The sequence below is a fragment of the Robertmurraya mesotrionivorans genome (genome assembly GCF_050971805.1).
Lineage (GTDB): Bacteria > Bacillota > Bacilli > Bacillales > Cytobacillaceae > Robertmurraya_A.
In genome coordinates this window covers 115,343-173,013 of the sequence record NZ_JBPCCH010000006.1, presented here as the reverse complement: position 1 = coordinate 173,013, position 57,671 = coordinate 115,343, and the positions used below count along the sequence as shown (strand labels likewise).

The 57,671-nt window shown below is 39.6% G+C and carries 41 protein-coding genes and 1 riboswitch (1 of these 42 cut by a window edge); of the genes, 38 read left to right on the top strand and 3 right to left on the bottom strand.

Going from position 1 to position 57,671, the window contains the following annotated elements:
• Both ACRX5O_RS12440 and ACRX5O_RS12435 read right to left on the bottom strand, forming a co-directional pair.
• On the bottom strand, nt 1-815 hold the start of the coding sequence (locus ACRX5O_RS12440; protein WP_433906251.1) for a methyl-accepting chemotaxis protein. It extends 841 nt beyond the left edge of the window; only the first 815 of its 1,656 coding nucleotides appear in the window; its start codon is at nt 813-815; its stop codon lies off the left edge, out of view.
• A gap of 12 nt (nt 816-827) precedes the next feature.
• Nucleotides 828-1,802 carry a BMP family lipoprotein gene (locus ACRX5O_RS12435; RefSeq protein ID WP_433906250.1) on the bottom strand — a complete coding sequence of 325 codons (975 nt, stop codon included), beginning with the start codon at nt 1,800-1,802 and terminating at the stop codon, nt 828-830.
• Nucleotides 1,803-1,978: 176 nt separating this feature from the next.
• On the opposite strand from ACRX5O_RS12435, the gene ACRX5O_RS12430 reads away from it, so the two are divergent.
• From ACRX5O_RS12430 to prfB, 13 genes are all read left to right on the top strand, one after another.
• The gene (locus tag ACRX5O_RS12430; RefSeq protein WP_433906249.1) at nt 1,979-2,548 is read left to right on the top strand and encodes a chromate transporter; all 570 of its coding nucleotides are present in this window, start codon (nt 1,979-1,981) and stop codon (nt 2,546-2,548) included.
• The gene (locus ACRX5O_RS12425; RefSeq protein WP_433906248.1) at nt 2,545-3,075 is read left to right on the top strand and encodes a chromate transporter; all 531 of its coding nucleotides are present in this window, start codon (nt 2,545-2,547) and stop codon (nt 3,073-3,075) included. The genes ACRX5O_RS12430 and ACRX5O_RS12425 overlap by 4 nt, the downstream gene beginning before the upstream one ends.
• A 101-nt stretch (nt 3,076-3,176) precedes the next feature.
• Nucleotides 3,177-4,016, top strand: a complete 840-nt coding sequence (locus ACRX5O_RS12420; RefSeq protein WP_433906247.1) for a DUF1028 domain-containing protein — start codon at nt 3,177-3,179, stop codon at nt 4,014-4,016.
• Between the two features lie 288 nt (nt 4,017-4,304).
• Nucleotides 4,305-4,393, top strand: a riboswitch (cyclic di-GMP riboswitch).
• An 87-nt stretch (nt 4,394-4,480) separates the two neighbouring features.
• A complete protein-coding gene (locus ACRX5O_RS12415; protein WP_433906246.1) occupies nt 4,481-10,426 on the top strand; it encodes an OmpL47-type beta-barrel domain-containing protein in 5,946 nt (1,981 codons plus the stop codon).
• A gap of 279 nt (nt 10,427-10,705) precedes the next feature.
• Nucleotides 10,706-11,695, top strand: coding sequence for a LacI family DNA-binding transcriptional regulator (locus ACRX5O_RS12410; protein ID WP_433906245.1), 990 nt, complete (start codon nt 10,706-10,708; stop codon nt 11,693-11,695).
• Nucleotide 11,696: 1 nt separating this feature from the next.
• Nucleotides 11,697-12,605, top strand: a complete 909-nt coding sequence (gene rbsK / locus ACRX5O_RS12405; RefSeq protein ID WP_433906244.1) for a ribokinase — start codon at nt 11,697-11,699, stop codon at nt 12,603-12,605.
• The gene (rbsD, locus tag ACRX5O_RS12400) at nt 12,602-12,997 is read left to right on the top strand and encodes a D-ribose pyranase (protein WP_433906243.1); all 396 of its coding nucleotides are present in this window, start codon (nt 12,602-12,604) and stop codon (nt 12,995-12,997) included. Before rbsK ends, rbsD begins: the two co-directional genes overlap by 4 nt.
• Nucleotides 12,998-14,494 (top strand): sugar ABC transporter ATP-binding protein, encoded by a 1,497-nt coding sequence (locus ACRX5O_RS12395; RefSeq protein WP_433906242.1) that lies wholly within the window; start codon nt 12,998-13,000, stop codon nt 14,492-14,494.
• Between the two features lies 1 nt (nt 14,495).
• Nucleotides 14,496-15,440, top strand: a complete 945-nt coding sequence (locus tag ACRX5O_RS12390; RefSeq protein WP_433906241.1) for an ABC transporter permease subunit — start codon at nt 14,496-14,498, stop codon at nt 15,438-15,440.
• Between the two features lie 30 nt (nt 15,441-15,470).
• Nucleotides 15,471-16,406 (top strand): ribose ABC transporter substrate-binding protein RbsB, encoded by a 936-nt coding sequence (gene rbsB, locus ACRX5O_RS12385; protein ID WP_433906240.1) that lies wholly within the window; start codon nt 15,471-15,473, stop codon nt 16,404-16,406.
• A gap of 139 nt (nt 16,407-16,545) precedes the next feature.
• Nucleotides 16,546-17,634 carry an SEC-C metal-binding domain-containing protein gene (locus tag ACRX5O_RS12380; RefSeq protein ID WP_433906239.1) on the top strand — a complete coding sequence of 363 codons (1,089 nt, stop codon included), beginning with the start codon at nt 16,546-16,548 and terminating at the stop codon, nt 17,632-17,634.
• Nucleotides 17,635-17,768: 134 nt separating this feature from the next.
• Complete coding sequence (gene secA, locus ACRX5O_RS12375; RefSeq protein WP_433906238.1) at nt 17,769-20,285, top strand: preprotein translocase subunit SecA; 2,517 nt, start codon at nt 17,769-17,771, stop codon at nt 20,283-20,285.
• Nucleotides 20,286-20,674: 389 nt separating this feature from the next.
• Nucleotides 20,675-21,779, top strand: a protein-coding gene (gene prfB, locus ACRX5O_RS12370) for a peptide chain release factor 2 (RefSeq protein WP_433906237.1) whose coding sequence is annotated in 2 segments (ribosomal slippage) — nt 20,675-20,746 and nt 20,748-21,779 — 1,104 coding nt in all. Because the reading frame shifts where the segments join, the coding sequence is not laid out codon by codon here.
• A gap of 44 nt (nt 21,780-21,823) precedes the next feature.
• Here the strand turns inward: prfB and ACRX5O_RS12365 are convergent.
• Complete coding sequence (locus ACRX5O_RS12365) at nt 21,824-23,377, bottom strand: glycine betaine uptake BCCT transporter (RefSeq protein WP_433906236.1); 1,554 nt, start codon at nt 23,375-23,377, stop codon at nt 21,824-21,826.
• A gap of 215 nt (nt 23,378-23,592) precedes the next feature.
• On the opposite strand from ACRX5O_RS12365, the gene ACRX5O_RS12360 reads away from it, so the two are divergent.
• The 25 genes from ACRX5O_RS12360 (at nt 23,593) to ACRX5O_RS12240 (ending at nt 57,664) form a co-directional block, all read left to right on the top strand.
• Nucleotides 23,593-23,925 (top strand): hypothetical protein, encoded by a 333-nt coding sequence (locus ACRX5O_RS12360; RefSeq protein ID WP_433906235.1) that lies wholly within the window; start codon nt 23,593-23,595, stop codon nt 23,923-23,925.
• A 352-nt stretch (nt 23,926-24,277) separates the two neighbouring features.
• Nucleotides 24,278-25,141, top strand: coding sequence for a YitT family protein (locus tag ACRX5O_RS12355; protein WP_433906234.1), 864 nt, complete (start codon nt 24,278-24,280; stop codon nt 25,139-25,141).
• A 52-nt stretch (nt 25,142-25,193) separates the two neighbouring features.
• Nucleotides 25,194-25,511, top strand: coding sequence for a cytochrome c551 (gene cccB, locus ACRX5O_RS12350; protein WP_433906233.1), 318 nt, complete (start codon nt 25,194-25,196; stop codon nt 25,509-25,511).
• A gap of 700 nt (nt 25,512-26,211) precedes the next feature.
• Nucleotides 26,212-26,898 (top strand): cell division ATP-binding protein FtsE, encoded by a 687-nt coding sequence (ftsE, locus tag ACRX5O_RS12345; RefSeq protein ID WP_433906232.1) that lies wholly within the window; start codon nt 26,212-26,214, stop codon nt 26,896-26,898.
• Entirely contained in the window at nt 26,888-27,781 is an 894-nt protein-coding gene (ftsX, locus tag ACRX5O_RS12340; RefSeq protein ID WP_433906231.1) for a permease-like cell division protein FtsX, read from the top strand. Before ftsE ends, ftsX begins: the two co-directional genes overlap by 11 nt.
• A 111-nt stretch (nt 27,782-27,892) precedes the next feature.
• Nucleotides 27,893-29,182, top strand: coding sequence for a murein hydrolase activator EnvC family protein (locus ACRX5O_RS12335; protein WP_433906230.1), 1,290 nt, complete (start codon nt 27,893-27,895; stop codon nt 29,180-29,182).
• Between the two features lie 204 nt (nt 29,183-29,386).
• Entirely contained in the window at nt 29,387-30,352 is a 966-nt protein-coding gene (locus ACRX5O_RS12330; protein WP_433906229.1) for a LacI family DNA-binding transcriptional regulator, read from the top strand.
• Between the two features lie 160 nt (nt 30,353-30,512).
• Nucleotides 30,513-31,829 (top strand): ABC transporter substrate-binding protein, encoded by a 1,317-nt coding sequence (locus tag ACRX5O_RS12325; RefSeq protein ID WP_433906228.1) that lies wholly within the window; start codon nt 30,513-30,515, stop codon nt 31,827-31,829.
• A 73-nt stretch (nt 31,830-31,902) separates the two neighbouring features.
• Nucleotides 31,903-32,796, top strand: a complete 894-nt coding sequence (locus ACRX5O_RS12320; RefSeq protein ID WP_433906227.1) for a carbohydrate ABC transporter permease — start codon at nt 31,903-31,905, stop codon at nt 32,794-32,796.
• Nucleotides 32,797-32,799: 3 nt separating this feature from the next.
• Complete coding sequence (locus ACRX5O_RS12315) at nt 32,800-33,642, top strand: carbohydrate ABC transporter permease (RefSeq protein ID WP_433906226.1); 843 nt, start codon at nt 32,800-32,802, stop codon at nt 33,640-33,642.
• A gap of 20 nt (nt 33,643-33,662) precedes the next feature.
• Nucleotides 33,663-35,861 carry a glycoside hydrolase family 32 protein gene (locus ACRX5O_RS12310; protein WP_433906225.1) on the top strand — a complete coding sequence of 733 codons (2,199 nt, stop codon included), beginning with the start codon at nt 33,663-33,665 and terminating at the stop codon, nt 35,859-35,861.
• A 9-nt stretch (nt 35,862-35,870) separates the two neighbouring features.
• Nucleotides 35,871-37,367, top strand: a complete 1,497-nt coding sequence (locus ACRX5O_RS12305; RefSeq protein WP_433906303.1) for a glycoside hydrolase family 32 protein — start codon at nt 35,871-35,873, stop codon at nt 37,365-37,367.
• Between the two features lie 255 nt (nt 37,368-37,622).
• A complete protein-coding gene (locus ACRX5O_RS12300; RefSeq protein ID WP_433906224.1) occupies nt 37,623-38,387 on the top strand; it encodes an alpha/beta hydrolase in 765 nt (254 codons plus the stop codon).
• Between the two features lie 178 nt (nt 38,388-38,565).
• The gene (locus ACRX5O_RS12295) at nt 38,566-39,630 is read left to right on the top strand and encodes an HD-GYP domain-containing protein (RefSeq protein ID WP_433906223.1); all 1,065 of its coding nucleotides are present in this window, start codon (nt 38,566-38,568) and stop codon (nt 39,628-39,630) included.
• A gap of 18 nt (nt 39,631-39,648) precedes the next feature.
• The gene (locus ACRX5O_RS12290) at nt 39,649-41,124 is read left to right on the top strand and encodes a methyl-accepting chemotaxis protein (protein WP_433906222.1); all 1,476 of its coding nucleotides are present in this window, start codon (nt 39,649-39,651) and stop codon (nt 41,122-41,124) included.
• Between the two features lie 213 nt (nt 41,125-41,337).
• Entirely contained in the window at nt 41,338-42,792 is a 1,455-nt protein-coding gene (locus ACRX5O_RS12285; protein ID WP_433906221.1) for a S41 family peptidase, read from the top strand.
• A gap of 300 nt (nt 42,793-43,092) precedes the next feature.
• Nucleotides 43,093-44,283 (top strand): PDZ domain-containing protein, encoded by a 1,191-nt coding sequence (locus ACRX5O_RS12280; protein WP_433906220.1) that lies wholly within the window; start codon nt 43,093-43,095, stop codon nt 44,281-44,283.
• A gap of 416 nt (nt 44,284-44,699) precedes the next feature.
• Nucleotides 44,700-45,686: an ABC transporter permease gene (locus ACRX5O_RS12275; protein WP_433906219.1), complete on the top strand. Its 987-nt coding sequence runs from the start codon at nt 44,700-44,702 to the stop codon at nt 45,684-45,686.
• Between the two features lie 13 nt (nt 45,687-45,699).
• A complete protein-coding gene (locus tag ACRX5O_RS12270; protein ID WP_433906218.1) occupies nt 45,700-46,599 on the top strand; it encodes a carbohydrate ABC transporter permease in 900 nt (299 codons plus the stop codon).
• A 204-nt stretch (nt 46,600-46,803) separates the two neighbouring features.
• Nucleotides 46,804-48,459 (top strand): type 2 periplasmic-binding domain-containing protein, encoded by a 1,656-nt coding sequence (locus ACRX5O_RS12265; protein WP_433906217.1) that lies wholly within the window; start codon nt 46,804-46,806, stop codon nt 48,457-48,459.
• A gap of 224 nt (nt 48,460-48,683) precedes the next feature.
• Nucleotides 48,684-50,561 (top strand): sensor histidine kinase, encoded by a 1,878-nt coding sequence (locus tag ACRX5O_RS12260; RefSeq protein ID WP_433906216.1) that lies wholly within the window; start codon nt 48,684-48,686, stop codon nt 50,559-50,561.
• Nucleotides 50,554-52,065, top strand: a complete 1,512-nt coding sequence (locus ACRX5O_RS12255) for a response regulator transcription factor (RefSeq protein ID WP_433906215.1) — start codon at nt 50,554-50,556, stop codon at nt 52,063-52,065. The genes ACRX5O_RS12260 and ACRX5O_RS12255 overlap by 8 nt, the downstream gene beginning before the upstream one ends.
• 205 nt (nt 52,066-52,270) lie before the next feature.
• Complete coding sequence (locus ACRX5O_RS12250; RefSeq protein WP_433906214.1) at nt 52,271-53,095, top strand: glycoside hydrolase family 16 protein; 825 nt, start codon at nt 52,271-52,273, stop codon at nt 53,093-53,095.
• Between the two features lie 18 nt (nt 53,096-53,113).
• Entirely contained in the window at nt 53,114-54,448 is a 1,335-nt protein-coding gene (locus tag ACRX5O_RS12245) for a GH1 family beta-glucosidase (protein WP_433906213.1), read from the top strand.
• Nucleotides 54,449-54,472: 24 nt separating this feature from the next.
• A complete protein-coding gene (locus tag ACRX5O_RS12240) occupies nt 54,473-57,664 on the top strand; it encodes a cellobiose phosphorylase (RefSeq protein WP_433906212.1) in 3,192 nt (1,063 codons plus the stop codon).
• Nucleotides 57,665-57,671: the final 7 nt, after the last annotated feature.

Genomic DNA, 57,671 nt, shown 5'->3' with positions numbered 1-57,671 from the left:
ATTTCACGTAAGCTCACCATATGTCCAGATACTTCAGCTGTAAATCCAGTTACTCGTTCACCAACCTGCTCGATCGATTGAACGGTTTGTCTGACATTCAAAATCATAAGGGCAAAAGCAGATTTTAGTTGGTCCAGCTCGTACGAACTATCTTCTTTCACCTCGTCCACTTCTACCGTGAGGTCTCCTTCAGCGACTTTAACGGCATGGTCCACGACTTCACGTAACGGTTTCGCGATACGTCTAGCCAAGAACCAAGTAGAAAGGCTAGATAACACAATTAATATGATAATCGCAATGATCGAGAAAACGACAACAAAGTGAATCTTCTTCTCTGTTTGCTGAAGCATTTCGTCGTACCATTCTCCAGTAAGTTTATCCAATAAGTACATATCATTTAAGACACCCGAAATACGTATCGATTGTCTTTTAATCGCCGAAGGGTCATTACTTCCAAACCCTGCATCCACCTCAGAAGTTAGGGCATCAAACTTCTCCTGTACTTTCCCTAAAGTTTGTTTCTGCTCATCCACTCTAATCACTTGTGTAAGTGCCGCCATTTGCTCATCAATGTTCTGTAATTGTAAGAGTGCTTCTGATTTGTTTGCTTCACTTTGGTTAAAAGTGTAGTTCGAGAGCGCTTGCTTGGCTACAACCAGTTCGCCTTGTATATCTTCTACTAAGATTAAAACTTGAACATCATCCTTAGCGGAGCTTTGCATACTAACCAGCTGAGATATCATAAATCCAATGATCAATGTTGATAATAAAAGTGGAATGATAGCGATGATAAGTAAGCGAGATCTAAGTTTCATTTCATTCCCTCCTTATTCCGTTTCGACGGTGATGTCGCCCGAAATGATTTTCTCTTTTGCTTCCTCAAGCTGACTATTTTCTGCTTCAGATAGTTCTACGACACGGATGTCTGCTAAGCCAACGCCGTTTTCGGCAAGACCCAGTACATACGCGGAAGAACCGATTTTTCCTGTTTCCTTTAATTCTTTGGCAATATCGTATACGGCTACGTCAATATTTTTTAGCATTGAAGTTGTAACGGCTTTTTCTGCTACGAAAAATTGGTCAGAATCCACCCCAGCTGCTAATTTACCAAGTTTTTGAGCGGTTTGAAGCGCTCCGAAGCCAGTGAATCCAGCTGCAGGGTAGATGAAATCAGCACCAGCTGCAATTTGTTTTTCGGCAATCGTTCCACCAAGTGTCGCGTCTCCAAAGGAATTCGCATACTCGACCAGTACTTCTACATTCGGATTGACGTATTTTGCCCCTTGTATGTAGCCTGCTTTAAAGTGATTCACGACAGGTACATCAAAGCCACCGATAAATCCGATCTTTCCAGTGGTGCTCTTCATGGCAGCGACCATACCTACTAGGAAGCTTCCTTCATATTCTTTAAAAGTGAGGGATACGACATTTTCAAGCTCAGAACCCTCATCTATGATCATAAATTGCTGATGTGGATGTTCTTTTGCCACCTTTTCCAATGCTTCTTTTACAGAGAAACCAAGACCGATAATCAAGTCATATTCCTCTTCCACCAGTTCGGTTAGTTTTTCTTCAAAGTCTCCATCTGGAGCTTCTTTATAGTCAAATAAAATTCCAAATTCATCGCGAGCACGTTCAAGGCCACGGAATGCAGAGTCATTAAAGGACTCATCCCCAAGACCACTATCTGATAAAAGAATCCCAATTTTGTATTCTTTTTCTGTCTTTGTTTGCTGTGCTCCGAGTGAACAAGCGCTTAAAACGTTCACCACTAGGAACAATAAGAATATTCTTTTTAGCATGTTGCTGTCCTCCTCATAGTTGTACATACCTCTTATTTATCGGACAAGATTCGACAAGGTTTAGTATTCTGTTATAATTTTGTGAATATCTCGAATTCCGAAAGAGATGGTTACCATGATGACTGATATTTGGTATGATGAAACTATCTGAATTTTTATAATTTAGGAGGAATGTTATGAAGCACAGACAGTTATTTATCGCCTTCTTCCGCTCAGGAATTCTGGGCTACGGTGGAGGGCCATCATCAATTCCTCTTGTGAAAAAGGAAGTTGTCGATACATTCAAATGGATGGATTCGGATGAGTTTGGCGATATTTTGGCACTTGCCAATGCCTTGCCAGGGCCTATTAATACAAAAATGGCTGGTTATATTGGGTACCGTGTGGGTGGGTTGTTAGGATTATTGAATGCTATTTTTGCATCGATTTTACCGAGCATTCTTTTAATGATCATCTTGTTAAATGTACTGAATACCTACAAAGACGAACCGTGGGTACGCGGCATGTCGATGGCGGTTGTACCGGTCGTTGCGGTCATGCTCGCTACGTTGACTTGGGATTTTGTTAAAAAATCATCTTCGTCTAGTCTCGGTTGGGGTTGGACTTGTGTTTTTGTGGTGGTTAGCCTTGTGTTGCTTCAATTTTTACATGTGCATCCTGCAATCATAATTTTCGCTTTATTATTAAGTGCATTATTGAAAAAAGATCAAGGGAATTCAAAGGAAAAGGAGAAGACGTCCGCATGATTTATTGGCAACTATTTTTGGCGTTTTTTATTCCGGGAATTCTCGGGTATGGTGGGGGACCAGCCTCGATTCCTCTTGTTGAAAATGAGGTGGTTGATCGGTACGGTTGGTTATCAGTGAGTGAATTTAGTGAGGTGCTCGCGTTAGGAAATGCACTGCCTGGCCCTATCGCGACAAAGATGGCCGGTTATATTGGTTATGAAGTGGGCGGGATTTTTGGAGCGGTTGTTGCTGTATTTGCTACTGTGGCACCGTCGTTAATCTTAATGGTCACTCTTCTCGGGTTGTTGATGAAATTCAAGGAATCTCCAAAGGTTAAGCGACTTACGGTGTTAGTTAGACCGGTCATTGCCGTTCTATTAGGAGTCATGACGTATGATTTCTTTTTCTCCTCATTCGAAGGAGTGGGGATTTGGCAAACGATTGGGATCGGTGTGATTAGCTTTGTGCTGATGGAGAGGTTAAAGGTCCACCCCGCGTATGTGATTGCCGGTTCGTTGATTTATGGGGGAATATTTCTAGGGTAAAATGTATAGTTTCACCTTCCGTAAGCTGGTGTTGCTAGCGCAACAAAGGCTTCCTTCAGGTGAAACTATCCTAATTAGAATTTAGGGGGGGAGGCAAAAACATGACGTTTTCAATCGTAGGTTATGACCCAAAGGAGAAAGAATGGGGAATTGCGGTGCAATCGAAGTTTCTTGGAGTTGGCGCCGTGGTTCCGTTCGCGAAGGCTGGAGTAGGTGTTGTTGCGACACAGTCTTACGCGAATACGGCTTATGGTCCGGAGGCATTGAAGTTGTTTTCAGAAGGAAAGTCAGCGGAAGAGGTGATCGAAATCATTACCTCACAGGATGAGGACAAGGATCTCCGCCAGGTTGGAGTCATCGATGCAAACGGAAATGCTGCCACTTTTACCGGTGAAAAATGTTATGACTGGGCAGGTGGAATCACCGGAGAGCATTTTGCCGCACAAGGGAATATTTTAGTCGACGAACAGACCGTACAAGCGATGGCAAAAACGTTTCAAGAGACAAGTGGAACATTAGCCGAGCGCTTACTCGCTGGAATGAACGCAGGGCAAGAGGCTGGTGGAGATAGTCGGGGCCAGCAATCAGCTGCCCTATTAGTGGTGAAGGAAGCGGGCGGTTATGGTGGATACAATGACCGATTCATTGATCTTCGTGTCGACGACCATCCGGAGCCGATTAAAGAGCTGATTCGTGTGTTTGGTTTGCAACAGCTATACTTTGCTCCTCCAAAGCAAGAGCGGATTGCTTCGATTGAAGGGCATGTGAAGGAAGAATTGATCGCGTACTTAAGACGACATGGATATTTAGATTTGTATGTTGATGAGGAAAGCGTTCACAAGGCACTGACGCGTTATATACATACAGAGAACTTTGAATCGCGTGAGTTAGAGCGTGGGAAAATTGACTTGGACGTGCTTGATTATATGAAAAAGCAATAGTTGTGTATAGCCCCCAGTAATGGGGGTTTTTATGTGGGAAATTTTATACTGTTGTAGGTATGTGGATCTTAAGAGACTCCCTAAGAATTGAATCCGAAAGACGAAAAGTATCAAAGAATCATGTGTAAATACCTATCTCATTATAAAAATAAAATAGTATAATCGAACTAAATTTAGGTAGTTAATCCTAAATAACTCCCGTTAACTGCCGATAATAGATTTATAACGCACATGCTTGGAGGTGAAACAATAGTAATAGATGAGTTTTAAAAATGATTGTACTTAATGAAGTGAAAAGGGCAAATCACGGGAAACGGTGAGACGCAAAACTAAGAGGGCCTTACCCGCAGAAATGCGAATGGCAGCCAGTTACCACAAGAAGTCATAGATTGTCTTTTCTATGAACCTTTCTTATGGGGTTCTTTTTTATTTGCCTTTTTTAACATGAAAGGTAGGGTAAATTTATGTTGAAAAGAATGTTTAATATTCCAGTTCTACTAGTCGTTCTTATGCTTATCTATCAATTGATTGTCCCAATCGGTAGTATAAGAGCTTCTGCAAATACTGGAACCATGCTTCCGCCTAGTAATCTAGCTTATCAGTCAGTTACTCCAGACGATGGAAAGCTAACTTGGAGTGCTGTATTTGGAGCAAGTGGATATCAAGTTTATGAAATTAAAGACGGACAGCTTACGGTGCTTGGAACAACAACGGGCACTTCGTATGATCTAAAAGATTTGCCAGAAGGCTCTTATAGATACGTAGTTTCTACTTTATCTAGTCAAGGGGAGTCTGGTCCATCAGCACCGGTAAGCACAGAAATTAGATATCCTGAGATGCAAACGCCAGCAACCTTTGCAGCAACGATTCAAAATGGAAATGATGTTGTATTAAGCTGGGGAGCTTCACAGTACGCAGAGAAATACAACATATATCAAGTATTAGAGAATGGTGAAAAGTCATTCGTAAACTCAACTAATACCCTGACATATAGTTTTTCTAATGTGGCCGAGGGGGCTTACTCTTACGCGGTTTCTTCTTTTCATCCACTATATGGGGAATCTACTACATCAACTCCAGTCAATGTAAATGTAGTAAAGCCAGTGATGAAAGCTCCAGCGAATCTCTCTTTTACAATTGCGAACGTGACGGATGTTACGTTGAAGTGGCAGGCAGCGGAGTTTGCAAATAGTTATAGTGTATATTCAGTGAAAAACGGACAGTTAGAATTAGTAGAAACAGTTACGAGTACCAATGTTACATTTAAGAATTTACCTGCAGGAGACTACGTATATCAGGTGTATTCAAATAGCTCACGTTTTGGAAGTTCTGTAGAAGGTAGCGAGGTTACTTTCTCTGTTCAATCTATCGAGATGGCTCCCCCTGAAAATGTAAATGCTAAAATCCAAAACAAAAATGATGTAGTAGTTAGTTGGACCTCAGTACCATATGCAACAGGGTATAAAGTGTATCAGGTTGTGGATGGTGTGAAAGTATTAAAGGGAACAGTAACTGGAACTTCTTTTTCAGCTACTATGCTACCTGGTGGCGAATACGTGTATGAGGTTCATTCAACTAGTGACCGATTTGGAGAGTCTGAAAAGGGTACACAAGTTACTTTTACCATCGAGACAGTAAAAGTAAACCCACCTACTGAACTTGCGTATAAAATTCTAAATGGCAATGATATCGTCTTAAGCTGGAAAACAGCTGAAAATGCTACGAATTATAAGGTCTATCAAGTAGTTGGAGACCAAAAGATATTAAAGAACACAGTAACAGGCACATCTGTTACATTTACGAACATGCCAGCAGGCAATTACAAGTATGAAGTATATACAAATAGCACTCGATTTGGAGAATCAGAGGGAAGTGATGTAGTGTCCTTCGTACTGGATCAGGTAGTAGTAGCAACACCAGGGAATGCAGGATATGAGATTTCTAATGGTAATGATTTAAAATTACAATGGGATTCAGTTGAGTTTGCCAATAGTTATAAAGTGTATCAGGTAGTAGATGGGAAAAAGGTTTTAAAAACAACCGGTTCTTCCTTATCAACAACTATTTCTAATCTTCCCGAGGGTGAATATAGATACGAAATCTATGCGTATAGTAGTAGATTTGGTGAATCGCCAGTTGGAGCGGTGGTAGAGCTAGCATTGGTGCATCCAGAAATGAAGGCGCCTGCCAATGGAAGTTATACGATCACTGGACCATCTTCGTTCGCATTAAAGTGGGATGCGGTAGATTATGCAAATAGCTATAAGATCTATCAAGTAGTTGATGGAAATAAAACATTAAAGAATACCATTACTGGAACTAGTATGGCCTACTCGAATATGGCACCAGGTGAGTATCAATATGAGATCAATTCGTATTCTACTCGTTTTGGAGAATCAAGAGTTGGAACTTCTATTAAGTTCACCTTAAGTGGTCTAAAATTAGCAACTCCTGAAAATCCTAGCTATACCATTAGCAATGGAAATGACATTACCCTTAAGTGGAATGCTGTTCAATATGCAAATAACTATAATATTTATCAGTTGATTAATGGAGAAGAAGTATTATTAAAAAGGATTACGGTGACAAGTACAACTTTAACCAATGTAGCTGAAGGTCCATTCCAATACATTATTAAGGCAAACTCTACATTATTTGGAGAGTCTCCAGAAGGTGCTGTACTTGAAGGGAACTTAGTACACCCTGACTTGGCTAAGCCTGGAAATGCCAACTACACTGTCTCAAACGGAAATGAGATAACTCTGAAATGGGATACTGTTCAGTATGCAAATGGATACCAAATCTACCAACTGATAGATGGAGAAAAGCAGTTTGTTCGTAAAGTAACAGGAACAACCATCAATTTTTCAAACATGCCAGAGGGTGATTATCAGTATGTCGTTCACTCTTACAGTGATCGTTTTGGGGAATCATCGGAGGGTAGCGAACTGGTGTTTACATTGGTACATCCAGTGATGCAAGCCCCAGCGGATCTCACAAAAACATACTTGAATGAAAATGATATTAAGTTAAGTTGGGCTGCTTCGCCATATGCAACAGATTATCGTATTTATCTTCTAAAAGATGGAGAACTAACCTTACAAAAGACATTAACAGGACTCACTCATACATTTGTAAACATGCCAGAAGGGGATTATGAGTACGTCGTTCACTCTTACAGTGATCGTTTCGGAGAGTCACCAGAGGGAAGTAAGCTGGTGTTTACATTGGTACATCCAGTGATGCAAGCCCCAGCCAATCTCACAAAAACGACTTTAAATGGAAACGATATTAAGTTAAGTTGGGATGCCTCAACGTATGCCACAAGTTATAAAGTTTATCAAAAAGTTGATGGGGAATTAACATTACTAAATACCCTTCCAGCAACAACGAGAACCCTTGCCTTTACGAATATGCCGGAGGGTGATTATGAATACGTGGTGCATTCCTATAGCACTCGTTTCGGGGAATCACCAGAAGGAAGCGAACTTGTGTTCACATTAGTACATCCAATTATGCAAGCCCCACCGAATCTTACTAAAACATTTGTGAATGTAAATGATATTAAGTTAAGTTGGTCTGCCTCGTCACTTGCAACAGAATATCGTATATACCTTCTAAAAGATGGAGAACTAACTTTACAAAAGACATTAACAGGACTCACTCATACATTTGTAAACATGCCAGAAGGAGATTATGAGTACGTCGTTCACTCTTACAGTGATCGTTTCGGAGAGTCACCAGAGGGAAGTAAGCTGGTGTTTACATTGGTACATCCAGTGATGCAAGCTCCAGCCAATCTTACAAAGTCAATTTTGAATGGAAACGATATTAAGCTAAGTTGGGATGCCTCAACGTATGCCACAAGCTACAAAGTTTATCAAAAAATTGATGGAGAATTAAAATTACTAAGTACACTTCCATCAACAACGAGAACCCTTGCCTTTACGAATATGCCGGAGGACGATTATGAATACGTGGTGCATTCCTATAGCAATCGTTTCGGAGAGTCACCAGAGGGAAGCAAGCTTGTGTTCACATTGGTGCATCCAATCATGCAAGCGCCAGCCGATCTTACAAAGTCAATTTTGAATGGAAACGATATTAAGTTAAGTTGGGATGCTTCAACGTATGCAACCAATTACAAAGTTTATCAAAAAGTTGATGGAGAATTAGAATTACTAAATACACTTCCAGCAACCACGAGAACCATTACCTATACGAATATGCCAGAAGGTGACTATGAATACGTGGTGCATTCCTATAGCACTCGATTTGGAGATTCACCAGTAGGAAGCGAGCTTGTGTTCACATTGGTGCATCCAATCATGCAAGCGCCAGCCAATCTTACAAAGTCAATTTTGAATGGAAACGATATTAAGTTAAGTTGGGATGCTTCAACTTATGCCACAAGTTACAAAGTTTATCAAAAAGTTGATGGAGAATTTAAATTACTAAGTACACTACAGGCAACAACGAGAACCATCACCTATACGAATATGCCAGAGGGTGAATATGAATACGTGGTGCATTCTTATAGCACTCGTTTCGGTGAGTCACCGGAAGGAAGGGCTATAACCTTTACCCTTACTTGGCCGGTAGTACAGTCTCCGGTGGTTAGCAACAGGGTGGAAAATGTAAATAACTTTACGTTATCGTGGCAGGCAGTCACTTGGGCGAATGAATACCGTGTATACAAAGTAACGGATTCAGGGAAAGAATTGATTTACAAAGGAACTGGATTTACCCATAAGGTATATAACCTACCAGAAGGTGTTCATTCATATGAGGTTACTGCTTATAGTAATCGATTTGGGGAATCTTTACCGTCAAATATGATTACTGAAAAGGTAGTGTTTCCTGTAATGGGAGTTCCTGTCGCTAGCTTAAAGCTTCTGAGTGATACGAGTGCTAGAATTACTTGGGATTTTGTTACTTATGCTAATGGATACAATATTTACGAAGTGATTAATGGAGAGCCTGTATTAGTTGCTGAGAAAATTAATAACCTATCTTACACTATTAATAATCTAACGTACGCTAATCATTTATATTATGTAACATCTTACAGTAACTCCTTTGGAGAATCTAAGCCGTCCGAAACCGTATTAGCTAAGTTAATTATTGATGAAGAGGCACCTGTCACAACCGTGAATGCTCCAGTTGAATGGGTAAACCAAGATCAGTTAGTAGAATTCACAGCAACGGATAACGAAGTGGGCGTAGCACATACGTATTATTCATTAAATGATGGACCTATCGTTGAAGGAACATCGGTTTTAGTTGCTCAGGAAGGCATCAACAAGATTGTTTACAACTCTATTGATAAAGTGGGCAACATGGAGGAAGTAAAAACAGCACTAGTGAAAATTGATAAAACAGCACCAACAACGCAAGTAAATGAAATCCCTACTGCAGCACAATCATTTACAGTAGAGTTAACGGCAAGTGATGAATTAAGTGGTGTGTCAAAAACCTATTATTCACTTAATGGTTCAGAGTATGTAGAAGGTACTTCTATTGAAGTGACTGAAGAAGGGATAAACAAGATCTCTTATTACTCAGTTGATGCTGCAGGGAATAAAGAAGCCGTAAAAACGGTCACAGTGAATATTGATCAAACAGCTCCAACTACTACAGCAGACCTGCCAACTACTTGGGTGAAGGAAGAGGTAAATGTTAAATTAGTAGCTTCTGATGAGAATAGTGGTGTAGAAACAACCTATTATTCTATCAACGGCTCTGAGTTTGTAGAAGGAACTGCATTTACGGTGGGTAAAGAAGGCGTTAACTCCGTTTCTTACTACTCTGTTGACGCTGTAGGTAATGTAGAAGATGTGAAATCAGTTGAAGTAAAAATTGATCAAACAGCTCCAACTCTTTTACTTGATGTAAAAGGGGAGTACGAGTTAGGGGAAACAATTACATTAGACTACCTAGCTAAAGATGATCTATCTGGAATTGCAGTAGAAGAGGTAACCTTTAACGGTCAAACCTATAATAAGGGAGACCAAGTGACGTTAAATCAGCCAGGGGAGTACAAATTAAGTGTAAAAGTAACAGATGCTGCTGGTTGGTCAACGGTCGTACAGAAAACAATGGTTGTCTATATACCAGTTTCTCTTGAGGTATTACCTCGAGTGATTAACGGGAACAAAGGAATCTTTACGGTAAAAGCAAATCTACCAAAAGAATACCAAGCCTACACATTTGATGTCTCATCTGTAACATTAGATGGTGTATCTCCTGTTACAGATAATAACGGTTTGTATAAGCAAGCTGAAAAAGGACATTTCAAGTTTGAACGTTCTGACTTTACTTGGACTCCAGGAGAAGTACAGCTTGAATTACGAGGATATGTAGGAAAATATTTAGTGGTTGGAAAAGCAACAGCCATTGTGAAGAAATAAAGTGTTTGGGAAAGGACTTCTTGAGAGAGAAGTCCTTTTATAAAGATAAGAAAGTCTAATTAACCAATACAAAATATAAGTCAAGTTCCTTAGCGATTTTTTAATTGGTTTAGCTTAAGTGTAACAACTATTATATTTATGATTGACAACCTAAACAGAAAGCGTTTACAATATGTGTAACGGGTTACATATAAACCTAATCAACAATATATTATTTTTTTACCTAATGTGTAACCGGTTACACATTTATTACACAGTTGGAAACTTGAGGTGAAGTAATTGAGTACAATCAAGAAGGTTGCAGAAGAAGCGAAGGTCTCAGTTGCAACTGTATCAAGAGTGTTAAATAGTACTGGCTATGTAAACGAAGAAACAAGAAAGAAAGTTTTAAAGGTCATAAAGGAATTAGATTATAAACCAAATTCGGTGGCCCGCAGCCTTTTTAAAAAACAATCGATGACAATTGCTTTGATTGTCCCAAATATAACGAATCCTTTCTTTCCAGAGGTGGCAAGAGCGATTGAGGATGTTTTAAGTAGTAAAGATTATACATTAATCTTGTGTAACTCTGATGATAACTCAGAGAAAGAAAAGAAATACTTTGAGGTAATGAAACAAAAGTATGTGGATGGCGTAATTGTCGTGACTTCAACATTAACTCCTCAGTACATAGAAGAAAAGGGTATACCCATTGTAGCGGTCGACCGATTTATTGATCCAACCATCCCTTGCGTATCGGTAAATAATATAGAGGGTGCCAAGAGAGCTGTTCAATACTTAAAATCAACTGGATGTAAGAAAATCGCCCATATTCGTGGACCTAAAAATATTACAAGTGCGGAAGATCGTTACCTTGGTTACTTGAATGAAGTAGAAAGTGAGTCATGGTTTGAAACAGACTACGTCCGATGTGGAAACTTTAATATTGAACAAACCACAGAGGTAACGAGAAAGCTGTTAAAAGAGAACCCAGATATTGATGGGATTTTTGCCGGAAATGATTTAATGGCTGTTGGAGTCATAAAAGCGGCCATGCAGCTTGGAAAAAGAATTCCTGAGGATCTCTCTGTTATAGGTTTTGATGGAATCAGTCTCTGTAAAATGACCAATCCAGAAATTACAACGATCGCTCAACCGATCTATGAAATTGGTTCGGTAGCAGCTCAAACGCTATTAGATTTAATTGAGGGTAGGGTGATTGAGAAGAAGCATCATCAGTTAGAGGTGACTATAAATAAAGGTCAATCAACTAAAACAAGAGGTGAGTGAATTGAAAAAGAAGGTACTAGTTATAGGGAGTATTAATATGGATCTTGTCACGAAAACAAGCCGAGTACCAAAGCTCGGCGAGACGTTGATGGGGGAATCCTTTTTCACCATTCCAGGTGGAAAAGGAGCCAATCAAGCTGTTGCTGCAACGAGACTTGGAGCAGAGGTTACGTTGATTGGTTGTATAGGTAAAGATGCTTTTGGAAATCAACTGAAGGAAGGTTTAACAACGGAAGGAGTTATTACGTCGTATGTGAAACCGGTTACACATACGGCGACTGGAACGGCATCCATAACATTATCTAACGGTGATAACAGTATCATTGTTGTCCCGGGAGCGAATTTCGCCGTCACTCCTGAGTATGTTCAACGCTTTGAACAGGTAATAGCAGATAGTGATATCCTGCTTCTCCAACTAGAAATACCATTGGAAAGTGTGGTTGAGGCAGTAAAAATCGCCAAAAAGCATCAGGTAAAAGTCATTTTAAATCCAGCTCCGATTCAGGCGTTACCGAAGGAATTATTAGAGCAAATCGATTACATTACACCAAATGAGCATGAGCAAGAGTTATTGTTGAGCTCACCGGAGTTGACGGAGGAAGAACTGAAAGCGATCAAAGCAAAGTGTATCGTTACAAAGGGATCCAAAGGAGTCATGCTAATTCAAGATGGAGTAGAAAAGGAGATTCCTAGTTTCAAAGTAGATGTGGTAGATACAACGGGAGCAGGAGATTCCTTTAATGGGGCGCTTGCATTGTCACTAAGTGAAGGAATGTTACTAGAGGAAGCTTGTGAATTTGCTAATGCTGTAGGGGCAATATCTGTCACTAAGCTTGGAGCTCAAGGCGGAATGCCTACAAAAGCAGAGGTAGAGGAGTTTCTTAACGTAAGAAAGGGTGGAGACAAATGAAGAAACAAGGAATGTTAAACAGCCATATATCAGAGGTTTTATCAAGATTGGGTCATACAGATACGATTGTAATCGCCGATTGTGGACTACCAATCCCTGATGAGACGATTCGTATAGATCTTTCATTAAAACAAGGTACTCCCACTTTTATTGATACGTTAAAAGTTATTTTGGAGGATATGGTGGTTGAAAAAATCACATTAGCAGAAGAGATACATGAAAAAAACCCTGGTGTGAAACAAGATATTGTAGATCTATTCCAACACCAAACGATTACATATATGTCCCATGAAGAATTTAAAAAACAAACAAAACAAGCAAAAGCTGTGATTCGTACAGGGGAAATCACACCCTATGCCAACATTATTCTACATGCAGGAGTGACTTTCTAAATGGCACAACAACCTTTAGTTCAGATGCGCGGGATTAGTAAAGCGTTTTCGGGTAATAGGGTGTTAGAAAATGTAGAATTTGAGATTTTACCAGGGGAAGTTCACGCGTTAATGGGTGAGAACGGAGCAGGTAAATCAACGTTAATGAAAATTTTAACAGGGATATACGAAAGAGATGCTGGAACGGTTTTGGTTAGAGGCAAAGAGGTCCATTTTAAGAATACAAAAGAAGCCGAACATACAGGAATTGCGGTTATTCATCAGGAGCTAAATATTATCCCTTATCTATCTGTTACAGAAAATATGTTTCTAGGAAAAGAATTAACGATCGGGAAGACTGGGATTATTAAGTACAAAGAAATGAAGACAAAAACGAGGGAATACTTAAATCGCCTTGGAATTGATATCGACCCAGATGTGGAAGCCGGTACTCTTTCAGTCGGTCAACAGCAAATGATCGAGATTGCTAGAGCTGTTGCAGCTAACACGGAGGTTCTTATTATGGATGAGCCAACAGCTGCTTTGACAGACAGAGAGATACATGCTCTTTTTCAAGTAATTAATTCCTTAAGAGCGCAAGGAGTCGGGATTGTTTACATCTCTCACCGGATGGATGAAATCTTTGAAATTTGTGATCGTATTTCTGTTCTTCGGGATGGTCAATTTATAGGAACGAAGGCGATTCCAGAAACCAACTTTGATGAGATTGTCAAAATGATGGTAGGGCGACAGTTAGGTGAGCGTTTTCCAGAAAGGGTTCCGGATCTAGGTTCTACTAGATTACAAGTCGAGAATTTAACGAGCAAAGGAAGCTTTGAAGGAATTAGTTTTTCTGTTAAACAAGGGGAAATCCTCGGCGTAGCAGGGTTGATGGGAGCAGGTCGAACAGAAATAATGGAGGCCATTTTCGGATACCGCTTGATTTCAAGCGGGAAAGTGTTAATTGATGGAAAGGAAACAAACATCAAATCTCCTTACGAGGCCATACAGCATGGAATTGGCTTTATTACAGAAGACCGGAAGAATGAAGGACTCGTTCTTGGACTTTCCGTCCGAGAAAACTTTACGCTAACCAACTTCTCAAGCGTTTCTAATAAGGGTGTCATTTCTGCTAAAAAAGAAGAAGAGTTTGTGGAGGATCTCATCCAAAAGCTGCACGTAAAGACAGCAAGCCAACATTTATCTGTTAAATCACTAAGTGGTGGAAATCAACAGAAAATCGTGATTGGAAAATGGCTAGGAATTCAACCGAAAATATTAATTTTAGATGAACCAACGCGGGGAGTTGACGTTGGGGCGAAGAAAGAGATTTATCAATTAATGAACGAACTTACAAAGCAAGGTGTTGCGATTATTATGGTTTCTTCAGAGTTACCTGAAATATTAGGGATGAGTGACCGAATTCTAGTTATTCATGAAGGAAAGGTTTCAGCGACTTTATCAAGAAACGAAGCAGATCAGGAAAAAATCATGCAAGCAGCAACTGGAGGGAAGTAAAATGAAAGCGTCCTCATTTAAGGTGTCAAATCTTCAAAAATTGGGACCGTTAATCGGATTATTTATCATCACGTTTGTTTTAGCTATTGTTAGCGATAATTTTATGACGGTCGATAATATCCTAAATGTTATGCGACAGGTATCGATTAATGCACTTATTGCATTTGGTATGACCTTTGTTATTTTAACTGGTGGAATTGACCTTTCTGTTGGTTCGATCTTGGCCTTATCTTCTGCGATAACTGCTAGTTTACTAGCTGGAGGAATGGATCCGATATTAGCGATACTAATTGGGTTATTAGCAGGAGCGATCATGGGTGCAATTAATGGATTCATCATTACCAAAGGGAAGGTTGCTCCATTCATTGCAACACTAGCAACCATGACTATTTTTAGAGGTTTAACTTTGGTGTATTCAGATGGACGTCCGATTACAGGACTATCTGATAGTGCCTTATTTGAAATGATGGGGAAAGGGTATGTGTCTTGGATTCCTGTACCTGTGATTTATATGATGGCGGCATACTTCATTTTATATTTTATTTTAAAGAAAACGACATTTGGACGTAGAGTGTATGCGATTGGTGGGAATGAAGAAGCAACGATACTTTCTGGTATTCGTGTTGATCGAGTGAAGATCTGGATTTACTCAATCACTGGCCTTTTATCCGCATTAGCAGGAATTATTCTAGCTTCACGATTGAATTCTTCTCAACCGACAGCGGGGGCTTCCTATGAATTAGATGCCATTGCAGCAGTTGTACTAGGAGGAACAAGTCTTTCTGGCGGACGAGGTTGGATTTTTGGAACGTTAATAGGTGCTCTAATTATTGGAGTATTAAATAATGGATTAAACATCATGAATGTGAGCTCCTTCTATCAACAAGTGGTTAAAGGAGGTGTCATTTTACTTGCCGTCTTACTAGATCGAAAAAAAGCAGCATAAACCATTCAACTATTATTAGGAGGTCTTTATATGAAGAAGATGTTTAAAGGTTTCGTATTTCTTGCGATGTTTATGATTTTGTTAGCTGGCTGTTCAACAGAGCCTCCAGGTTCATCTAAAGAGGCAAAAGAAGCGAGTGGAACGAAAAGTGATACGATTAAAGTCGGTCTTTCTATTTCCACCTTAAACAATCCGTTCTTTGTGACATTAAAAGAAGGTGCTGAAGAAGAAGCAGAGGCACAAGGAATTGAAATTGTAGTGGTAGATGCACAAAATGATTCAGCAAAGCAAGTAAATGACATCGAAGATTTGCTCCAACAAGGGGTAGACGTATTGCTTGTTAACCCAACAGATTCAGCAGCCGTAGTGGCAGCCATTGAATCTGCTAACAGTGCAGGCGTCCCCGTAATTACTTTAGATCGAAGTGCTGAAGGTGGAGAAGTCGTTTCACATATTGCTTCTGACAATACGGCTGGAGGAAAGATGGCTGGTGAATTTATTCTTGAGCAAATCGGAAATGAAGGAAAAGTGGTAGAAATTGAGGGAATACCAGGTTCATCAGCTGCACGTGAACGAGGTGCTGGCTTCCATGAAGCAGTTGACGCAGTTAGCACGTTAGAAGTTGCAGCTAAACAAACAGCAGATTTTGATCGGGCAAAAGGATTATCTGTTATGGAAAATATTCTTCAAGGAAACAAAGACATTCAAGCAGTATTTGCTCATAATGATGAAATGGCTCTAGGTGCTCTTCAAGCAATTGAAGCAGCAGGTCTAACAGATGTAGTTGTCGTTGGATTTGATGCAACTGAGGATGCAGTGAAGGCTGTAGAAGACGGAAGAATGACAGCAACTGTTGCACAAAAACCTGCTCTTATTGGTCAGAACGGAATCACTACTGCTATTAAAGTAGCAAATGGTGAGACTGTAGAGGAGTTTATCCCAATTGAGTTAGAACTAGTAAAATAATAGCTCGGCACTTCTTCCAAACGAAGAAGTGCTTTTTTATTTGGAAAAACACAACCTATTTTCTACCGAACCGCTTTTGTATTCCACCAGAATCGTTTACACTAAAGGGTAAGAGATTTGGATAAAGAAGGAGAACCGAATGGCAGCATCATTTAACAGAAATGCACCATGTACATGTGGGAGCGGGAAAAAATATAAAAAATGTTGTGGCTTAAAAGAAGCCATTTCCATTAACTCACTCATTGAACGTGAGATTGAGCAAATTCAGGCAAAAATCATCAGCGATGTTGATTATATGTACGGTGATGAAATAGACGAGGATTTTGATCGGTATGTTCTTCCGGCGCTAGTGGACGACGAAAAGGAAATTGAATTTTTTGGTTTTATCCACACGGTGTGGTTTGCTCTTTTCAAACTAGTGGACCAAAACAGAACGTTTTTACAAGATTTCATCCATCACCGTGATAAAACGGTCACAAGAGCGAGTTTAAGAGACATCGTCGCTTCATGGCACAGCCCTCGCCCGGTAGCAGGAAGAATGCTAGAACTCACGCCAACCAGTGTGGATATGAAGGACACGCTGACGGATGAGCATCTTCATATCAAGCTTCTACAACCTTCAGAGGCAGAGCCAAATTCCTTTATCTTTGGATTTATTGTTCCTTATCGTGAGGAGTGGATCTTTTTCCCGACCTTCTTTGACCTTGAAGGGGAGTCAGATCAAAGGGATGAGGAGTTTATCAAGCAAGAGTTCGCTGAAAGTAAGTACGATGACCCGATCGAGTTCTTAAAAAATCAGCTTCTCTATGTGATGAACGAAATTCAGTTTTTATCTGCTGAAGTGAACATCGACAACTTCAAATGGCCACTTCCTGTTCAAAAGGTGATTGCTGAGCTGTTAATACAAGAGTTTAAGAGCTACGGGTCGCCACCAGAACTAACAGGAACGGGAATCGCGCTTTGGAATCGTTATTGTCAAATCAAGCCAAAGCAGGTGAAAAATAAGTCTGTGTACGTAGCAGCTGTTCAGTATGTGGCAATGGAGGTTCATCCGTTAGTTGACCTTACGATTAATGAGTTTGCCTTAGAGACGGGAGTATCTGCTACCAGTCTTGGAAGAATCGTCAAGGACTTAAAGACCACCCTAGCTCCTGAGTTACGAGAACTCCGAGCGATGATATTAGAAGACCTGCAGATTGAACTGGAAGAGGACGAGTATTTAAAGTAACACTTTCTAGCTCTTATTGGCACTGAATACCCAAAAGTGATAAAATAATAGGTAAACATTTGAATAACGAAGTTTCGCCATGCAACTTGGCGATTTTTTTACATAATAGCCATCACCAAAAAGGAGCGTTCTAAATGCTTGGAATGTTAAATAAAGTGTTTGATCCGAATAAAAGAGAATTAAAACGTCTAACCAAACTGAGTGAAGAGATTGAAAAATTAGCACCAAGAATGGAAGCGTTGAGCGATGACGAGCTTCGTGCTAAGACGGACGAGTTCAAGACTCGCTATCAAGGTGGAGAGTCACTTGATGATTTGCTTGTTGAAGCGTTTGCCGTTGTTCGCGAAGGGGCCAAGCGTGTTCTTGGGCTATACCCGTATCCTGTTCAGCTAATGGGGGGCGCGTCTCTTCATGAAGGGAACATTTCCGAGATGAAGACAGGGGAAGGGAAAACGTTAACGTCTACCATGCCTGTATACTTAAACGCCTTGTCTGGAAGAGGCGTTCATGTCGTAACGGTGAACGAATACTTGGCAAGCCGTGACGCGACAGAAATGGGTCAGCTTTATACGTTCTTAGGCTTAACGGTTGGTCTAAACACAAACGGCCTTTCTAAAGAAGAAAAGCAAGCCGCGTATGCTTGTGATATTACGTATTCCACGAACAATGAACTTGGCTTTGATTATCTCCGCGATAACATGGTTCTGTACAAAGAGCAAAAAGTACAGCGTCCACTTTATTACGCGGTCATTGACGAAGTGGACTCGATCCTAATTGACGAAGCACGTACACCATTGATCATTTCTGGTTCGGCTCAAAAGTCGACAGCCCTATATATTCAAGCGAATGCGTTTGTTCGTACGCTGAAAAAAGAGGAAGACTTCACGTACGATGAAAAGACAAAAGGTGTTCAGCTTACGGAAGATGGAATCAACAAAGCGGAGCGTGCGTTTGGAATTGAAAACTTATTCGACATTCGTCACGTAGCGTTGAATCATCATATCGGACAAGCGCTGAAGGCACACGCGAGCATGCATTTAGATGTGGACTATGTCGTGCAGGACGGCGAAATCGTCATCGTTGACCAATTCACCGGTCGTCTTATGAAGGGTCGTCGTTATAGCGATGGTCTTCACCAAGCGATAGAAGCGAAAGAAGGTCTTGAGGTTCAGAACGAAAGCATGACGCTTGCAACGATTACGTTCCAGAACTACTTCCGTATGTATGAAAAATTGTCTGGAATGACGGGTACAGCGAAAACAGAGGAAGAGGAATTCCGCAATATTTATAATATGAATGTGGTTGTCATTCCTACGAATCGTCCGATTGCCCGTGATGACCGTGCCGATTTAATCTACGCATCAATGGACGGAAAATTCCGTGCCGTTGTGGAAGATATTGCAGAGCGAAACAGCAAGGGTCAACCAGTTCTTGTTGGTACCGTTGCGATTGAAACATCTGAATTAATTTCAAAATACCTAACGAAAAAGGGTATTCGTCATAATGTATTAAACGCAAAAAACCATGAGCGCGAGGCAGAAATCATTGCGGAAGCAGGTCATAAAGGTGCGGTAACGATCGCAACCAACATGGCTGGTCGTGGTACGGATATTAAACTTGGCGAAGGTGTAAAAGAGGTTGGCGGCCTAGCTGTTATCGGTACGGAGCGCCATGAGAGCCGTCGTATTGATAATCAGCTTCGTGGACGTTCGGGTCGTCAAGGGGATCCAGGGGTAACGCAGTTCTATCTTTCTATGGAAGATGAGCTGATGCGCCGCTTCGGTTCTGATAATATGAAGGCGATGATGACACGTCTTGGAATGGACGATTCTCAGCCGATCCAAAGTAAAATGGTATCAAGAGCGGTAGAATCCGCACAAAAACGTGTAGAAGGAAACAACTTCGATGCGCGTAAGCAGCTTCTTTCTTACGACGATGTGCTTCGTCAGCAGCGTGAAATTTTATACACTCAAAGAAATGAAGTGCTTGAGTCTGAGAACCTGCGCGAAATCGTAGAGAAAATGATTGAAACGGTCGTTAGCCGCAGCGTAGAAGTTCACACACCAAGCTTTGAGGACCGTGACAAATGGAACCTGCAAGGAATCATTGACTACGTAAACGGAAATCTTCTCCATGAAGGTGACGTAACGGTTGATGACCTGAAAAATAAAGAGCCAGAGGTCATGACAGAATTGATCCTTGCAAAAGTGAAGGAGCGCTACGACGAAAAAGAAGAGCAGCTTTCATTCGAGCAAATGCGTGAATTCGAAAAAGTTGTCGTACTTCGTGCCGTTGACTCGAAGTGGATTGACCACATCGATGCGATGGATCAGCTTCGTCAAGGAATTCACTTACGTGCGTACGGTCAAATCGACCCACTTCGCGAATACAACCACGAAGGCTTTGCGATGTTCGAAAGCATGATCGCAGCCATCGAAGAGGATGTAGCGAAGTACGTCATGAAGGCGGAAATCCGCAACAACCTAGAGCGCCAAGAGGTAGCAAAGGGCCAAGCGGTGAACCCGAAAGAAGACGGCGAAAAGGCAGTCAAGAAAAAGCCAGTAACCAAGGCAATGGATGTCGGCCGTAACGATCCATGTATTTGCGGAAGCGGCAAAAAGTATAAAAACTGCTGCGGAAGCCTAGACTAGGGCAATAAAAGTGGCTGGATTTTTGGCATTAAGGTGATTTTACGACAAGAAGGGTCGCCTTTTAGCGAGTTTGCAGTAGTTTTTGAAGAGATATTTGCGATTCTGAAGATTTACTTGCGATTTTAATAATATATTTGCGATTCTCAGGATTTACTTGCGATTATAAAAATATATTTGCGATTCTCAGGATTTACTTGCGATTACAAAAATATATTTGCGATTCTCGAAAATTACTTGCGATTCCAACATTATATTTGCGATTCGCAACACAATTCCCAGTCTCAAACACACACAAACATAATAAAATAGAGGGTCGGTAGCAACAGAATCTACCGTCCTCTTTTTATGGAAAACGATCATATTAAAATTCTTATAGAGGTGGCACAATCATGGAATTAGCAGATATTCGTAATGAGCTTGAAAAAACAGCTAAGAAATTAGCGGACTTTAGGGGGTCTCTTTGACTTAGAAAACAAAGAGGCGCGAATTGCGGAGCTTGACGATGTCATGCTTCAACCAGAATTTTGGAATGACCAGCAAGCAGCGCAAGCGGTTATTTCTGAATCCAACGCATTAAAAGACCAGGTTCATGAATTTCATGACCTGTACGAAGTGTACGAAAATCTAGATCTAACATATGAACTTGTTCGTGAAGAAGCAGATGAAGAAATGCAAAACGACCTAGCAACCGAGTTGAAGGACTTCTCTGAGCGCCTTGCTCAATTCGAACTTCAACTGTTATTAAGCGAAGAATATGACAAAAACAACGCGATCCTTGAGCTTCACCCAGGTGCAGGCGGAACCGAGTCGCAGGACTGGGGCTCGATGCTTCTTCGTATGTACACACGCTGGGCAGAGAAGAAGGGCTTCAAGGTGGAGACGCTTGATTACCTACCAGGTGACGAAGCGGGGATTAAAAGTGTTACTCTAGCAATCAAAGGCCATAATGCCTACGGCTACCTAAAAGCGGAAAAAGGGGTTCATCGTTTGGTGCGTATTTCTCCTTTTGATTCATCAGGTCGTCGTCATACTTCCTTCGTTTCTTGTGAAGTGATGCCAGAATTCAACGATGAAATTGAAATCGACATCCGTACAGAAGATCTGAAAATAGATACGTACCGTGCGAGTGGTGCTGGTGGACAGCATATTAACACGACGGACTCTGCCGTTCGTATAACTCACTTACCAACGAATGTCGTGGTGACGTGTCAAACCGAGCGTTCTCAAATTAAAAACCGTGAGCGTGCGATGAAGATGCTTCAAGCCAAGCTTTATCAGAAAAAAATTGAAGAACAAGAAGCAGAGCTTTTGGAAATTCGTGGCGAACAGAAGGAAATTGGCTGGGGTTCACAAATTCGATCATACGTGTTCCATCCGTACTCGATGGTAAAAGATCACCGTACCAGCACGGAGACAGGAAATGTGCAAGCAGTTATGGATGGAGATCTCGACATTTTTATTAATGCGTACTTGCGTTCAAAATTAAGTTTATAAAAGAGAAACGCCTTCTAAGTATCAAAGCTTAGAAGGCTTTTTTATTATAAGTCACTTTCTTTTAAAAGCTGGTCTAATTTTTTATTCCGACGCTTTTCAATCCTCTTCTGCTCTCTTACTTCCTCATTTAATGACTTACTCAAAGAGACAACCATCAATACCATAATCACAGCAAAAGGAAGGGCAGCCACTATCGAGGCGGTTTGTAGTCCATTCAATCCGCCACTCCACAATAACACCGCAGCAATACTTGATTGCAGCACTCCCCAAATGATTTTAGTAGAATTCGCGGGATTTAACACCCCTTTGGACGTGAGCATTCCAAGCACTAATGTAGCGGAGTCAGCAGAGGTAATAAAGAACGTAATAATTAACAATGTGCCTAAGCCCGCTAAAATGGTTCCAAGTGGGAACTGCTCTAAGGTGATAAAAAGGGCAGTTGTCACGTCGTTGCTCACCGCATCGACAATTCCTTTGTTTTCAAAAAGCTCAAAGAAAAGAGCGGAGCCTCCAAAAGCTGAAAACCAAATGGTACCGAATAAGGTTGGGACAAGCAAGACCCCTAGGACAAACTCCTTGATGGTTCTTCCTTTAGACACGCGGGCGATAAACGTCCCAACAAATGGTGCCCATGAAATCCACCATGCCCAGTAAAACAGGGTCCATGCGCCAACCCATGTTCCTTGCGTAAAAGGAGATAAACGGAAGCTCATCGGAATAATGTTACCTATGTAGGCCCCAATCGTAGTGGTAAAGGCATCAAAGATAAAGGAGGTCGGTCCAACGACAATCACAAATAATAAGAGTCCGACCGCCAGTCCTAAGTTCAGATTACTTAAATAACGAATTCCTCTATCTAGTCCTGTGGTAGCAGAAACCATATAAAGGATGGTGACAATAGCGATGATGATCATTTGAATGGTAGTGTTGTTTGGAATTCCTAATACATGGGAAAGGCCACTGTTAATTTGAAGTGTCCCTAATCCTAGTGAAGTCGCAACACCAAACGTCGTTGCGATCGTAGCAAATGTATCAATTCCTTTTCCAATCGGCCCCTCGACCCTTTTTCCAAGCAGGGGACGAAAGGTGGAACTGATCAGTCCAGATTCCCCTTTTCTAAACTGTGAATAAGCAAGCCCAAGGGCAATGATGCAATAAATAGCCCAGGGATGGAGCCCCCAGTGAAAAAAGGAGTATCGTAACGAATAACGAGCTGCTTCTGCTGTTTGGCCTTCAGCCAAATCAAGCGGGGGATCAATATAATGAGTGATTGGTTCAGCTACTCCCCAAAAGACCAATCCAATCCCCATACCTGCAGAAAATAACATCGCGAACCATGAAAAGTATGAGTATTCTGGCTCGTCATCATCTTTCCCGAGCTTAATTTTCCCATATGGCCCAAATGCCAAGTACGCCGCAAATACTAAAAAGATAAAGGCAGCTAATAGATAAAACCATCCAAAAGTCCCCGTTGTAAAGGCGAGGGCCGCATTAGCAGACCCTGTCAAGTTTTCTGGTGCGAGTAGTCCCCATAATACAAATAAACTTATGATAACAACAGATATGTAAAATACCGAACCTAGTTTTTTCTCCTTCACATAATCATCCTTCCTACGGTTCATTCACATTTAGTATACAATCTTTCTATTAAATCATGCGTTTGTCAAGGAATTAGGAATGGCTGGAAAAAAAGCGGTGAAATTAATACGAAATGCCCTTGAAGGATAAAGGGTTTTCAAAAATAATAGATAAAGTATCAAGAATTTTTTGCACAACGCTAGATTTTTGTTATCATTATGTAGGGAATGCGATCGTGCTGGACAGAGGTGAAAAAATAGTTATGATTACCGAGCAATCAATGCTCTATCTAACCGACAAACTCCGCAAAGAGGATGAACTGGTGGAGCTAAAATATGAATATTATAAACGACTTTTACGTGATGAACTACGTACATATAAACAAATTAAAGTACCTACTGAAAACTACACCATTTCAAACGAGGAATTCGTTGATTGGTCGATTGAGCTTTTAACCCCACAAGAGCTACATGATGTCATTATGATGATCCGATATGCGAAAAACCGATCGACGAGCGTTCGTCCTTTTCTTGAAACGATCGCGGTTGGAATCGTTAATAAACAGTAATAAGACCGAGCATGGTGAATGCCCGGTCTTATTTTGTACATATTAATAAAACGCTGTGGTCGTAAAGATTGTTGTTAAAATCTTAAAGCCGATTTCAACGTGGAAATAGCTATTTTGCGCTTAAGAATTTAGTTTACAGGCTCTTTTCTTATTAAATTTATACTATTTTCTGTGGGAACTTAGACAATCATTAAAATTATGATCCAAAAAGCAACAAAGTTTAAGAAAAGAGCCTAATAAGAAGGTTTTTTAGCCCTTTAACACGGTGGTACAGTGGCATTTACAACATTTTTCCTCCATGCTATACTCGCCTAGTTATTTGTAAAAGAGGTTGGTAAAGGAGACACTGTTAATGAATCGAAAAAAGACATCTGGAGTCCATCCGAAGGTAGAAGTATTTTTAGAATACATATATGTACTAATCGGATCAGCTATTGTGGCGGTTGCCTTTAACTTATTTTTATTACCCAATCAAATCGCTTCTGGTGGGGTAAGTGGGATATCCACCATTCTCTATTCTCTATTTGAATTTGAACCAGCTATTGTTCAGTGGACTTTTAATATTCCTTTATTTATTGCTGGTGTTCTTTTACTAGGGAAGAATTTCGGTGTGAAAACGCTGGTAGGGACCATTTTTCTACCATTGGTTGTGTTTTTTACGAATGATTATGAGCCTTGGACGAATGATCCACTACTCGGAGCATTGTTCGGGGGAATTGGAGTGGGTCTTGGATTAGGGATCGTGTTCCGTGGAAAAGCGTCAACAGGTGGAACGGATCTGGCAGCTCAGATTATTAACAAATACACGGGTCTTACACTGGGGACATGTGTGGCAATTATCGATGGGTTAATTGTTTTGTCTGCGGCGATTGTGTTTGATATTGAACGTGGCTTGTATGCATTGATTGCTTTGTATGTAACAACGAAAACGATTGACCTTGTGCAAATTGGTCTTGGTCGTTCTAAGATGGCCATGATTATAACGAACCATCAGGCGGAAGTACGCGAATGCATTCTGAATAAAATCGACCGTGGTGTGACAAAACTATCAGCATACGGTGGTTATACAGATCACGAGCGGCCGATCCTTATGTGCGTCGTGCACCAAACAGAGTTCACGAAATTGAAACAACTAGTGAAAACCATTGACCCGTCTGCATTTGTCATTGTTATGGATGCTTCCGAGGTGCTTGGTGAGGGTTTCAAACGAGCCTAGTCTTGGTATAATATTACCGACTATGTATTTTTTTCCTTAGGGGGGAGTTTGGATGAAGAAGAAGCTTCTTGCACTATTGATGGGATCATTATTTGTACTTGCTGCATGTGGCGGCGGAGAGGAAGCAAGCGATGACAGCACAACAGCTAGCGGCGGAGACGCTGAAAAGCTTTACGGGCAAAAATGCTCAAGCTGTCACGGTGGAAACCTCGAAGGTGGAGTAGGACCGAAGCTTGATGCCATCGGTGCTAGTCTATCAAAAGAAGATATTGAAAATGTAATTGCAAATGGCCAGGGCGCAATGCCAAAGGGACTTCTACAAGGCGAAGATGCTTCCACTGTTGCAGAATGGTTAGCTGGAAAGAAATAATGGTAGATGAAAAACGTCCTGAAGGGGCGTTTTTTGTTTTGTGTGTTCTCGGCTAACGGGGATTTTCGCGGATATATTCAGGATTTCGCAGATAAAATTGAAAATTCGCGGATATATTCAGAATACCGCGGATAAAATTGAAAATTCGCGGATATATTCAGAATACCGCGGATAAAATTGAAAATTCGCAGATATATTCTGAATATCGCAGATAAAGTAAAAATTTCGCGGATAAACACCAGAAACTCGCGGATAAAACCATAAAGTCACGGATAGAATGCGAAAACTCGCGGATAGAACCACAAAACTCGCGGATAGATCGCCAAAACTCATTGAAAGACACCCTCAAAGTCTACCTCTACGTAACAAACCACCACAAAAATACAAAATTCCACAACATATCCCCCTCATTAAATAGAGGAATTTCACCTATCATGTCGAATCATTTAGATGACTATTACCAACTCTCACCATAATATGACAATACTTGAAAAGAAAATGTAATATTTTTATACCGCTTTTTGTATTAGGATAGTGCTATAATGTTTCTTGTATGTGATTTATGAAGAATACTGTCTAATGTAGCGGTCAACTTTTGTCGAATTTCGACGATAATTCATTTGAGCATCATTCATGTAATGTAACCAACATCCAAAGGCCAATTGATAGATATGACAAAAACAATTTAGGTGATAGTTAAATGATAGAAATGAAAGAAGTATATAAAAAGTATCCAAACGGTGTTACTGCCGCTAATGGTATAGATGTAGATATACAGCAAGGTGAGTTTGTGTACGTGGTTGGTCCGAGTGGTGCGGGAAAGTCCACTTTTATTAAAATGATGTACCGCGAGGAAAAGCCCACAAAAGGTTCGATTATGATTAATGGAATCAATCTTGCCACACTTAGACCCTCAAAAGTTCCACTATTACGAAGAAATATTGGCGTGGTTTTCCAAGACTTTAAATTACTGCCGACGTTAAATGTATATGAAAATGTTGCGTTTGCACTTGAAGTTATCGAAGAACAGCCGAAATATATAAAGAAGCGAGTAATGGAGACGCTGGATCTCGTTGGCTTAAAGCATAAAGCGAGAATGCTTCCAACCGAGCTTTCTGGTGGAGAGCAGCAGCGTATTTCTATTGCACGTTCGATTGTAAATGCACCAAAGCTTGTGATTGCCGATGAGCCGACAGGGAACCTTGACCCTGAGACTTCTTGGGAAATTATGAACATCTTTGAAGAGATTAACACAAGAGGAACAACCATCATAATGGCGACACACAATAGGGATATTGTTAACACCATTAAGCATCGCGTTATTGCGATTGAAAGTGGAAAAATTGTTAGAGATCAAATGCGAGGTGACTACGGCTATGAAAGCTAGAACCATCCGTCGTCACATGAAAGAAAGCGTCAAAAATCTTGGCCGTAACGGCTGGATGACATTTGCGTCTGTTAGTGCCGTAACTGTCACATTGATTCTTGTTGGCGTGTTTTTAGTGATTATGATGAACTTGAATAAGGTAGCCGATTCGATTGAAGAAGACGTGGAAATCCGCGTTCATATAGATATTGCAGCAACGAAAAAAGACCAAGCAGCGCTTGAAGAGCAGATTAAGAGTCTTTCAAAAGTTGAAAGTGTCACCTTCTCTGCAAAAGAAAAAGAACTTGATAATTTGATTGCAAGTCTTGGGGAAGAAGGAGAAGTGTTTAACCTTTTTGAGCAAGACAATCCTTTAAATGATGTCTTTATCGTAAAAGCAAAGAATCCTACTGACACGATGAGTGTGGCGAAACAAATTGATAAATTTGAATACACGACAAAGGTGAAATATGGACAAGGCTCTGTAGAAAAGCTATTTAGCTTTTTATCCGTCAGCCGCAACGTTGGTCTTGTGCTAATCGTTGGATTGCTTTTTACAGCGATGTTCCTTATTTCAAATACGATTAAAATCACAATTATTGCTCGTAAACGTGAAATTGAAATCATGCGCTTAGTGGGAGCAACGAATTCGTTTATTCGTTGGCCGTTTTTCCTAGAAGGACTTATGCTCGGTGTGCTGGGTTCGATTATCCCAATCGCGTTGATTTCGGTGTTATATACAAAAGCATATGATTATATTGCACCACGATTAGAGGGCAATTTTATTCAAATATTGGATGTCAATCCATTTATTTTCCAAGTGGCTGGAATCCTTGTGATCATGGGAGCCTTCATTGGAATTTGGGGAAGCTTAATGTCCGTACGTAAATTCTTGAAAATATAAGGAAAAGGAATGTACGAGGTTCCTTTTCTACATAAAAAATGACTAGATTAATAGACTAGAATCTATCTGTCTATCGAACGACTAACTTAGCATTTGGAAGGAGAAATCGGAGTGAAAAAACAGATAACATATGTCACACTTGCTGCTGCAATAGGTTTCGGAAGTGTTCTTGTCTCTCCAGTAAAGGCGAACACAATCGAAAACCTTCAGGAAGAAAAGAGCCAAATTCAAGAAGAAAAATCAGAAGTAGATTCACAGCTAGAGGAAGCGGAAAAAAAGCTATCTGAGAATCAAGCACAGCAGGATAGTATTCAAGCTCAAATAAAAGAGATTGATATGAAGGTAACAGATACGGAAAACAAGATTGCTGAAAAGAACGTTGAAATCGAGAATACAAAGGCTGATATTGAAACATTAAAAGCAGAAATCGTTGTTCTAGAAGAGCGTATTGCAAAGCGAAATGAATTGCTAAAGGACCGTGCTCGTAACTTCCAAGAAAACGGAAGTATGGTTAGTTATATCGATGTATTGATGGGGGCAAAGAGCTTTTCAGACTTTATCGATCGCATGAGTGCGGTGGCTACCATTGTGGAAGCCGACCAAGATATTTTAAGAGAGCATCAAGCAGATAAAGAAGAACTTGAAGCTAAGAAAAAAGAAGTAGAGGACAAGCTTGCTGGATTAGAAAAAATGCTTGCTGACCTCGAAGGAATGAAGCAAAGCCTTGAAACACAAAAGGCTGAAAAGGACAAGTTAATGGCCACTCTTCAACAAGAAGAGACCGAACTTCATAACCATAAAATGGCGCTAGCAGAAGAGCAATCGATCTTAGCTAATCAAGCAGCTGCGATGCAAAAAGCCATTCAAATGGAGCAAGAACGCCAAGCGGCTGCAGCAGCTGCTGCAGCGGCGGCCGCAGCAGCAGCCGCAAACAATTCGTCAGGTGGCGGTAGTACAGAAAGTAGCAGCGGAGGCAGTACCGTTTCAGCACCAGCTGTATCCGGTGGATCTTTCACAAGACCATCAGCGGGTTACCTATCTTCAGGATTTGGTGTCCGTTGGGGTAAACTGCATGCAGGGGTCGATCTTGCAGCAAAAGGAACGGTTCCAATTGTTTCCGCTGCTGACGGTGTAGTTATTCGCTCGTATTATTCATCTAGCTATGGAAATGCAGTATTTATTGCCCATTCTATTAACGGTCAAACCTATACAACGGTGTACGCTCATATGAGCAGCCGTGCAGTGGGTGAAGGACAAGTCGTATCTAAAGGCCAGTTCATTGGAAACATGGGTAACACAGGTGATTCCTATGGCCAGCATTTACACTTCGAGCTTCACCGTGGTGGATGGAATGCATCGAAGTCCAATGCGATTGACCCTCGTGGAATTGTACCATTGTAAAAAATAATCCCTATAAAAAAGCGCAGTTTGTCTATTCATTTATAGACAGATTGCGCTTTTTTTTGTTGGAATGATTAATAGTGAGATATTAATATAAAGTAGAGGAAGACGATTCTATTCATACCTTGATATAAATGAACCATACTAATGAAAATAATAGTGAAACATTTCCACATATGATATGATTTTAGCTGAGGTGATACTATGGCAACAATAAAGGATGTAGCAAAATTAGCTGGAGTAGGCTTAGGAACAGCGTCACGGGTTATTAATGAGTCTGGTTATGTAAGTGAAGAAACGAAAAAAAAGGTACTAGATGCTATAAAAAAATTAGGATATGTTCCAAATGAAACGGCAAGAGCATTCGTGACACAAGATAACAAAACGGTTGCGTTATTTCTGCCTTCTATTCATCATGCCTTCTTTTCTGAGTTGGCCTTCTTTATAGAAGATGAGCTTGATAAAAAGGGCTACAAAATGATTCTCTGTAATTCTACTGGTCAGAAAGAAAAGGAGCTAAAGTATATAAGCATGCTTAAGCAAAATAAAGTCTCGGGGATTATTGGGATTTCATATAACTCTATAGAAAGTGAAATCAATCATTCAATGCCTATTGTTTTAGTTGATCGCCATATTGGAGAGATACCATATGTTTCAAGTGATAATTATGGTGGTGGTAAGATGGCTCTACAGGTGTTGAAAGAAACTGGGTGTAACCATGTGGCATATATAGGGACTTATTCCAAAACCATTTTTACTGAAGTAGAAAAAAGGCTAAAAGGCTTTGAAGATGCGGCGAAGGAAACCGGAATAAACTATACACTTTATATTGAAGAGGATCCGATAAAGGACCAAACGACTTTTTTAAATACATTCTTAGATAAATACAAGAATATTGATGGGGTCTTTGTTGAGAATGATATGATGGCATTGGAACTCGTACAACTTGCACAGGATAGAAGTATACGTATTCCTGAAGATCTTTCAATTATAGGGTATGACGGCATTCAGACATATGCAATGTTTAGGCCCAAACTTTCTTCCATTAGGCAACCTGTTGAGTTAATGGGGAGAAGTTTAGTGGAACTTGTCATCAAGAAATTAAACGGAGAACAGGTGAACCCTAAAATACATCCTGTACAGTTTTTAAGGGGTGGGACAACACGTTAATTTTATATTAAGAATATTTTTAAAACAGATTGACAAACAGGAGTCTGTTTTATATACTGTGGTTAAAGATGGAAACATTTCCACCTCTTATAATGGGGCAGTGCCCTTTTATTTATAGTTATTGTGGAAACATTTCCATATATAAAAAGGGGGAAAGCATATGAAGAAAAATGTTAGCCTTTTCATGATTTTTTTACTAGTTTTTGGTTTAGTAGCTTGTTCTGATTCTGCAAACAATCAAGCTGATACTAACGATAAGGTAGATTCAGTAAAAGAATTAAAAGTATGGGTACATGTTTCGGCTGAAGATCCAGAGGGTTTAAACTATGATTTACGTGCTAAGGAATTTGAAGAAAAACATGAAAATGTAAAGGTTACGGTTGAACACATTGTAAAAACTGGTGAGGGAAGCGGCTATAATGACAGAATCAACGCAGCAATAACAACGGGAGATCTTCCTGATGTTATTACACTAGAAAGCGTGCATACTGCATCATACGTTGACTCAGAGCTTCTTCTACCTTTAGATGAATATTTAGATCAAACTACTATTGATTCCTACTTAGATGCAATCGTAAAAGCAGGTAGTGTAGGTGATAACCTTTATGCGTTACAATCTTTTGATTTATCTTCCCCTGTTTTTTACAACCCAGATCTATTTAAAGCTGCTGGAATAGAAATTCCTGCTGATGAAAATGGGAATTGGACTTTGGATTTAGCTTGGAACTACGATGAATTTTTAAAGAATGCTAAAATTCTTAAAGATTATATGGGGCAAGAGCCTGTGCATATGTTCCCAGATAACAGTGGTTGGCAAATGTATGCGCATTCACCAATCATCTTCTCTAATAATGGCCAATTAGTCGGAGAAAATGGATTAGATACCGATGGTTATTTAAATAGCGAAAATACAATTGAAGCTTTTAAATTTATGGAGACCCTTTTTAGAGACGGAATCGTTTCTCCTACTGCTAGGGAAAATGCATTTGCCTTAGAAAAAGCTGCAATTAGTTTTGAAGGACCTTGGATGATTGATGTTTTAACAAAGGAGTATCCTGATTTAAATTGGTCTTTAATGCCTTATCCATTTGGAAAAGAAGGGCATAATTCGGCACCACATGGGAGCTGGTATGTAGCTGCTACAAAAGATACAAAATACCCGGAACTTACAGCTGAACTAGTCGCTCATCTAACAAATAAAGATAGTGCTATGGCGATGGAAGAAGCTGCTGGACTTATCCCAGGTCATGAAGAGTTACTTGCTTCTTCAGCAAAATATAGTGAGTATCCTAGAAAGTTAATGTTAGATCAGTTAGTGGAAACGGAACATGTGAAACCGAATTCACCAATCTTCCCGGTGCTAGAAGATGTATTAGGTGATATTGTCGAAGGAATTGCGTTAGGAACGGATTCTGTAGAGAATCTAGTTAAGGATGCGATTGAAAAAGCCGAAAGAGAAGCTACTAGATTTAAGTAAAAGCTAATTATGATAATAAAATAGTGAGTGTACGATTGTTCGTACACTTTCTATTCTATTAAGGAGTTTTTATATGAACAAGATTATAAGAAATAAGCATGGGTTAATAGGTTTCTTATTTAGTACTAAATTTCTATTTTTACTACCTGCATTTATTTTGATTGGTGTGTTTGTTATCTACCCGTTAATTCTCGCAGTTGGCTATTCATTTACAAATTATTATCTTCTGAAACCAGATAATATCTCATTTGTTGGTTTGGATAACTACTTTGGGATTTTAGAAGATAAATACGCAAAGCAATCTCTTTTTAACTCTACCAAATATGTCATTTATATTGTGCCTTTGCAAGTCGCATTGTCATTATTTTTAGCCATTTTAATTGCAAAAAAATCAAAAGTGAATACCTTTTTTCGAACGGCATTCTTTTCCCCGTATATCTTATCTATTATTGTGGTTTCTTTACTTTGGAAAAATATCCTAGATCCAGAACTAGGTATTGTAAACGTCTTTCTAGCAGAATTGGGCTTTGCAAAGCAAGAATTCTTCGGTAATCCAGATTTAGCACTCCAAACCATTTCTTTTATTATTCTTTGGCAAGGGATAAGCTTTCAAATGTTAATAATCATGGCTGCCCTTCAGGAAATCCCATCATCATTGTATGAAGCAGCTGATTTAGAAGGTGCGAATGCTTGGCAGAAGTTTAGGTATATTACTGTTCCTAGTATAAAAGATCAGCTTGTTTTTGTACTAATTGTAGTAACTACAGGGACATTTAAAATCATCATTGAACCGTTAGTTTTAACAAATGGTGGTCCTCAAGGTAGTACATCTAGCATTCTCTTATATATGTTTGAACAGGGAACTAGATACCGTCAAATCGGCTATTCAAGTGCTATAACAGTTGTATTCGCATTGATATTGATTATTATCGCCTTTGTTCAAAGAAAATTGGTTAAGGAGGAATAAAAATTGAAGAAATTTAATGTAATTATGTTTTTAAAAATTCTCCTATTAATTGCATTTACGATTCTGTTCCTATTCCCCACTGTCTGGATGTTTGTAAGTAGCACGAAATCGGTAGCAGAAATATCAAGAGAAATTGGTACAATTAGCAGTTTTATACCAAATTTCAGTAATATGAGTGCCTGGTTTGATCCTTATAGGGAAATGTTTAGCAGATTTAACTTTGGGCTACATTTCTTTAATAGTGTTATTTATAGTTTTGTGATTGTTTTTGGAAGTTTACTAGTAAACTCATTAGCTGGATATGCACTGGCTACATTTGATATACCTTTTAAAAAGTATATTACTGGTACGTTACTTATCTTGATCATATTCCCGTTTCAGTCTGTTCTAATCCAAATTTTTATTATCATCAACGAAATGAACCTTACAAACACCGTATGGGGATTAGCCTTGCCGCATATTGGCAGTGCATTTAATATCTATCTCTTTATGGTGTTTTTTAAGAAGATCCCGAAGGAGTTAAGAGAGTCTGCATATATGGATGGTGCTTCGGATTGGCAAATTTTCACAAAAATTGCTGTCCCTATCTCAAAACCGATTTTCATGACAATTGGCATACTGGTTTTTGTAGGATCTTGGAATGATTATGTTTGGCCTCTTATGATTTTTACTGAAACAAATAAATACCCATTATCTGTGGCTGTAAATATTATGAATGAAACGAAACCAATCTATTTAAATCAGGTGATGGCGGGGCTAACCGTTACAACTATTCCTATTCTAATCGTTTATATTTTTGGTCAAAAATACATTATGCCACAAAACTCAACAACCGGAATTAAATAACATTCTATTAGAGGTGACTTATGAGTTTACTATATGACCTTAGTTTGAATGAGGGGAAGGGAAATGTAACCAAAGAACGGATTCGGGACAATCTGTTATCTATTGAATATGTCTTTAACCATGCAAGGTATAAGGGAAGTTGTTCCCCGAGTTGGGTCACATCTACACTTGAAGGTTACGCTTTAGATTTTGACGGATATTCCACGTATATAAAGGATGAACCAATAGAAGTAAAGGGATCCTTGACGATCGTTACTCTTATTGCCCCACGTTGTTTTGAAGCGTGTCATGGCGAAGTATCTACAACAATCATTGATCAATTAGATAAAGAGAAGAAAAAAGGTTTTGCGTTAACCCTTTTCCAGCATGGGGAAGTCCAATTTGAATTAGGGAATGGGAACCAGATACATCGATTTAGGAGTAAGGAACAACTGGAATTGTTCAAGAAATCACAAATTACGGTTACCTTAAACCAAGAAACCAATTTGATTTCAATCTATATAAATTCTCAACGAGTAATATGTGAACTAACAGATGGATTCGAGAATGCTGATATTCCATTATCAATCGGGTTAAATAATACCCCTTTCAAAATCAGTGACGTTTTTAAGGGCGGAATGTTCTCTGGATTAGTCGACTATATACGAATTTATGATGAACACTGGTCAGCGGAAATGATTCAAAATGACTTTATTAATGTCCAAGAGAAGCTCTCACTTAATTTTAAGGATATAGATCTCGATCAGAGTAAACTGTTAGATGATATTCATCGGCCGCAATATCATGCCATACCGCCACAACATTGGATGAATGAACCTCACGCTCCTTTTTATTACAAAGGAAAGTATCACTTGTTTTATCAGAAAAATGCATCGGGTCCTTATTTCTCGAATTTGCATTGGGGACATTGGACAAGTGATGATATGGTTTTTTGGAAAAATGAAAAAACAGCTTTATTTCCCCAGAGAGGTGAATTAACGCCATCAGGGGTGTGGTCTGGTTCAGCTACCATCGGTCCAAAAAATATTCCATATCTATTTTATACCTCCGCCAATTTGGCTAAAAGTTATAACCAGGGAGTTGCCATCGCTCGCCCGAAAAATTTAGGGGACATACACCTTGTGGAATGGGAAATGGACCATCAAGGTACTATTACTCAAACGGATAAACAAGGAATGCCTTCTCAATTCAGGGATCCTTTTGTTTGGAAAGATGGTAAGGAAGAGATATGGTACCTCATCATAGGCGGTGGAATGGAAGATAAAGGACCAACCGCCTGGATCTATACATCGACTGATTGTGAAAATTGGCAGTTTAAAGGAGACTTTTTTACCGTAGACAGTGAAGCTTTCCCTTATTTAGGGACAAATTGGGAACTGCCTGTTTTGCTACCGGTTTCTGACGATAAAGGAAATACAAAGTACGTCTTTTTGTTCATGAGCTACTTTAACAAAGAAACAAAATATCAGGTGGATACTTATTATTATCTTGGAGAGTTCGATAAGAAAAGCCTAAGGTTCATTCCGGATTCAACTGAGCCACAATTGATGGATTACGGAAAGTTTAAATTTAGTGGACCAAGTGGTTTTGTTGATCCCGTTACGAACAAATCTATTGTTTTCTCTATTCTCCAAGGAAACCGAAATGAGCAGGAAGAATACGATTCTGGTTGGGCCCATAATGCTGGACTTCCTATTGAAGTGTATTTAGAAAATAATGAACTCAGAGTGAAACCTATAGAAAACCTGGTAGCTCTAAGAAATAAAGTACTCGTGGATGAAGCGGATAGACCATTAGTTGAAATAAATGAAAAACTTAAAGAGATAAGTGGAAAAATGCTTGAGGTTATTATGGAGTTCGAACATACGGAAAGATTGGTTGGGTTTGAGTGTAAAAAGGATCCTACGAATCAAGAAAAAACAAGCCTAGTCTATGATAAGAAAAACAAGCAAGTTTGGCTCGACCGAAGCAAAAGCAGTTTGGGTCGTGAAGGTGATCTCCAAGGAGGCTTCCTTGATATTGAAAAGGGCTTTTCTGCTCATATTTATATTGATCACTCGGCAATTGAATGCTACTTAAATAACGAAAAAATGATTTCAAGCAGAATATATCCCACATTAAAAAATAGTGATTACATCTCTTTAATTGGTGAGGAAGATATCATGATCAAATCAATTAAAGTCTTTGAGCTGAAATCAATTTGGAAAAAGGAGACTTGAGTGAACGGGATGACAATACAAACAAATGTAATTAATAAAACTTATCGACATAACTATCATCTAATGCCTGAGTGTGGGTGGATGAATGACCCAAATGGTTTTTCATACTTTAATAACGAATATCATCTTTTTTATCAGCATTATCCTCATGATACCGTTTGGGGCCCCATGCATTGGGCGCATGCAGTAAGTTCTGATCTTATCAAATGGAATCACAAAGAAATTGCATTAAAACCAGGTGAAGATTATGACCGAAATGGTGTCTTTTCAGGTTCTGGGATTCAAGTCGGTAATGAACATTGGTTATATTATACAGGCCATATTGATTCACTGCTTGACGTCGAATATGATAAGGATTTTAAAAAGAAACCAATTCCTGATAGTCAAGAAACGGTTCCCTATATTAGACAAGTGCAGTGTTTAGCTAAATCGGTGGATGGGATAACTTACGAAAAGTATGAGAATAACCCAGTTATTACATCGGACCAGGTCCCAACGGGAATCAGGGTTGAAGATTTCAGAGACCCAAAAGTATGGATCTACCGAGATAGGTTTTATATGGCAGTTGGGGCTAAGAGTAACGAGTTTATTGGGCATGTATTATTCTATACGTCCATAGATGGAGTGAATTGGGAATATCTAAATCAGTTATCACTAGGTAAGAATTATGGAACTGTTTGGGAATGTCCAGATTTATTTGAACTGGATGGCAAACATGTCTTACTTTTTTCACCTCAGGAAAAACCGCGGGTTGGGAATAGATTTGAAAATGTGCATTCGACAATGGCTTTAATTGGGGAGTTCAATTACTCTACAGGTGAATTTAAAGTGGAGGGGGAGCAAGAACTTGACCAGGGCTTTGACTTTTATGCCCCACAAACGGTTTTAACTGCAGAAGGAAAGAGAGTTATGATCGCATGGATGAATATGTGGGAAAGAAGTTATCCCCTGCATGAGCTGGGGCATGGCTGGAACGGTTCAATGACACTTCCTAGAGAATTATCAATGAAAAATGGAAAGCTTATTCAAAAGCCTTATCATAAAATTGAAACCTATCAAAGAAATGTAGTAGAACTGAATGACTTCTCAATCAAGGGACTTTACGAGAATACTAGTATAAATGGGATCAGCCAAAGACTGGATATTCAATTTGAAATGACAGAAAGCAATCAGTTTACGATTGAATTTTTCAGATCTGCAAATGAAAAACTCTCATTAATATTTGATAAAAGTAAAAACGAAATGGTAATGGATCGAAGCGAGTCAAAATACGTAATTGAAAATACGGGGACAAAGAAGGACTTTATAAGAAGTCAGTTGATTGATCTATCCAATCCTGTTCATCTATCCATCTTTATAGATGTCTCATCCATTGAGATTTTTGCAAATAACGGTGAACAGGTATTTACCTCTTTATACTTTTCAAAAGAATTAAGTGAAAGTATATTATTCCATTCTCAAGGTGTGACAAAGGTGAATAGGGTTTTGAAATGGGAGCTTGTTTAGAGGGGAAGTTTTTTAAAAGATTACATGATTCAACTTGTAAAAAGATAAAGGGAATCCTTATGGGTTTCCTTTTTTTCTAAGTAGTAAAAATGTTTTCTGTTTCTGTTTTTTAGAGATTATTTTAAGGGAAAGATGGAGTTAAAATAAAATGTGCTTTTTTTATTTAATTCCTAGTTTACAGATGGGTATAATATGGATTATAGTATAGTAACAGATAAAAATTGAAATAACTGCTTACTAATGGAGGCGAAACAGATGGCAGAAACATATCCGGTTATCGAGGGAGCGGAAGAATTTTTCTTCAAGGGAAGTGAAGTTGGAGTACTTATTTCTCATGGGTTTCTTGGGACACCTCAAAGTGTACGGTATATTGGGGAAGAGTTTGCAAGATTAGGGTATTCGGTTTTATGCCCAAGATTAAAGGGGCACGGAACTCACTATAAAGATATGGAAGCTTGCTCTTATCAAGACTGGTTCTCTTCATTAGAAAAAGCATATTTACAATTAAAACAACATTGTTCACATATTTTTGTTATCGGGCAGTCAATGGGTGGAACACTTTCTCTTCGTTTAGCTCATCGTCATAAAGAAATAAAGGGGCTCATTTTAATTAACGCTGCTTTGGAAGTTCCAGCCTACGATTATTTAAAAGATCAGGTTGAACCGAGGTTTCTAAATGAGTCAGAACCAGATATTCATGCAAAAGGTGTGCATGAAATTACTTATCCAAAGGTACCATTAAAAGCGGTTCATGAATTACAAAAGGTCATGGAGGACACGTTGAGTATCCTTCCTGAGATAGAGAGCCCGGTTTTAGGTATGCGCTCAAGTGTGGACCATGTTGTTCCACCTGAGAATACCGATTATATCCTTCAAACTGTACACTCTACTAATAAGGAAAGGCTCGTATTGGAGAATTCCTTTCATGTGGCGTCTATGGATTATGACAAAGACCAAATTGTAAGAAGTGGACATCAGTTCATTCAGCAGTTAGTAGCAAAGGAACTGGTGTTAAGTTAATTTCATATTAAAGTAGAAGAGGAACTCCCTCTTCTTTTTTTTATGTTAAAGTCGAAATTTGTAGAAATATTTTGAGCATTACGAAATAAAACCCCATCCATTCCTATACTCAAAACTAAAATTTGGTACTATAATAGTAATAATTGCACAGGTAAAACGAACTATAGGGGTGTATGGAATGATAACAAAGGGGAGTCTTTCCTTACAATTAGTAGGCTCGATGCTAGCGGAAGATGTGTATGCAAAGAATAAAACGATTCCACTACTACGAAAAGGCACAGTATTAAACGAAAGACATATCTTTGTTTTACAAAGTCACTTGAGTCATAATAATTTACGCTTGGACACGTGTTCAATTAACCAACCATCTATTAGTGTTGAAAAACTAGAACAGAACTACAAGGAATCTCTTGGGCAGCTAAAAACAATTTTCGAAGATTTGGAAGCAACAATAAATGGTAGCGCTTCCAACCAGCCCCTGCAAAAGCTTGAGCATATGTATACACCGATGCTTAATACGATTGTAGCGGAGGATGAGCATTTCGAACTACTCAAGCTCCTTAGGAAAGATGATGAATTTACGTATGTTCATTCGTTAAATGTGGCGGTAGTCTCTTCCATTATAGGAAAGCTATTAGCGATGGATAAAGCAGCAATATTGCTACTTGGGGAAACAGGAATTTTGCATGATATCGGCAAACTTGCTATTCCACTTTCGGTGTTAAATAAGAACGGAAAACTAGATCCTGAAGAATGGGAGCTTATCCGAAACCATACGGTTGAAGGGGTACATATCCTAAAAAAAATGGGTGAGACTCGCTCGAAGGTGATTATGGGAACACTTATGCACCATGAAAGATTAGACGGTTCTGGCTATCCGTATGGTGTTCGAGAGGATGTTATCCCTTTTCATGCTCAAATCATCTCGGTCGCTGACACGTATGATGCCATCACAGCAGTCCGTCCGTATAAGGGGGAGCAGTCACCCGTCGTTGCTGTTATGATTTTAATGGAGGAAACCGCAAAGGGAAAGTTCAACCCTACGATCACGGTACCTTTTACTAAATACTTAATGGATCAGTTTATCGGAAAAAAAGTCGTGTTAAATACAGGGGAGCAAGGGACAATCATAACGGTTTACGAGGATATGCCACATTGTCCACTTGTGTATCTGGGCGATAATCATTATGTAGATTTACGTTATGACTTCACACGCTCATTAAAGGATGTTGTTTCATATTAACTATTGGGGGAATTTGATATGGACAGAATTCAATATATGCAGGAAAGAAACAAGCTGGTCACCCTTTTACTATGGATTTGCTTTGCCTTAGGACTTGCTAGTAACTTTGCTGCAAACGTTGGCACACAAGGAATTCTTACATTTGCAATTGTTGGATTTATACTCGTATCCATAATTACGACATTAACTTTAACGAAAAAGTTTACACTACATATTCATTACATTGTGGCTGTTGGGATCGCGATCCTTATTTTCTTTATGGTCTCTAGTTCTCCAAAGCTATCAAGCTATTTAATGATTTATTTTGCTCTAGCAGTTGTCATGATTTATAACCAAGTGGGATCCATGGCCATTACGGGAGTGATCGGGTTAGCTCTGAGCAATTACTTCTTTTTCAAATTTAATGAGCAAATGTTCTACGGAGCGGATGTTTCGATCTTAATCTCATTGAATGTCATCAATATTGTAACGTTAATCATGTTCCTTACACAGGCACGACTTACTTCAAAGCTAACCCAAAAGATGGAAGCCGACGGAGTCGAGTTAAAGCAAGGAAAAGATCAGGTTGATGAATTGCTAGAAAAAGTAAAAGAGTCGGTAGGTGTGCTGCAGAACTTCAGCCATTCTTTTAAAAGAAATATAGAGAAAACAAATCAAATTTCTGTTGAGCTGACCTCTGCTTTTTCCGAAATATCAAAAGGAATGGAGACACAAGCAAGTTCTGTGACTGGGATGAATGAGACGATGCAATTGTCAGGAGATATGATTCGTTCAGTTGTAACATCTGCTCAAACGCTTCACAAAATCTCACTTGAAACCGAGCACACGTCTCAAGTAGGCACAAAAAAGGTTCACACGCTCGAAACGGAAATGAAGGATGTTTATGACTCGGTCGAAAATACAAGTCAATTGATGAAAGAGCTAAACAACCAAACCCAACAAATCGGAGCGATTGTTTTAAAAATTAGAGAAGTAACCGATCAAACGAATCTGCTCGCATTAAACGCAGCGATCGAAGCAGCGCGCGCGGGAGAGGCAGGTAAAGGTTTTGCGGTGGTAGCTGGGGAAGTTCGTAAGCTCGCAGAAACCTCTCAAGCGTCCACACATGAAATCGAAGCCATCCTAGATGGAATTCAAAGAAAGACGGTACAAGTAACAGGCCAAGTACAAGGCGGCCAGCTTGCGGTTGAAAAAGGATTAGAAATGACGAAGCAAACAAGTCAAACGTTCCAGTCGATGCTCGCCTCTTCAAAGCAAGGACTACAGCAAGCAGAAGAAGTGGAAAAAAGTCTCGTTCATTTCTCTAAAAACTCAGAAGCGGTGATCGACGAAATCTCCTCGCTATCCAGTGTTTCCGAGCAGTCCAGTGCGGCAGTAGAAGAAGTACTAGCAAGCGTCGAAGAGCAATCCCACCAAATCACCCAAGTGGTCGAATCATTCAAAGAATTAGAAACCCTAACCAAACAGCTCGCCACACTCGTTGTCCGGAAATAATTCATAACTCGTCCATTTCACACATATAGTGGTTATACAAAGACATCTCACAACCTTTGTGGGGTGTTTTTTGTATCATGCTTTGTAGGTAAGTACTAATAATTAAGGGGCTGTTTCTCCTGTAGGAAGCCTTTGTTGCGCAGCAACAACAGCTTGTGAAAGGAGAAATAGACCCTATACATACAACAAAGCTACTTCAGAGGAGGATTTTTCATGAATCGAAAATGGGTCGCCTTGCTAATGACGGGGTCATTGCTGACAGGTGCTGGAGGAACATATGGGTATTTGCATTATACTGGTGCGCTAGCGGCAGAGTCCAAGGTGGAGTTACATACCGAAAGCAGCGACGAGGGAACTCCTCAGGCTATTAATCTAGAAGAATTGGACAAAGTCGAAAAAGCGTACGAATTAATTTTAACTAGTTATGTGGAAAGTGTGGATCAAGAAAAACTCATCGAAGGTGCGATTCAAGGGATGCTAACTACACTCGACGATCCGTACTCCGTTTACATGGATAAAGAAACGGCCAAGCAATTTAGCAGTACGCTAGAATCTTCGTTTGAGGGGATTGGTGCAGAAGTAGGTCTAGTCGATGGGAAAATTGTGATCGTGTCCCCATTTAAAGATTCTCCAGCCGAAAAAGCAGGCTTGCGTCCAAATGACCAAATACTATCGGTGGATGGAGAAAGCTTGGACGGGGTGGACCTCTATGAAGCAACCCTCAAAATCCGTGGTGAAAAAGGAACAAAGGTAAAACTGGAAATTGCACGTAGTGGCCTAACTAAGCCGCTCGTTGTCAACGTGAAGCGCGATGAAATTCCGCAAATCACGGTGCATAGTGATGTGAAAAAGCAGAATGGGAAGGATATTGGGTATCTCGAGATCACTACATTCTCAGAGGAAACGGCTAATGAGTTTAAAAAGGAGTTAAAGGCGCTTGAAGATAAAGGCATCAATGGGTTACTGATTGATGTGCGTGGAAATCCAGGTGGACTTTTATCGAGCGTGGAGGAGATATTGAAAGAATTCGTGTCAAAGGAAAAGCCATTCGTGCAAATCGAGAAACGAAATGGCGAGAAGATGCGCTATTTTTCAAACCTAACGAAAGATAAAGAGTATCCTGTTGCCGTGTTGATCGATAAAGGCAGCGCCTCTGCCTCTGAAATTCTTGCCGGTGCACTGCAGGAAGCGGAAGGATTCCAGCTCATTGGAGAGACCACGTTCGGAAAAGGAACCGTTCAGCAAGCCGTACCGATGGGGGATGGCAGCAATATTAAGCTAACTCTGTTTAAGTGGTTAACTCCTGATGGAAACTGGATTCACAAAAAGGGGATTGAACCTGATGTGAAGGTCGTCCAATCAGACTTGTATCACACGCATCCGCTTCAAATCACCGAAGCGTTAGAGAAGGATATGAACAACGAGCAAATCAAAAATGCCCAGCAAATGCTGAAGGCACTTGGGCTTGATCCGGGTCGAGAGGACGGCTATTTCAATGACCGTACCGAAACCTCTGTCAGGGCCTTCCAACGTCAACACGACTTAGAGATGACGGGGAAAATTGATAGCAAAACAGCCAGTGCTCTTGAGAGTGCGGTGATTGAGGAAATGAAGAAGGATAGCAATGACACGCAGCTGCAGACTGGACTCCGGTTGTTGGCGAAATAATGTGACGAATGACCCCCTTGCTCTGGTAGGTGAGGGGGTATTTTTTATGGAGTTACGCAAATGTGGTGGAAAGTTACGCATATATCGTAAAAGTTACGCATAAAATCGAAAACTTACGCATAAACCTTCGAAAGTTACGCAAATATGTGTTCGTAGTATACTTTAGTATATCGAATACCCCTCTGAAAACCCACATCCACTATTATCCAAAATATTTCTAATATCGAATTCTCCTTTCATTTGGTAAAATAAAGATTAATAGAAAAGTTCGGAAATAGATTGATAAGGTTGGTGGCTAGATTGGTTCTAGAGTGGCTATTAGAAATGGCTTGGGGATTCGCAAAACTATTAATACATCCAGTGTTTTACTTCACTTTTCTACTCGCGGCATTTTTAGGAGTTTCTCGAGTAAAGAGGGAACGAAGCCACTTTCACGTTCGCGTCGAAAATGCTTACTTTGAGCTTCGTCAGTTACTACCGCTCGGACTATTGCTCGGATCCGTACTATCGGTCATTATGATCGCCGCGGGAGTGGTAATTCCGCTAGCGGCCATCCTATTTATCGCAGCAATCACGATAATCCTAAGCATTCGTGTACGCCTGCTATCATCGGTATACACAGTGGGTCTTACCTTCTTCGCCATCTTTTTCACAGCGGGCAAGGACTGGAGTATCCCGCTTTTCCCAGAGCTTTTTAGCAGTCTCGAAGACAAGCTCTACCCTTCCATCACGGTCCTTCTAGCTGTACTAGTAATTGCAGAAGGCATTCTCATTTTGAAAAATGGAAAGAAGGGGACCTCGCCTAAGCTTATGACTAGCAAGCGCGGCCAACGAGTGGGCGTTCACGAACTTAAGCGAGTATGGATGTTGCCGCTTCTTCTGTTGATCCCTGGAGATGCCCTACAGCAGCTGCCGTTTGAATGGTGGCCAGTGTTTGATGTAGGTGGAGAAGGCTACGGACTACTGCTTGTTCCGTTTGCACTCGGGCATTATCAGCACATCCAAGGAGCACTTCCAACCCAGGCAGTCACACATGTCGGAAAGCAAATCATGGCTCATGGTTTCGTACTAACGGCCATCGCGATCGCCTCGTATTGGCTACCGATTCTATCATTAGCGGTCGTTGCGATCGGAATCCTAGGTCGTGAGGTTATCTACTTTAGTCAAAAAACAAAGGAAGAAAATGGTCCATTCTATTTTTCCAAGCGTAATCAAGGTGTCATGATTTTAGGAGTGCTTCCACATTCTCCTGCACAAAAAATGCAGCTTTCCGTTGGGGAGATTGTTTCTAAGGTAAATGGAACAATCGTACATAACGAAGCTGAGGTCTATGAGGCGCTACAACGGAACCGTGCCCACTGTAAGCTTGAGGTGTTAGACGTAAATGGACAAGTTCGCTTTGTCCAGCGAGCTCTCTACGAAGGCGATCATCATGAGTTAGGAATCCTGTTTGTTCAGGATGAGAAGAAGTGGGGAACAGAAGCGGTATGATGTTGTAAAACACCATAAAAAAGCGGACTTTAAGAACGGGTTAAATCTAAAAAAACATCCTATCGCTAGAAATTAGTTAATATTTGAAATAGATATTATAAAGAGTTGAACTAAAACTTATCAACAGGGAAATCTGTAAGGCTCGCTGTCAAGACGTGGCCAGGGTTTTTGATTTAGACTGAATAAAAGAAGCAGGACTCTGAAAAAGGGAATCCTGCTTCTTTTTTGTGTCAGAGGAACCGCCCCTCTTTTGAAAGATGAAAACGATACCATCATGATGGTATCAATATTTCTACCTTTAAAGCAGAATCTAAAAAATTGGTACCATAAGCAAAATTTCATGGCTTATAAATGCTAGTACCTTTTCTTAATATAAATGTATAGGAAAGACAAAAGCAACTTAGGTGGTGAAAGAAATGGAAGTCAAGGTACAGCAGTCAGTTGAACAACAAGAGAGTGGTACCATTAGGGAAAAGCCCACAAAAAAAGAAAAATACAAAAAGATTAAAAAGACAATCATTTCTCAAAAATATTTGCAGGTAATGGCTCTGCTAGGTGTAGTTTGGATGTTTGTTTTCAACTATATCCCGATGTATGGGTTGATCATTGCTTTTAAGGAATACAGCGTTATCAAAACAATTTCAGAAGCACCTTGGGTTGGATTGATGCAATTCAAAGAGTTCCTGCAAGATGATAATTTCTGGATTGTCCTGAAAAATACGCTTGGAATCAGCTTAATTAAATTGTTAATTGGGTTTCCACTTCCAATTATATTTGCTCTTTTATTAAATGAACTTACTTCATTAAAGCTCAAGAAGGCGGTTCAAACGATTTCGTACTTGCCTCACTTTATATCATGGGTAGTCCTTGGAGGAATCCTGACTACATGGCTTGCCGATATCGGTGTGATTAATGATATATTACTAGGTCTTGGATTAATCAGTGAACGAACCAATTTCCTTGCTGAGCCCGATAACTTCTGGGCCATCATCATTCTATCAGATATTTGGAAAGAGTTAGGATGGTCAGCGATTATTTATCTCGCAGCAATTGCGGGTGTATCTACGGAACTATATGAATCTGCAACGATTGATGGAGCAAATCGTTTCCAAAAGATGTGGTACATCACATTGCCATCCATCCGTCCGACGATCACAATCCTTTTCATTCTTGCTGTAAGCGGTGTCTTAAATTCGAACTTTGATCAAATATTAATTCTTCGAAACTCTTTAAATGAAAGCGCATCAAATGTTATTGATATTTACGTCTACCAGATGGGTATTCAGAATGCTAGGTACTCTTATGCAACAGCTGTTGGATTAATGAAAGCAATTATAGCTTTTATTCTTCTTCTTTCTGCTAATAAGATTACAAAAAAATTAAGTGGAACATCATTATTTTAGGGGGTGAGGATACATGTTTAAGCTTTTTAAACGTAATCGGAGAACGACCAGTGAATACATCTTTGATAATGTAAACATTCTGATCATGCTATTTGTATGTGGCATAACCCTTTATCCAATTTGGTACGTTGTAGTGAATTCATTGAACGATGGTGTTGATGCCATGCGTGGTGGCATCTACTGGTGGCCGAGGGAATTCACAATAGAAAATTATAAAGCAGTTTTTCAAACGCAAGGAATTTTAACCTCTTTTGGGATAACAATATCAAAAACCGTTATTGGGACGCTCACTCATGTGTTTTTTACGGCAATGGTTGCCTATGCAATCTCTAGGAGAGACCTTTACGGTAGAAAACTGTACATGATGATTGGAATCATCACCATGTTTTTCAGTGGTGGATTAATCCCTTACTTCCTTTTAATTAGAGATCTCGGATTATTCGATAATTTCTTGGTATATATCATCCCAACGTTGTTTAACTTCTTCCATTTAATCATTTTTGTTTCCTTCTTTAGGGAATTGCCTGCTTCCTTAGAAGAAGCAGCGAAGATTGATGGTGCAAATGATTTTATGATTTTTATAAAAGTAATCATTCCGCTTTCGATGCCTGTTATTGCCACGATTGCCTTGTTCCAGGGAGTATATCAATGGAATGACTATTTTGCCGGAGTCATCTTCGTGAATAATCCGGATTTGCAACCAATCCAGACTTATTTATACAAGGTTGTGGCAGAGTCTAGCTCTAACCAAATGATGATGAATGCTGCAGGAACAGTTACTACAAAAACGGTAACATCTCAATCTATTAAACTAGCAACAATGGTTGTTACAACCCTTCCAATCATGCTTGTATACCCATTCCTACAAAAGTACTTTGTTAAAGGAATGCTGATTGGTTCAGTAAAAGGCTGATGAAATGGATTTAATTCTTCTTAAATGAAGAAATTAAATGATAAATGCTTCATTATTGGATGACTTGCTTTAATATGAAGGATTCCCTCTTCCTAAAATGTGGGAAAGGCTAGTGTTTTGTCACAAAAGTCTTTCCCGTCTTATTAAAGCAGTGTACATTTAGTAATGTGGCCCAAAAATAATAAAAAGAGAGAGGGTCAAAAAATGAGGAGAAAATCATTCTTTAAAAGCTTTTCATTGCTTCTTATTCTATCATTGGTTTTAGCACTTTTTTCAGGCTGTTCTGTTAATACGAATGAAACCGCTTCCGGAAAGAAAGATGCAGATAAACCAAAGGCTTCAGCGGATGCTCCTGGCTGGCAGTCCAACAAAGAACCAATTACTTTTGACTGGTATGTAAACTTTTCTTGGTTCGCACATAAATGGGGAGATGATGTTGTCTCAAAATATATAACAGATAAAACAGGTGTTTCAGTTAATTTCATTTCTCCAGCAGGTAATGAAGCAGAGAAAATGAACACGATGATTGCTTCTGGCAAACTTCCTGATTTTATTACATTAGGCTGGTGGGAAGATGCTGTTAAAAAGATGGTTGAAGGAGAGCTTGTACTTCCTTTAAATGAACTTGCTGACCAGTATGATCCATATTTTTACAGAGTAGCAGATGGTGCAAAGATTGAATGGTATAAGCAGGAGGACGGAAATACTTACGGTTATCCAAATGCTTCCTCTTCACCAAAAGACTTTGAAAAATACAAAGACCTTAAGCCTTCGAATCAGACATTCCTTGTCAGAAAGGACATGTATGAAGCGATTGGAAGTCCTGACATGAGCACTCCTGAAGGTTTCTTGAAGGCACTTGAAGACGCAAAGGAGAAATTCCCTGAAATTAATGGTGCTCCAATGATTCCGTTTGGACTTAATGAATTCACTGATGTAGGTAATACATCTCTAGAAGCTTATCTTCAAAACTTCCTTGCTATTCCTATGGAGAAAGACGGAAAGGTTTATGACCGTAGCCAAGATCCTGAATATCTTGCATGGTTAAAAACATTCAGAGAGGCTAACGACAAAGGTCTTCTTGCAAAGGATATCTTTATTGACAAGCGTCCACAAATGGAAGAAAAAATTTCACAAGGCAGATATTTTGCAATGCTTTATCAACGTAGTGACCTTGCAGCTCAGCAACATGCATTATATGCAAAAGATCCAAACTCTGTTTATATTGCTGTTGATGGACCTGCCAACTCAAAGGGAGATGCTCCTACTTTAGCAGGAGACAGCATCTCAGGTTGGACTGTAACATTGATTTCTAAAGATGTGAAAGACAAGGAAAGAGCAATTCAATTCCTGACATACCTGATTAGTGAAGAAGGTCAACTAGATCTTTACATGGGTAAAGAAGGAGAAACATATGATGTTGTTAACGGAAAACCAGAATTCAAGTCAGAAGTTTTAGACTTATTGAATAAAGATCGTGCAGCATTTGACCAACAGTACGGTGCTTCTTTTAAGTATTGGATGCTAATGGATACGAATATGAACCTTCAATGGCTTCCACCTTCATCTGAGCCTTTCAAGCAAATGGAAGACTGGACAAAAGGGAAGACAGTTAGCTTTGCTGAGTTTGATGGTATTAGCCCGACTGGAACTTCTGCTGAAGGAGTTGCAGCAAGTAAAATTGCACAAGAATGGGGCAAAACACTGCCTAAACTGTTACTAGCTAAATCCGATAAAGAATTCGATAAGTTGTTTAATGACTTCTTAGAGAAGCGCGAGTCTTACGGTTATGACAAAGTGGAAAAGTATCAGCAAAACACTTACGAGCTTAACAAAAAGAAACTTGACGCAGCTAAATAAAATGATTAAAAGGCTGTCCCATTTAGAAATTTTCTAAATGGGACAGTCTCTTCCTGTTAATAAGGATGAGGAATCATTCAATGAATAGTTAACTTTATGATCACTTTTACATGAAAAACTAGTTATACTATGGATAGATAAGGTTCTTGAGAGCGGGAAACCTCATGTAAAATGTGTTTCATTTATATTCGTAATCGCAACAATCAAACCATAGGTAAAAATAGATGGAAGTGAGCAACGTGTTTATTTTACGATTGTCTAAAGTGCTAGCTCATTGGTTAGGGCGCCTTTCCTTGCAGCAAAAATTGATAGCTTTATATATCACCATTATCATTATTCCAATCATCATTTTTACTACAATATATTCAAAGGATGTATATAACAGGGCCATAAATGAAATCAGGATCCAAAATGAAAATGCGTTGGAAATTGAAAAAATTCATATCAAAAACAACATTGAAACGATGAGGCGTACAGCGCAAATGGTCGTTTCTGATGTGGAGTTCATTGATTTCGTTAAATCGAGGAATGAAGCAAATGTTGACCAGCTGATCGATTTTAAAATGAATGAGTTATCAAATGTAACAAGACTGCAGGCGAATAATCCTGCTATTGAAAACATTCGCCTTTATACGACCAATCCATATATTACCGAGATGTGGCCGATTCTATTTCATGAGAAGAGAATCCTGGACAAGCCATGGAGAGTAGAGGTAATCCGTAGAAATGGAATGGAACTGTGGTGGTTCGATCAACAGAATGAAGATGTTCTTGAAAGACTACCCTCACAGAATACATCTAAAATTTCTCTATTAAGGGAGCTTGATTACCCAAAGGATGAACACTTGGGAATCATTGAAATCAATATGTTCCTGAAAAACTTCTTCCCAAAGATGTTTGGAACGGTGAATAATTTGGATTCTGTCTATGTCGTGCTCGATAAGGATATGAACATGATCAGAAATTACCAGCATACCTTCTTTGAAGATGAAGAACTTGATCCAGAAGGGCTTAAAAGTGAATTTATTAAGGCTAAAAAACAAGGTAAGGGAAGTTTTCAAGTTATGAGCAATGGTACCCCTTATCTTGTCATTACTGCTTATTTAGATGACCTAGAGGCTAATTTACTAAATGTAATATCGCTGGAGAGCCTAAACGCTGAAACTGCGAAGACAAGGAATGTATTCTTGAGCGGCATTATCGTTCTAGTGATTATTCTATCTTTATTCACATACCTGCTTATTGAGCTGCTTCTAAAAAAAATGTATAGGCTTAAAAACTCAATGAAACGTGTAGAAAAAGGAGATTTCAGCACTGAAGTAGAAATCAGTGGTCATGATGAAATTGCAGAGCTAAGTTTTCATTTTAAAAATATGCTGGGAAAAATCAATAGCTTGATCGCAGATGCAGTGAACAAGCAGGCTGCTGCAAAAGAAACAGAGCTAAAGGCTCTTAAAACACAAATAGACTCACATTTCCTATATAACACACTTGAAAATATTAAAATGATGGCAGAAATTGAGGGTAAGTATGATATCTCAGACGCTATTACGTGTTTAGGTGAAATGATGCGCTATAACCTCAGGTGGAAAAACGATTTTGTTGTCCTTGAAGACGAGCTTCAATATATAAAAAATTATATTGAAATTATGAATTTACGTCTGGATGGACTGCTAAATTTGGAAGTTGATGTGCCTAAAGAAATGCTGGAGCAGGAAGTTTTGAAAATGTCACTGCAACCCATTGTGGAGAATGCAGTTAAACACGGAATCATACCCAAAAATCTTTCAAGTCAAGGCATTATTTGTATTAGGGCGGAGTATTCGGCTGGGACGGCCATCATTAATATTACCGATAACGGTTCAGGGATGACTCTAGAACAATGTGACCGACTGAATGACCAAATCCAATCAAACCAGGAAAGAGTTCAATATTCATTTAAGGATGGAAATGGCATAGGCGTTAAAAATGTGAATGAGAGAATTAAACTATACTATGGAAATAGATATGGCGTTTCAGTCGCGAGTAAAGAAGGAGAGTTTACAGTCGTGACGATTAAGGTGCCTTGTAAATTAATGAAAGGAGGAAGTCACATTGTATAGAATCCTTATTGCCGATGATGAGAAAAATATCCGCCAAGGAATCCAGGCGATGATCAAAAGGGAGTATCCAACATACGAAACTTTTGTTGCGGCAGATGGCTTGGATGCTCTGGATTGTATTAATCAAGAACATCCTGATATCCTGATTACTGATATAAAAATGCCACATCTTAATGGAATTCAGTTAATCAAAGAGCTTCAAGAGATGGATAAAAAGCCCGCACTTGTTATTCTTAGTGGGTACGACGATTTTGCTTATGCAAAAGAAGCGATTAAGCAAAAGGTGAAAGATTATTTATTAAAGCCTGTTAACAGGAAAGAACTGTTTAAAACGTTGAATACGATTATTGAAGAATTGGAATCCAATAATAAAATGACTTATCAGCATATGGATGAGTACCGTACCAGCCAGCTGAATTATATATTGCTAAATCCCAATCTCGACAAAGAAGAAATCAAGTGTCTTTATCAAAAAATGCAAATGGAATCTTTCTCTGATGGATATTATGTTTCAATCATTGATTCAGGGGAAGTTATTAAGGGAGTGGATTTTCTTCACAGAATTAATGATCTACTCCCTTCAGAAAACCATGGGAATTACATTTCCTTTCTTGATAAAGATCATCGAACCGTCATGCTCACTTCGGACAGTCTGATTTTCTCTCGCCTAAAGGATCAGTTAGGGAGAGATAGGAATATTGCTTTTTCAATGGGTGTAAGTGAAAGGGCAGAAGATATGACCGAGATAAAGAGGATATATGGGCAAGCAGCTGAAGCTTTGAAGTACCGCTTTCTTTACCCTCGAAGCCACGTAATTTACTATGAGAAGGTGAAGGAAAAGGAAAAATTTGAAACTCTGCCTGTCGATCTAATCAACAAAATCTCCAATATGCTTGGGACAGACCGGGAAAAGGAGATTAAATCTCTTTTATTGACGGTGATGGATTTTGATTTAATCTCTAAGAGTGACATCAGTTACCTTGAAAACTTAAATAAAGAAATTAATGAAATTATCTTCAAAGGCTTTTTTGCAAGGTTAGGAGAAGAATCTCTTGAGACATTCAAGGTCTTGAATAAAATGGACGAGATATATAATTTTGATAATTTTCATGAGTATTTCCGCGCGCTTGAAGACTTACTAATGAGAATACATGAATATCATAAACAAATGAAATCCGTTTATTCTGAGCAAAAATATATGGACCGAGCTCTTGAATATATCGGAGAAAACTATCATAAAGATTTAAACCTTGCTGTGGTATCCAATTATATTTCACTGAACTATTCCTATTTCAGTCATATGTTTAAGGAATTTACAGGCAAGAATTTCGTTGATTATCTAAAAATGGTCAGGATTGAAGAGGCAAGTCGACTATTAAAAGAAAGTGATTTTAAAGTTTTTGAAGTGAGTGAGATGGTTGGCTATAAGAACCCGAAGCAATTTGCGAGAGTATTTAGGGAATTAGTAGGGATCTCACCAAAAGAATATAGGGAAATGAACTAATGGATGGGCTGATTAGGCTCATCCATTTTTTGTGAATTCATTTCCTAATTTTGGTGCAGTAGCAGAATATCCTTCCTACTTCTAAAATATTGAAACCCTATACAAAATTATCTGTCTCAAGATGTCAGGCAAGCAAAGGTAAAATAAGAGTTAGGGAATAGGTGTCTATCCTACAAAATTCTGCTCCAAGAAGGGAGAGGTTTAGATGAAACCAACCAATGAGATAGACCAAAAACTTACTCAAAACAAAGAAATGACTACGCTTTCAAAATTGCATGATTCACAACAGTGGAATTTAATTTGGGAAGATTCTTTTAAACTTCCGGAAATAGATGCAAGAAAATGGAATTTTGTTGAGGGTGGCTGGGGGTTCGGGAATGAAGAGTCCCAATATTACACTGCTCGCAAAAAAAACGCAAGAATAGAGAATGGAATGCTCATCCTTGAGGCAAGACAGGAAGCTTATGAAAAGATGGATTATACTTCTGCAAAGTTGACTACTAAGGGAAAAGCAGCATGGAAATACGGGCGCTTTTCGATTCGGGCCAAATTACCAGAAGGCCAAGGAATCTGGCCAGCAATCTGGATGATGCCTGAAGACAAGGAGCGTTATACCGGATGGCCTGCTTGCGGGGAAATCGACATTATGGAACAGATTGGCCATCAGCCTGGCACTGTTTATGGAACCCTTCATTATGGGCTGCCTCACACTTACACCGGTGATAATTATACATTGCCTGGAAACGCGAAGTTTTCGGATGATTTTCATGTCTTTACCTTGGACTGGGAACCAGGAGAGTTTAGGTGGTATGTAGATGGAGTCCTGTATGCCAGGCAGAACCAATGGTTCAGCAAACCAGAAGAAACGGGAGAGAATGTTCCTAGATATGCACCTTTTGACAGAGAGTTTTATTTGCAGTTCAACCTTGCTGTCGGCGGGAAATGGCCGGGATACCCCGACGAGACTACTACATTTCCTCAGCAGATGATGATTGATTATATAAAGGTTTATCAAAAACAGGACAATTAAATTTAAGGAGAACTTCACATGAATAAATTTTCTAAGGATTTTATTTTTGGAACGGCAACTTCTTCCTACCAAATTGAAGGTGCTTATCAGGAGGATGGAAGAGGTCTATCCATATGGGATGAATTTTCACGGATTCCTGGAAAAGTATTCAACATGGATACAGGGGATGTTGCTTGTGATCATTATCATTTATATGAAAAGGACATCGAGGTGCTCAAAACTCTTGGTGTAGATTCCTACCGGTTTTCAATTGCCTGGCCAAGGATTTTTCCTGAGCAGGGACAATATAATCAAGCCGGAATGTACTTTTACAAAAATTTAATCAAACGTTTGATTGAAAATGGAATAAAGCCTGCCGTTACGCTCTATCACTGGGATTTACCGATGTGGGCTCATGAACAGGGTGGATGGACAAATCGTGAATCTGTTAACTGGTTTATCGAATATGCGGAAAAATGCTTTGAAGAGCTGGATAGCCAAGTGGATTATTGGATCACCCATAATGAGCCTTGGTGTGCCGGTTTCCTCGGTTATCACCAGGGAATACATGCTCCGGGTCACACCAATATGGAAGAAGCTCTAAAAGCAGTACATCATATTCTTCTTTCCCACGGGGAGGCAGTGTCCTTGTTGAAAGAGAAATTTGCTTCCACAACACCGATTGGTATTACGCTAAATCTGTCACCTATGTACGCTGCGAGCAGTTCGGTAAATGATCGATTGGCTGCCAATAATGCTGATGGCTATTCTAACAGATGGTTTCTTGATCCTGTGTTAAAAGGTTCTTATCCAGTCGACATGATGAATTTGTTCTCCAAATATGTTCATTCTTATGAATTTATTCAAAACGGTGATTTGGAGAAGATTTCAATTGAGTGTGATTTCTTTGGAATTAATTTTTACAGCCGTGGTTTGGTTGAATTTAATGCAGCATCAGATTTTCTATATAGGTCTGCTTACTCTAACTACCCTAAGACAGGAATGGGCTGGGACATCTCACATGCAGAATTCAAGGACCTTATTCACCGCCTTCGAGCAGAGTATACGAAACTACCAATCTATATTACTGAAAATGGTGCAGCTTTTGATGATCAGGTGTCAGAGGACAACAGAGTCCGTGACCAAGACCGTGAGGAGTATGTTGAACAACACATTCGTGCTGTGGCCGAGCTGAATGAAGAAGGGATGAATATCGCTGGCTATTATCTATGGTCTCTTCTCGACAATTTTGAATGGGCATTTGGGTACGAAAAACGTTTTGGAATCACCTATGTTGACTTTGAAACGCAGGAGAGAATTTTAAAGGACAGCGGCTATCGTTATTCAGAAATTATCAAGAACCGATCAATCTAAATTCAAAGGACCGGAGTGAGTATGATGGAAAAATACCGAATTGACGAGAATCAATATTTTGTAATTGAACAATTTGACCAGGCTAAAACCTTTTCAAGCTTTCTGCCAGGGCTTGCCGGCCTATATGGAATTCCAATTTGGTCATTTTATGTAAACCGTGGGCAGGCAATGGTGAGCTTTGGTGTTCAGGATAAAAACCATGCGATTACAGAGTTCTTCCCAGCAAACCAAGCGTACCAGCGAGTTTCTATGAATGGATTTCGTACATTTGTAAAAATCGCAGGTGAAAAGGGAGCAACCATCCTTGAACCATTTTCAGCCCATGGCTCTACTAAAGGATGCACTAGAAATATGTATATAAAAGAGAATGAATTGAAGATTGAAGAAGTGAACCGTTCGATTGGGGTGAACACACTCGTTACGTATTTTACGCTTCCGAATGAAAACTTCGGTGCCTTGGTACGTAAAGTGGAAATCGAGAATATTACTGAAACAACTATGTCACTAGAGGTACTAGACGGACTTCCGGCTATTATACCTTTTGGAATTGATGATGCTGCCTACAAAGCAGTTGGAAATACGCTAAAAAGCTGGATGGACGTTTTTAACCTTGAGAACGGGATCCCCTATTACAGGGTCCGTTCGTCGACGAATGATTCGGCAGAAGTCGAAGAGGTTTCAAAAGGGCATTTTTATTTAAGCTTTACAGAAGATGGGGAATTGATTTTACCAATTGTTGATACCGATTTGATTTTTGGTTATAACAGCTCACTTTCCTATCCAAATGCATTTGAACAAAAATCAATCGAGGATTTAAAGAATGCAAAACCTGTAACATCTAATAGGGTACCATGTGGATTTTCTGGTTTAGGTAAGGTGCTTGCATCTAATGAGAAAATAACATTCTATACGCTAGTTGGTCATGTGAAGGACATCGGAATAATTAATGACAAAGCTGCTGAAGTTATGGCAAATGGTTATATGAAACAAAAGTATAGCGAAAGCCAGAGTCTGGTCTCGGAAATTACTGAAGATGCGATGACTAAATCGGGTTCGCCCTTATTTGATGCTTATGTGAAACAGAGTTACCTTGACAATGTCCTGCGCGGAGGCTATCCAATTTTACTGGAGACTGAGAACACACCATTTGTATATTATGTGTTTTCCAGAAAACACGGGGACCTTGAAAGAGACTATAACTTTTTCTCTCTTGCTCCTGAATTTTTCTCCCAGGGAAATGGGAATTTCCGAGATGTGAATCAAAATCGTCGGAATGATGTATTTTTTCATCCGGAAACGGGCGTTTATAATATCAAGTTGTTTATGAGCCTAATCCAGGCCGATGGATATAACCCTCTTGTGGTAAAGGGAGCAAGCTTTGAGATTGCTAATCAGACAGAATGGACCTGGCTCGAGGAGATTGTTAGCGATGCAACAGATGTCAATTTTATTAAGAAAAAGCTTGAGGGAACATTTACACCTGGAGATTTGCTCCAGACCATCTCAGACAGAGGCATCCAACTACAATTATCACTTCCTGATTTTCTTAAAAAGATTCTTTCAAAGAGCAGCCAAAACATTGAGGCGGAGTTCGGAGAAGGCTATTGGATGGATCATTGGACGTATAATTTGGATTTGATTGAAAATTACCTGAAGGTTTTCCCAGAAAAAAGAAAGCAGCTACTTTTTGAAGAACATGACTACAAATATTTCTACAGCCCTGTATTTGTTCATCCTCGTTCGGAAAAATATGTCCTTACTGATGGGAAGGTCCGTCAGTATGATGCGATTTTGGAAGGAGAACACCAGCAAGGTTCAAACTGGATGATGAGATCAAACGGTGAATTCTACACAGCAAACTTATACAGCAAACTATTCAATCTTGCTCTGATCAAATTTTCTACTCTGGATCCATACGGAATGGGCGTGGAGATGGAAGCGAACAAACCAGGTTGGAATGATTCAATGAACGGACTTCCAGGTTTATTCGGTTCAGCGATGAGTGAAACACTTGAGCTGAAACGCCTTCTTGAGTTTGTTAATGCTTCTGGACAGGAAGTGGAAGGGGATATTTTACTACCGATTGAAGTATGCGAATTACTCGATTCCATCAATGACAGCCTAACACAATATAGAGAGGGTCAATTGAATGATTTCGCCTATTGGGATCAGGTAACAAGTGCCCGTGAACAGTATCGTGAAGAAGTTAGAAAGGGCTTTAAAGGTCAGGAAGTGAGCCTATCTAACCAAGCACTTGCTGGTTATGCCAACCTTATGCTGGAGAAAACGAAAGTAGGAATTGATCGAGCAACAAAAATGGGCAATGGACTTATTCCTACCTATTTCTGTTTCGAAGCAGTGACATGGAAGAAGATCACCGACGAAGGCGGCAAAGAGAAAACAAATAATAAAAAGGGACTTCCGCTTGTAAAGGTTGAATCTTTCGATGTTTCTATGCTTCCACACTTCCTAGAAGGTCCTGCGAGAGAAATGAAGAGTACAGACTCCCGATCAGCTAAGTCAATTTATGAGCATGTAAGGAATTCAGAGATATTCGACACGAACTTGAAAATGTATAAAACATCCGCTTCATTAGAGGAACAGAGTTTTGAAATTGGACGAGCCAGAGCCTTCACGCCGGGCTGGCTAGAGCGGGAATCCATCTTCATGCATATGGAATTTAAATATCTCCTTAGTGTTCTGAAGTCTGGTTTATATGAAGAGTTTTTTGATGATCTGACAAATGTGCTTCCACCATTCATGGATCCAGAAGTATACGGAAGAAGTATTCTTGAAAATTCATCCTTTATTGCTAGCAGTGTAAATCCGGACCAAAGCCTTCACGGTCAGGGTTTTGTCGCAAGGCTTAGTGGCACGACCGCGGAATTTTTAAGCATCTGGCAATTAATGATGGTTGGGAAAGAATTCTTCACAGTGCAAGATTCTGAATTGACACTAAAGTTACAGCCTATTTTGCCAACATGGCTATTTGATAAAAATGGAAGGGTACACTTTAAGTTATTAGGACATACCGACATAACCTACCACAATCCTTCTGGAAAAAACACATTTGGACCTGATGGAGTGAGGGCTGTTAAATATATCCTTCATATGGATGGCAGCAAGGTGGAAATTGCAGGAGAAAGAATTCAAGAAACATATGCAACGGATATAAGAGGCGGAAAAATAGAAAGAATGGACGTTTATCTAGATTAATAGAGAT

Coding starts and splice junctions, on each gene's coding strand:
- ACRX5O_RS12355 (WP_433906234.1), top strand. CDS start 24,278: ATGAATCGAAAAAAGACATCTGGAGTCCATCCGAAGGTAGAAGTATTT.
- ACRX5O_RS12310 (WP_433906225.1), top strand. CDS start 33,663: ATGAGTTTACTATATGACCTTAGTTTGAATGAGGGGAAGGGAAATGTA.
- ACRX5O_RS12305 (WP_433906303.1), top strand. CDS start 35,871: ATGACAATACAAACAAATGTAATTAATAAAACTTATCGACATAACTAT.
- ACRX5O_RS12320 (WP_433906227.1), top strand. CDS start 31,903: ATGAACAAGATTATAAGAAATAAGCATGGGTTAATAGGTTTCTTATTT.
- ftsE (WP_433906232.1), top strand. CDS start 26,212: ATGATAGAAATGAAAGAAGTATATAAAAAGTATCCAAACGGTGTTACT.
- ACRX5O_RS12415 (WP_433906246.1), top strand. CDS start 4,481: ATGTTGAAAAGAATGTTTAATATTCCAGTTCTACTAGTCGTTCTTATG.
- secA (WP_433906238.1), top strand. CDS start 17,769: ATGCTTGGAATGTTAAATAAAGTGTTTGATCCGAATAAAAGAGAATTA.
- ACRX5O_RS12425 (WP_433906248.1), top strand. CDS start 2,545: ATGATTTATTGGCAACTATTTTTGGCGTTTTTTATTCCGGGAATTCTC.
- ACRX5O_RS12390 (WP_433906241.1), top strand. CDS start 14,496: ATGAAAGCGTCCTCATTTAAGGTGTCAAATCTTCAAAAATTGGGACCG.
- ACRX5O_RS12240 (WP_433906212.1), top strand. CDS start 54,473: ATGGAAAAATACCGAATTGACGAGAATCAATATTTTGTAATTGAACAA.
- ACRX5O_RS12260 (WP_433906216.1), top strand. CDS start 48,684: ATGGAAGTGAGCAACGTGTTTATTTTACGATTGTCTAAAGTGCTAGCT.
- ACRX5O_RS12285 (WP_433906221.1), top strand. CDS start 41,338: ATGAATCGAAAATGGGTCGCCTTGCTAATGACGGGGTCATTGCTGACA.
- ACRX5O_RS12265 (WP_433906217.1), top strand. CDS start 46,804: ATGAGGAGAAAATCATTCTTTAAAAGCTTTTCATTGCTTCTTATTCTA.
- ACRX5O_RS12295 (WP_433906223.1), top strand. CDS start 38,566: ATGATAACAAAGGGGAGTCTTTCCTTACAATTAGTAGGCTCGATGCTA.
- ACRX5O_RS12245 (WP_433906213.1), top strand. CDS start 53,114: ATGAATAAATTTTCTAAGGATTTTATTTTTGGAACGGCAACTTCTTCC.
- ACRX5O_RS12435 (WP_433906250.1), bottom strand. CDS start 1,802: ATGCTAAAAAGAATATTCTTATTGTTCCTAGTGGTGAACGTTTTAAGC.
- ACRX5O_RS12290 (WP_433906222.1), top strand. CDS start 39,649: ATGGACAGAATTCAATATATGCAGGAAAGAAACAAGCTGGTCACCCTT.
- ACRX5O_RS12275 (WP_433906219.1), top strand. CDS start 44,700: ATGGAAGTCAAGGTACAGCAGTCAGTTGAACAACAAGAGAGTGGTACC.
- ftsX (WP_433906231.1), top strand. CDS start 26,888: ATGAAAGCTAGAACCATCCGTCGTCACATGAAAGAAAGCGTCAAAAAT.
- ACRX5O_RS12380 (WP_433906239.1), top strand. CDS start 16,546: ATGGCAGCATCATTTAACAGAAATGCACCATGTACATGTGGGAGCGGG.
- ACRX5O_RS12420 (WP_433906247.1), top strand. CDS start 3,177: ATGACGTTTTCAATCGTAGGTTATGACCCAAAGGAGAAAGAATGGGGA.
- rbsB (WP_433906240.1), top strand. CDS start 15,471: ATGAAGAAGATGTTTAAAGGTTTCGTATTTCTTGCGATGTTTATGATT.
- rbsD (WP_433906243.1), top strand. CDS start 12,602: ATGAAGAAACAAGGAATGTTAAACAGCCATATATCAGAGGTTTTATCA.
- ACRX5O_RS12300 (WP_433906224.1), top strand. CDS start 37,623: ATGGCAGAAACATATCCGGTTATCGAGGGAGCGGAAGAATTTTTCTTC.
- ACRX5O_RS12395 (WP_433906242.1), top strand. CDS start 12,998: ATGGCACAACAACCTTTAGTTCAGATGCGCGGGATTAGTAAAGCGTTT.
- cccB (WP_433906233.1), top strand. CDS start 25,194: ATGAAGAAGAAGCTTCTTGCACTATTGATGGGATCATTATTTGTACTT.
- ACRX5O_RS12330 (WP_433906229.1), top strand. CDS start 29,387: ATGGCAACAATAAAGGATGTAGCAAAATTAGCTGGAGTAGGCTTAGGA.
- ACRX5O_RS12430 (WP_433906249.1), top strand. CDS start 1,979: ATGAAGCACAGACAGTTATTTATCGCCTTCTTCCGCTCAGGAATTCTG.
- ACRX5O_RS12325 (WP_433906228.1), top strand. CDS start 30,513: ATGAAGAAAAATGTTAGCCTTTTCATGATTTTTTTACTAGTTTTTGGT.
- ACRX5O_RS12250 (WP_433906214.1), top strand. CDS start 52,271: ATGAAACCAACCAATGAGATAGACCAAAAACTTACTCAAAACAAAGAA.
- ACRX5O_RS12270 (WP_433906218.1), top strand. CDS start 45,700: ATGTTTAAGCTTTTTAAACGTAATCGGAGAACGACCAGTGAATACATC.